Here is a 57,671-nt window from a genome sequence, read left to right as displayed (position 1 = left end):
CATGAATCTGCGGATGATAGGTGTTACACATCCGGCGTTCGTTGGTGCCGCAGCTGAACATGCTGGTCATCGGCGAGATGCCTAACTGACGAATGTCCTTGCGGGCAAAGAGATGATTCTCAATCTCCATGACCACGCGTTCTGCTTCGCAGTGAATGACAAACTTATAGGCCCCGGTGATGCTGGCACCGTCCAGTAAGGCATAGCAGGTAAAGGTGGTGTCTTCCGCTTTCGGCGTTTCAAACCAGAAGGCCGTAAAGTCTGGAAACTCTTCCTGACCGTTGCTGAAGGTGTTGATGGCCACGCCACGCGCGGACAGGCCGTACTGATAAGTGTCATCGACCGCGCGGAAATAGCTGGCACCCAGAAACGAGACAATGTCGCGGCGGGCCAGCTCAGGTTTTTTGAAGGCGCGGAAACCGGCAAAGCCAAGATCCGTTTTACCCTGCAGTTGTTTGGTATCGACTTTGGCATCGTTGTAGTTAAACAACTCAGGACGAAAATGAATTTCGCGTGCTTCACGACTGGCGCTGTCCACAGAGAACATGCGGATGCGGCGTTTAAATCCCATGCCTACGTGGAAGAACTGCACATCCAGTTCGCGATTGGGAATATTGTTCCACAGAGAGTGGTTGGCATCATACTGAATGTCGTTGTATGCCTGTGGTGTCAGGGTTGCCAACGTGGGGGGAAGGGGGCCGGGTGCGCCGCCCCAGGGTTTTTTAGCCAGCGCGGCCGCATTCTTCTTCAACTCATCGAAATCGAAGCGTAATGCGGTTCCGTCAGCAATGCCATCATCTGCCCAGGCGGATTGCGCGAACAGCGTTGATAAGCCTGTCATACCGCTTACGGCGGAAAAGGCCATTGACGCTTTCATAAACATTCTGCGATTCATGCCAGAGATCATTCCTTAGCTGTTCGAGTTTGCTGTGACTGTCGTGTCAGCGCATTGATATGCACATGGCCTGATTATTACAGGCAACAGCTGGGTACGACAGTCGGCGTAGATAAAAATTCATTTCGTTGAAAATTTATCAGATAAATCAAATAAGCGAAGCGAAATCGCTGCCAGCAGGCCATCTCTTACACTTCTTTGCGTAGCGCCCAGCGTGACACAGATTCACTGCCGTTTTGTTTACTCACGCTGATTTTCAGGCAATTCCTGGCGGAGTTCCACGCAAAGCCCTGTTTTGGGACTATAGTTAACCAGGTGCTTTGCAATTCACATGGAGGAAATGATGGTAAAACAGACTGAATCTTTTGAAACAGGCTATGACGACGATATCGCACTGCTGACCGAAACGCTGGAAGAAGTGCTGAAGTCATCAGGGGATCCGGCCGACCAGAAATACATCGAACTGAAAACCAAAGCTGAACGAGCGCTGGAAGATGTAAAGTCACGTGTTAGTCAGGCGTCCGATAGCTACTACTATCGTGCTAAACAGGTTGCTTACCGTGCCGACTATTACGTTCATGAGAAACCGTGGAAGGGCATCGGTATTGGTGCAACGGCAGGGCTGGTTTTAGGCCTGCTGCTGGCTCGCCGTTAAGCTAAACGCGTAGTGCAATACGTACAACGGGCAGGCTCACTCCTGTCCGTTTGCGCTTTCTCAACATCCCTTGCCTGCTTTTTATCTTCTTATCTCCTCCTTATCCTCTCGCCAGACGCGGCCTTATTCGACGCTAAATCTCCCTTACAGATTGTGTTTTACGCAGGGGCTTTCTAAAGTGAACCTAATGGCACAAGGAGAAAGAACGTGATTAGAGTCGAAATGCTGTCCACGGGCGATGAAGTGTTACACGGTCAAATCGTCGATACCAACGCGGCCTGGCTGGCTGATGTGTTATTTCAGCACGGAATGCCGATGACCAGCCGTACAACAGTAGGTGATTCCCTGTCGTCCCTGGTTGAGACCTTACAGGCACGTAGTCTTGAAGCGGATGTGCTCATCGTTAACGGCGGCCTGGGGCCCACATCTGATGACCTTAGCGCCCAGGCGGCTGCGATGGCGAGTGGCGTTGAACTGGTGATGCAGGAAGCCTGGCTTGAAACTATGGAAGTCTGGTTCGCCAGTCGTGGACGTGTGATGGCCGACAGCAATCGCAAACAGGCCGAAATTCCTGCCAATGCCGAAATGCTCGATAATCCGGTCGGCACCGCCTGTGGATTTGCCCTGCAGCTCAACCGTTGCTGGCTGTTTTTTACCCCCGGCGTACCCTCCGAATTTAAAGTGATGGTTGAACAACAAATCATCCCCCGCCTGAAAAATAAATTTGACCTGCCAGAGCCGCCGCTGTGCCTGCGGCTGACGACCTTTGGTCGGGGTGAAAGCGATATTGCTAATGAACTGGAGCCGCTGGCGCTGCCGGAAAACGTGTTGATGGGCTACCGTTCATCAATGCCCATTATCGAAATTAAGCTCACCGGGCCTGCCTCACAGCGCGTGGCGATGGAGCAGGTCTGGCAGCAGGTGCGTTTACTGCTGGCGGAATGCACGATTTTTGAAGGGTTGGAGGGGCTGCCTGCGCTGTTGGCGCGAGAACTGAATCAACGTAACCTGCGTCTCGCAATCAGCGAGCAGTACACGGCGGGGTTACTCAACTGGCAGTTGGCTTCGGCTGAGGTTCCCCTGAGCGCCACCGAAATTCTGCCGCAGCAGGACGAAAGCCTTGAGGTACAGGTGATGCGCACGCAGGCGCTGGCGGCGAGGCTGCAGACGCCGTTGGCCCTGTCGGTCGGCAACCTGAGCGAGGGCGAGATTTCCGTTGCGCTACACACGCCGGAGGCGACCTGGGGACAACGCGTGAAGTTTAACCACGGTCGTCATAATCTGGAAACCCGGCAAAAAGTGGTGGCGATGATGGCGATGAACATGTTGCGCCGTTGGCTACACGGTAGTGAGGTAAGCACAGGGCACGGCTGGATCGATGTGATCGAAACGGTGAAGCACTAAGCCTGAGCGTACGTAAGGGGCTGGCGTCGCCCAGCCTGTCTTATGAAAGCGTCGACAAACCGTTAAGCGGCGCGCGCTGACGGTTTTATGCTGCGGACGTGGCGTTGTTGATCTCACCTGGCTGGCAGGCTTCGATTTTGAAATCAAGGTGATTGCCCGTATTCCCTGAGCCAGCGCCAGAAAAAAACCGCCATTCGGTTGGAATGACGGTTTTTTAACTGCCTGAGATGCAAGCCTAGAGTTCAAGCTCGATCTCGCCCTTCGCCTTACAGCAGCAGGGCAGGATCTCGCCCTGCTCAATAAACGCCAGCGGCTTTTCCGCGTAGTCGACTTCGCCGCTCAGTAGCCGCATCCGGCAGGAGCCGCAATAGCCCTCACGGCACTGGAACTCAACACACAGGTTGTTGGCTTCCAGCATCGTCAGCAGGTTAGGGTGATCGTCTGCGCCCTCCAGTCGGGTACCGGAACTGCGCAGAATAACAACGGAACGGCTCATCATTACAACTGGAAATCGTCGAAGTCGTTTTCGCCCACTTCGGAGTCAATCTGACCGACCAGATAGGAGCTGACTTCCACTTCCTGCGGGGCCACCTGAACGTTGTCCGACACCAGCCATGCGTTGATCCAGGGAATCGGGTTAGAACGCGTTTCGAAAGGCAGATCGAGGCCAACCGCCTGCATACGAATATTGGTGATGTATTCAATATACTGACACAGGATATCTTTGTTCAGGCCGATCATCGAACCGCCGCTGAACAGGTATTCCGCCCACTCTTTTTCCTGCAGCGCCGCTTTTTTGAACAGCTCAAAGCACTCTTCACGGCATTCGGCGGCGATCTCTTTCATTTCAGGATCGTCTTCGCCAGTGCGCAGCAGGTTCAGCATGTGCTGAGTACCGGTCAGATGTAGGGCTTCGTCGCGGGCAATTAGCTTGATGATTTTCGCATTGCCTTCCATCAGCTCACGCTCGGCAAACGCAAATGAGCAGGCAAAGCTGACATAGAAACGGATGGCTTCCAGCGCGTTGACGCTCATCAGACAGATGTACAACTGCTTTTTCAGGGCACGCAGGCTGACGGTGACGGACTTACCGTTAACCTGATGGGTGCCTTCACCTAACAGATGCCAGTAGCTGGTCATCTCAATCAGATCATCGTAGTACTGCGAGATATCCTGAGCACGTGCCAGAATCTGCTGGTTGGTCACGATATCGTCAAACACCACCGCCGGGTCGTTTACGATGTTACGAATGATGTGGGTGTAGGAGCGTGAGTGGATCGTCTCTGAGAATGCCCAGGTTTCGATCCAGGTTTCCAGCTCAGGAATGGAGATCAGCGGCAGCAGCGCCACGTTCGGGCTGCGTCCCTGAATGGAGTCCAGCAGCGTCTGATATTTCAGGTTGCTGATAAAAATGTGTTTTTCGTGATCGGGCAGGGCCTGGTAATCGATGCGATCGCGTGAAACATCGACCTCTTCAGGACGCCAGAAGAACGAAAGCTGCTTTTCGATCAGCTTTTCAAAGATATCGTATTTCTGCTGGTCAAAACGGGCCACGTTAACGGACTGACCGAAAAACATCGGCTCTTTCAACTGGTCATTTTTATTCTGAGAAAAAGTGGAGTAAGCCATAAAAAACTGTCCAATGTAGACGAGGCTCAGCACCGGCCTCGCGGGAAAATGTGGGCGGGAATGGCTCCCGCCCGACCGTCAGATCTTACAGGCGCCGCTTTCGCAGCCATCATCCTGAATAGAAGGTGCCAGATCATCCTGCGCATCTTCCGCACCATCACGGGTGTTTTGATAATAGAGCGTCTTCACGCCGAACTTATAGGCGGTCAGCAGATCTTTCAGCAACTGCTTCATCGGCACTTTGCCATTCGGGAAGCGTGACGGATCGTAGTTGGTGTTAGACGAAATCGCCTGATCGATAAATTTCTGCATCACGCCAACCAGCTGCAGGTAACCGTCGTTGGAGGGCATATCCCACAGCAGTTCGTACTGATCTTTAAGACGCTCATACTCCGGCACCACCTGACGCAGAATACCGTCTTTGGATGCCTTGATGCTGATATGACCACGTGGCGGCTCAATACCATTGGTGGCGTTTGAAATCTGCGATGAGGTTTCAGACGGCATCAGCGCAGAAAGCGTTGAGTTACGCAGCCCGTGGGTTTTAATCTGCTCACGCAGGGTTTCCCAATCCAGGTGCAGCGGCTCATTGCAAATCGCATCCAGATCTTTCTTGTAGGTGTCGATCGGCAGTACGCCCTGCACATAGGTGGTTTCATTAAACCACGGGCAGGCGCCTTGCTCTTTCGCCAGCTCGTTTGAGGCTTTCAGCAGGTAATACTGAATGGCTTCAAAGGTTTTGTGCGTCAGGCCGTTGGCGCTGCCGTCGGAGTAACGCACGCCGTGCTTCGCCAGGTAGTAAGCAAAGTTAATCACGCCAATACCCAGCGTGCGACGGCCCATCGCACCGCGTTGTGCGGCAGGAATCGGGTAATCCTGATAATCGAGCAGGGCATCCAGCGCACGTACCGCCAGGGTCGCCAGCTCTTCCAGATCGTCCAGGCTGTCAATGGCGCCCAGGTTGAACGCTGACAGCGTACACAGCGCGATTTCACCGTTCTCGTCGTTGACGTCGCTCAGCGGCTTGGTCGGCAGCGCAATTTCCAGACACAGGTTAGACTGGCGAACCGGCGCGATGCTGGCGTCAAACGGGCTGTGTGTGTTGCAGTGATCGACGTTCTGGATGTAGATACGGCCCGTTGAGGCACGTTCCTGCATCATCAGCGAGAACAGATCCACGGCTTTCACTCGCTGCTTGCGAATGCTGCTGTCTTTTTCATATTTGGTGTAGAGGCGCTCAAACTCATCCTGATCGGCAAAGAAGGCATCGTACAGGCCAGGCACGTCTGACGGGCTGAACAGCGTGATGTCTTCGCCTTTAAGCAGACGCTGATACATCATTTTGTTGAGCTGCACGCCATAGTCCATATGACGCACGCGGTTGCCTTCAACGCCACGGTTGTTTTTCAGCACTAACAGGCTTTCGACTTCCAGGTGCCACATTGGGTAGAACAGCGTGGCTGCGCCGCCACGAACGCCGCCCTGCGAACAGGATTTCACCGCAGTCTGGAAGTGCTTATAGAACGGGATACAGCCCGTGTGGAATGCTTCGCCACCACGGATAGGGCTGCCCAGCGCGCGGATACGTCCGGCGTTGATACCAATGCCCGCGCGCTGAGAAACGTATTTCACAATGGCGCTGGAGGTGGCATTGATCGAATCCAGGCTGTCGCCGCACTCAATCAGCACGCAGGAGCTGAACTGACGCGTAGGCGTACGCACTCCCGACATGATGGGCGTTGGCAGCGAGATTTTGAAGGTCGAGATCGCATCGTAGAAACGCTTGATGTAATCCATACGCGTATCGCGCGGATAACCTGAGAACAGGCAGGCGGCGACCAGGATATACAGGAACTGGGCACTTTCGTAGATCTCACCGGAGACGCGGTTCTGAACCAGGTATTTGCCTTCTAACTGCTTCACGGCCGCGTAGGAGAAATTCATATCGCGCCAGTGGTCGAGAAAGCCATCCATCTGCTCGAACTCTTCACGGCTGTAGTCTTCCAGCAGATGGCGATCGTACTTGCCCAGATCGACCATCTTAACAACCTGATCGTACAGCGCGGGCGGTTCAAACTGACCGTAAGCTTTTTTACGCAGGTGGAAGATTGCCAGTCGGGCAGCAAGGTATTGATAGTCAGGGGCATCGCGAGAAATAAGGTCTGCAGCGGCCTTGATGATCGTTTCATGGATGTCAGACGTTTTGATGCCATCATAAAACTGAATGTGGGAACGCAGCTCTACCTGTGAAACCGACACATTGTTCAGCCCTTCGGCCGCCCAGTCGAGGACACGGTGAATTTTGTCGAGATCAATGCGCTCCTGGCGGCCATCGCGTTTAGTAACGAGCAGACTTTGGTTCATGTCGCGTTTTTACCTTTGCGTGAGTATCCAATAATTAAAAGAAATCCCGATTTATACACAGCATATTCATTGTGAATAATGTTGTGGATAAACACTACATCTTGGGGTTGTTGACGATATGCATAACAATATGGAGGCTTATTCTAGTATTTTGCTGGCGCTTAACAAGAGGAAAAAATGATGTCTGCGGGGGTTGTATTTTCTGAGGGTTTTCTTAAGCCGCGTCTCGTAAGGCCGCAGGTCGTGTCAACCATTCAGAGAAAATATTGCAATTTATGATCGACCGCTGATTTTTCAAACATTGCGCTAACTTTTCCAACACCTCAGCGCGGGAGAGCAAAACGTGCAGATACCGTCTCAGCCAATGCCCTGGATCCGCCCCACGGAAACGCTAACCTGCGCAGATGACAACAGGATGACAGCAGCGTGGGCAGGGCAGAGCCGCACGCTGCAGGATTATCAGGCGTTGCCGTGATGCGTGTGTATCATGTAGTTCACATCCACACCGTTACCCAGACGAAACTTATCGGTGATGGGGTTGTAATGCAGGCCAATCATATTGCGCTCACGTAGCGGCGTTTCATCGACCCAGCCCAGCAACTCAGAAGGGCGGATAAATTTCTTCACATCATGGGTTCCCCGCGGCACCATGCGCAGCACATATTCAGCGCCAAAAATGGCCATCAGCCAGGCTTTAGGATTGCGGTTGATAGTCGAGAAGAACACTTCACCACCCGGTTTAACTAACTGCGCGCAGGCATGCACCACCGAACGCGGATCGGGCACATGTTCCAGCATTTCCATGCAGGTCACCACATCGTATTCGCCCGCATGCGCGCTGGCGTGCTCTTCCACCGTTTGCTGGACATAGCTGAGCGTGACGCCGCTCTCCAGGGCATGCAGACGCGCCACTTCCAGCGGTTCGGCACCCATATCCAGCCCGGTGACCACCGCGCCTTCCCGCGCCATGCTTTCGGCCAGGATGCCGCCGCCACAGCCAACATCCAGGACTTTCTTGCCGAACAGCCCGTTGCTGTGTTGCGCAATATAGCCCAGCCGCAGAGGGTTAATACGGTGCAGCGGTTTAAATTCGCCCTCCAGATCCCACCAGCGCGAGGCAACGGCCTCAAACTTGGCAATTTCCTGTGCATCGACATTGTGCTGATGATTCTGTGGTTGTGCATTCATTGAATCGTGACTCCTGACAAAACGTGACATCAGTATAAACGCTTAACTGACTCTGACGCACCTTATCAACTTGAGGAAAAGCACCTTAATAAGGTGGTTAACGTTCACCAGCGAATTGCTCTGTGATATACTTTCGCACCTTTAAAATCCGGGATTAGTAGAGGGATAGCGGCTCCATGAGCGACCTTGCGAGAGAAATTACACCGGTTAATATCGAAGAAGAGTTAAAAAATTCTTACCTCGATTACGCCATGTCGGTCATCGTTGGCCGAGCTTTACCCGATGTGCGTGATGGCCTGAAGCCAGTACATCGCCGCGTACTATACGCGATGAGCGAACTGGGTAATGACTGGAACAAACCCTATAAAAAATCTGCCCGCGTCGTCGGTGACGTTATCGGTAAATATCACCCCCATGGTGATTCTGCCGTTTACGACACCATTGTACGTATGGCCCAGCCTTTCTCCCTGCGTTACATGCTGGTGGACGGTCAAGGCAACTTCGGATCCATCGACGGCGACTCCGCTGCGGCGATGCGTTATACCGAAGTGCGCATGTCCAAAATCGCCCACGACCTGTTAGCTGACCTGGAAAAAGAGACCGTTGATTTCGTTCCGAACTACGACGGCACCGAGCAGATCCCTGAAGTTCTGCCCACCAAAATTCCTAACCTGCTGGTAAACGGTTCGTCCGGTATCGCAGTCGGCATGGCAACCAACATTCCACCGCACAACCTGCGTGAAGTGATCAACGGCTGCCTCGCCTATATCGAAGATGAAAACATCAGCATCGAAGGGCTGATGGAGCATATTCCGGGGCCTGACTTCCCGACAGCGGCCATCATTAACGGTCGTCGCGGCATTGAAGAAGCCTATCGCACCGGTCGCGGTAAAGTGTATATCCGTGCCCGTGGTGAAGTGGAAGTGGACGCCAAAACCGGGCGTGAAACCATCATCATTCACGAACTGCCGTATCAGGTGAACAAAGCGCGCCTGATTGAGAAAATCGCCGAGCTGGTGAAAGAAAAACGCGTTGAAGGCATCAGTGCGCTGCGTGATGAGTCTGATAAAGACGGCATGCGTATTGTCATTGAAATCAAGCGTGATGCGGTTGGTGAAGTCGTCCTCAACAACCTCTATTCACTGACTCAGTTGCAAACCTCTTTCGGTATCAACATGGTGGCGCTGCATCAGGGCCAGCCGAAGATTATGGCACTGAAGGAGATTCTGGAAGCCTTCGTTCGCCATCGTCGTGAAGTGGTCACGCGTCGTACTATTTTTGAACTGCGCAAAGCTCGCGATCGTGCGCATATCCTTGAAGGCCTGGCGATTGCGCTGGCTAACATCGATCCGATCATTGAGCTGATCCGCCGTGCGCCCACGCCTGCCGAAGCGAAAGCGGGCCTGATCGCACAATCCTGGGATCTGGGCAACGTGTCTGCCATGCTGGAGCGTGCCGGTGATGATGCTGCCCGCCCAGAGTGGCTGGAAGCGCAGTTTGGTATTCGTGAGGGTAAATATTACCTGACTGAACAGCAGGCTCAGGCCATTCTGGACTTACGTTTACAGAAACTGACCGGGCTTGAGCATGAAAAGCTGCTGGATGAATACAAACAGCTTCTGGATCAAATTGCGGAGTTGCTCCACATCCTGGGAAGTTCTGAGCGCCTGATGGAAGTCATTCGCGAAGAGCTGGAACTGATGCGCGATCAGTTCGGCGATGAGCGCCGCACGGAAATCACTGCGAACAGCGCAGACATCAACATCGAGGACCTGATCAATCAGGAAGATGTGGTCGTCACGCTGTCGCATCAGGGCTATGTAAAATATCAGCCGCTGAGTGATTACGAAGCGCAGCGTCGCGGTGGCAAAGGCAAGTCTGCCGCCCGCATTAAAGAAGAAGATTTTATCGATCGTCTGTTGGTGGCAAACACCCACGATACGATTCTGTGCTTCTCCAGCCGTGGCCGACTCTACTGGATGAAGGTTTACCAGCTGCCGGAAGCCAGCCGTGGGGCACGTGGACGTCCAATCGTCAACCTGTTGCCGCTTGAAGCGAATGAACGTATCACGGCGATTCTGCCTGTGCGCGAATACACCGAAGGCTTCAATATCTTTATGGCAACCGCGAGCGGCACGGTGAAGAAAACCGGTCTGCAGGAGTTCAGCCGTCCACGCAGCGCCGGTATCATCGCCATTAACCTGCGCGATGATGACGAGCTGATTGGCGTAGCGCTGACCAACGGTAACGACGAGGCGATGCTGTTCTCGGCCGCCGGTAAAGTGGTTCGCTTCGCCGAATCTGCCGTGCGTGCCATGGGCCGTACGGCCTCGGGCGTACGCGGTATCAAGCTGGCGCAAAACGATCGTGTGGTTTCCCTGATTGTGCCGCGTGAAGAGGGCGCGATTCTCACCGTGACGCAGAACGGCTACGGTAAGCGTACCGCGAACAGTGAGTATCCAACCAAATCCCGTGCGACGCAGGGCGTGATCTCCATCAAAGTGACCGAGCGTAATGGCCCGGTGATTGGTGCAGTGCAGGTGGTCGATAGCGATCAGATCATGATGATCACCGATGCCGGCACCCTGGTGAGAACCCGTGTGTCTGAAGTCAGCATCGTGGGCCGTAATACCCAGGGTGTGATTCTGATTCGTACGGCAGAGGACGAGAACGTGGTCGGACTGCAACGCGTGGCTGAGCCGGTGGAAGAAGAAGAGCTGGACTCTATCGACGGCAGCGTGGCGGAAGGGGATGACGATATCGTACCTGAAGTCGACAATGACGACGATGACGTACCCGCAGCGGACGACGATGAGTAATTAGCGCGTCGTACGTTAAGAGCAACGGCAGGTCAGGGATCACCCGACCTGCCGTTTTTTTTGCGGCAGGTTTGGGAAAGGATGATTTCCTCAGGGGCAAATAGTCCCAAACTGCGCCGGGTGCCCGTCACCGACTGGCTTTTTTGCTGCGATAAAGCTAGTGTATGAGCATTAAAAATCCCACGATGCGACTAACCTTGCCACCTGCGAGTTACCTTTGAAATATCTAGTCTCTTTCCGCACGACGCTTCGCATTTCGCGCTATCTGTTTCGCGCGTTGGCGCTGCTAATCTGGCTACTGGGCGCGGTGCTGACCACCTTCTACATCATTAGCGTACTTCACGATAAAGAGAACAAGGTACGGCAGGAATTTGCTGGCAACTACGGCACAATTGACTGGTACGTTCGCCTCTCAGCGGGCAAGATGCGCGAGCTTAAGTTCATCGCTGAAAACCACCTCACCAGCGCCAGCGGCGGGGGAGAAGCCTCAGATCGGTCAACGGCAGGAAAGACGATTCAACCGCAGTTTACCCCCCTTTTTTCCAGTGATGACTGCACCGCCATGAGCGCGACCTGGCGCAACTCACTGGACTCACTCAGTAACTATATCAATTACTGGAGGAGTCATTTCGCCTCATCTTATGAGCTCAACCGGGTGTTCCTCATTGGTGGCGATAACAAGTGTCTGGCGGATTTTGCTATTGGTAACAACGTTAACCGCGATAACAGCCTCAAGCTGTTGCAGGAAAACCTTCAGCGCTACCGCAACAGTTCGGAAGAGGAGCGTCGCAACCCGGTCTACTGGGTAAACAGCAGCGCCCAGCCAGGCGTAGGAAACTTCTCTGTTATCATGCCGATCTACGTGGCGGATAAACTTCAGGCCCTGCTGGGCGTCGAGCAAAATATCCAGCTTGATGCGTTTATTCAGCCCGGTAGCCTGCCCGTCACGGCAACGATTACGGATGAAAATTACGCTCCGCTCCTGACCTCGCGCCGGGGCGGTTTGGGCTTTTCATTAAATGAATTGCCTGATGATAAAACCTGGTTTGGCTATCTTGACGGTTACCGTCAGCTGGTGCTGAAAAAACCGTTGCCACCGTCGAATCTTAACGTGGTGTGGTCGGTCTCTACCGATGTGCTGGTCGATCAGCTCAAACTGATGATGATCAATGCCCTGTTGCTGAATATCCTGAGCGCCATCCTGCTGTTTACGCTTGCCTGGCTGTTTGAGAGACGCATGTTTTTGCCGGCGGAAGAAAACGCACACCGGCTGGAAGAGCACGAGCAGTTCAACCGTAAAATTGTCGCTTCAGCGCCGGTAGGGATCTGCATTTTACGCACCAGCGATGGTACCAATATTCTCAGTAACGAGTTGGCACACAACTATCTGACGCTGCTGACGCAGGAAGACCGTAAGCGATTAAATGAGATCATCGGCGGGCAGCAGGTTAACTTTGTTGATGTCCTGACGGGCAGTAATACTAACCTGCAAATCAGCTTTGTGCATTCCCGCTACCGCAATGAAAACGTGGCGATCTGTGTGCTGGTGGATGTTTCCGCCCGCGTGCGCATGGAGCAATCCTTACAGGAAATGGCCCACGCGGCAGAGCAGGCCAGCCAGTCGAAATCGATGTTCCTGGCAACGGTCAGTCACGAACTTCGTACGCCGTTGTATGGCATCATTGGTAACCTGGATCTGCTGCAGACGCGGCAGCTGCCGAGCGGTATAGACTCGCTGGTGACCGCGATGAATAACTCTTCCAGCCTGCTGTTGAAGATCATCAGCGATATTCTCGACTTCTCCAAAATTGAATCGGAACAGTTGAAAATAGAGCCGCGACCTTTCTCGCCGCGCGAAGTAATCACCCATATTGTCGGAAACTATCTCTCCCTGGTGGTGAAGAAGCGCCTGACGCTTTACTGCTATATCGAGCACGATGTTCCGCAGGCACTTGATGGTGATCCTCTGCGACTGCAGCAGGTGATTTCTAACCTGCTGAATAACGCCATTAAATTCACCCATACGGGCTGTATTATTCTGCATGCCTATGTCACACAAGGCTATCTGGCGTTCCGCACGCGTGATACCGGTGTGGGTATTCCGGCTAAAGAGTTGACCCGACTGTTTGATCCCTTTTTCCAGGTGGGCAACGGCGTACAGCGTAATTTCCAGGGGACCGGATTGGGGCTGGCGATCTGTGAAAAACTGATCAACATGATGGACGGTGACATTGAGGTTGAGTCTGAGCCGGGAATGGGAAGCCAGTTTATTGTCCGTATTCCGATCTACAACGGTAAACAGCCTTCCATTCCGCTGCTGGACGGCTTACAGGATAAGAAAATCTGGCTGGCGATGCGCAATGAATATCTGGCGCAGTACCTTGAACGGCTGCTAAAGCAGCATGGTATCCAGGTTGCTGAATATCAGGCCCAGCCGGGCAGTGATGATGTGGTGCTGACAGATTACGTGCCCGACATCCACGCGCCAGTGCGGGCGGTTATCACTTTTGACGGTTCGCACGTGGACATGCCTCGTGAGCCTCAGACGGGACGCTGGATCCACAGCACGGCAACCCTGCATGAGTTACCCACGCTGCTGGCGCGCATTTACCGGATTACGGTTGACGCGGAGGTGAATGATGGCCTGGCGCTAGACGGTCCGGTGGAAGAGAAAATTCATAATGACGACATTATGGTACTGATCGTTGACGATCATCCTATCAACCGTATGCTGCTGTCAGAACAGCTTGGCACCCTCGGTTATCAGGTCAAGACCGCCCAGGACGGCGTCGATGCGTTAAACGTTCTCAGTCGTAATAACATCGATATCGTGCTTACCGATGTCAACATGCCGAATATGGATGGCTATCGCCTGACGCAGCGGCTGCGCCAGCTGGGGCACGTGTTCCCGGTAGTCGGCGTCACCGCCAACGCGCTGGCAGAAGAAAAACAGCGCTGCATGGATGCAGGGATGGACAACTGTTTGTCTAAGCCGGTGACCTTAGACGTGTTGAAAACAACGCTGGGCATTTATGCAGAGCGGGTAAGGAAAACGCGGGTAGGGTAGCAGGGAAAAGAGGCGGTGCGAAACGCACCGCCTGAGGACTTAATCTTTATCGATTTGTGTCGCACTGACGGACGACAGGTAGTTGAGCAGGGCGATATCATTATCCACGCCCAGCTTCATCATGGCCGATTTTTTCTGGCTACTGATGGTCTTAATACTGCGGTTCAGCTTCTTGGCAATTTCGGTCACCAGGAAACCTTCAGCAAAGAGGCGTAATACTTCGCTCTCTTTAGGTGACAGACGTTTATCGCCATAGCCGCCCGCGCTGATTTTCTCCAGCAGTTTGGCGACGCTTTCCGGCGTATATTTCTTGCCTTTCTGCAGTGCCGCCAGCGCTTTTGGCAAATCGGTTGGCGCCCCCTGTTTCAGGACAATGCCTTCAATATCCAGATCCAGCACCGAGCTCAGAATGGCTGGGTTATTGTTCATTGTCAGAACAATGATGGACAGATCGGGATAGTGACGTTTGATATATTTAATCAGCGTAATACCGTCGCCGTATTTTTCCCCTGGCATAGAGAGGTCGGTGATCAGGACGTTCGCATCAAGTTTGGACAGGTTGTTGATTAGCGCCGTTGAATCTTCAAATTCACCTACAACGTTAACCCACTCAATTTGTTCCAGAGACTTTCGGATACCGAAAAGAACAATTGGGTGATCATCGGCAATAATTACATTCAAGTTATTCATCTTATTGGTTACCTTGCTGCAGCAGTTGATTGACATAAGCGTCAATATTACTGGTGGTATTTTTAATGTTTGAATCGTCACATACTTTGATGTGGTGTTCTAACGCTTCACAAAGCTGTTTGCCCGGTGTCAAATTGAGCATAGCAAACACGCCCTTAAGGCGATGAGCTGTCTGAGCAAGCGAGGCATAATCTGATATCGCTGACTCAGTATACAATCTCTTTACATCATCCGGTACTGTCTCAGTAAACAGCTGGAAATAGCCTCCACTTAACAGTGCCGTGCCGGCGTCATCTTCAGTGTCATCCTCCATCACATCGTGGGACAATTGCTTCTCAATCAGTGCCAGCAAGGCATCAAGTAATGCATTGCTGAGATTGAAATTGACGCGATACTGTTGGTCGTTTAAAGCATGATGGCCGGGTTCATCCTCCGCCAGCAATAAAGCCCAGCCGCTGAGTTTGCTGGGATCGTCAGTAATCTGTACATCGTGATCCTGGCCTGAGATACGTTCATCCGGCGTCAGGCAGCGTGCGCCCCAGTTCTCCAGATGGCGACAGACGATCTTGTGCACGTCTTCAACGGCAATCTCAACCAGGGCGGTAATCCCTTCGAGAATCTTCTCTTGATCGTCTTCGTGCTTCTCTTCAAGCGTGAGCGGAAGCTGAATGTTATATCGGGTGCCAATGTCCGCCTTGGCAACGATTTCCAGGCTGCCGCCCATTTGCTTGCACAGCTGTTTGCACAGGAAAAAGGCCATGCCCGAAGCCTGACCATAACGATCCTGGCTGGTATCGCCCAGGAACGGAAAATCGACATTGGCCAGTTCATCGATCGTGAGCCCAGCTCCCGTATCCACCAGCTCGATATAGAGGCGGTCAGGGTGCTGTTCGGCGGTTTTTACCTCAAGGGTAATCTTGCCCCAGCGCGTGGTGATCAGGGCATAGTGCATTAGCGTCGTCAGCACTTTGCGCAGGGCACGGCGATCGCCAAAGCGTACTTCATCGTTCGGCTGATGATTATTCACCACCAGCGATAACCCTTTACGACGCAGCAGTGGCAGGCTTTCCAGCGCGATTTCGTCCAGAAGTTCCTGCAGATTAAACACACTGGCGTCAGGCGACCAGTCGTGCGCTTCAAGGCGATTCAGCAGCACAATATCGTCGACCAGACGTGCCAGTGACTGGCTCTCATCCAGAATATCCAGCACGCTTTCGTCATTCTCTCGCTGGCTCAGGTGCACCAGCTGCGAGACAATTTTTTCCAGCGGCTGATTTAACGCGTGACCAAGATGATGCAGCAGTTGCTGACGCATCTGGTGGTTGCGATCTAACACCTGTTGCGCTTTTTGCAGTTTCTTGTTCACCAGCAGCTCGCGATCCTGATCGCGCATCATGAACAGTTGGGTGTGCGGAGACAGCACGCTTCGTGCGTGACGAATCTCATACACTTCATTGTTGATGGTGGCTTGCAGTACGCCCTGATGCTGGTCGGACATATTGATGATTTTCTGCAGATTCAGGTGAGGCAAAAGATGCTCAGCGATTTTATTGCTCAACAGCGTGCGGTTACTGGCAAAATCATAGACCAGCAGGCCAACGGGCAAACTGGCCACAATCTCCTGATTGAGCACCCGGAGCGAATCCAGCTCGGCGCTTTGATTCTCACTGGGTCGCAGAGACTGCTGACGTAGCAACAACATGCCGCTAAGCGAGAGTAAAAACAGCACCAGGTTAATCAGCAGCGGCCACATCAAATTATGTGCGCTGTCGAGCAACAGGCGTAAGAGCGGCACACGGTAAACCAGCTGTAGCGATGTACTGGGTAGTGCAGCGGCGATTTCAATATCGTGATTGACCAGGGCTACCTGTGTGGTTTCAACATCGTCCTGATTGCTGCTGGCGTTGTTATTCAGCGTGGCATCCTGACGCAGCTGGAAATTCTCCACCGGCATATTCAGGGGAATTAAGTCGTTGATGGGCAGATCAAATGCCACCACGGTCGCCAGATGACCGGGCTGATTAAACGTGGTGCGCAACGTAAAATAGTGGTCGTTCTGAAAGGCAAGATGGCGAAGGGGAGAAAAGCTTTCACGCTCATCCAGCGCATTGGCCTGCTGCAGCATTTCAGCACGTCGTGCCTCAACCAGAGAACTGATGGCATTCTCTTTGTAACGCGTCGTCATGTCTTTCAGCGGCAGGGTGGAGATCATGATCAGGCTGTTGTCCTGACCATTTAAAAAGTACATGGACCAGGTCGGCGTTTCTGCACCCCATAAGGTGTCCAGATAGCTGGACATTCGCATCGACATATCCAGCGTGCTGCTGTCATGGGACCCGAAAATCAGCGCTTCGGTTTTGCGGCGCGTTTTTTCCAGATAGTAGACATCCGGACGCAGGCGCGTCTCTTGCAGATTACTGGCAGGAGGCGTACCGGCAGCACTGGTCGACAGGTTTTCATAAATCTGCCAGGTAACGAAACGGTAGGCATCAATACGTTTCTGAATATCTCGCGCCATATCCGCCATGGCGTAACGTTTGTCGGTCAACCAGGCATTGACGGAGTTTTGCACCATAAAGCCTAGCGCCAGTAACAGCACCAGATTAAATACGATAAAAAAGCGAGTGACATTGCCGGATGTCAGCGGAAACTTATACAACATAGCGTCTCAGATACCTGAATTATCGCGCAACGTTGCGCGCACTGACAGCCACAGCCAACAATAACAGTGCTATGAGTAAAAACGCACCGCTAAGGCTAATCCATTGAGAAATGAACCCGATCAACGCCGGACCAGAAAGAATACCTGCATATCCCAACGTTGTCATGGCGGAAATCGCCAGGTTAGCCGGCATATCATGCTGGTTACCTGCCGCATTGAACAACATCGGCACGGTATTCGATAAGCCAAAGCCGACCAGTAAGAACGCCAGCAATGAAGCTTCGGGCCATGGGAGGAGCACCGCTAACGCCATTCCTGATGCCGCCGCCAGCGCGCCCACCAACATGACAGGATAACGGCCGAAGCGATGAATAATTTTATCCCCGCTAAAACGCCCAACTGTCATGGCAACGGAAAACAGCGCGTAGCCGAGCCCGGCATGCGCGGTCGTCATAACAGGGTTTTGCAACAGCAGGAGTGCGCCCCAGTCGAGCACGGCGCCCTCTGCTAAAAACAGAATAAAACACAGCATGCCCAGAAAGGCGACGCGTCCACGTGGAATGACCAGCCACGGCTGATCGGGCTGGTGCAAACGCTGATTCATAAAGGTGGGCATTCGCCACAGCAACAGCACCATCATCACGGCCATCACGATCAGCACGGAAAGCAGTGGCGTCAATCCCAGGCTCAACAGCAGGCTGACCGCCCCGGCACCCAGAATACCGCCCAGGCTAAAAAAAGCATGAAAGCCTGACATCATCGGCTTGCCAGCCGCTTTTTCCACTTCAACGGCCTGATAATTCATGGCGACGTCCAGCATGCCCAGTCCGGCACCAAACAGCATCAACGCGGCGGCCATGAAAAGATGCGTTTGCACCGTGGCGAGCAGCGGCATCATACATAACACCAGTAGCGTTGAAAATATCATCACTGTACGGCAGCCAAAGCGCGCTACCAACGTGCCGGTTACCGGCATCGCGAGCAATGAACCGATACCCAGACACAGCAACAGGGCCCCCAGGGAAGCACCATCTAAATGCAAGCGATCGCGTGCATAGGGCACCAGTGGCGCCCAGGCTGACATTCCCAGGCCATTGATCAAAAAAATGATGCGTGTGCCCCCGCTCAGGCGGCGGTCAGAGGGAGTTGATTTTGCGGCATCCAATGCTGTCATGGCCCTAATTCATCAGTAGCAAAGCAGAAAAGTGTAGCATTAATTGGCTGCAAAACGCTGTGAGAACACAGGTTTAACAGGTTTTCCGGACCGCTTTTATCAGCCCTGTCAGCGGCCAGTGTACCGACTTTTACCGCGACAAATTTTTTTTCCAGAACTTTCCTGGCATAACCCGCGGGTAAACCCTGCACCGGCCCTCTTTCAGGAACGATCTGCATCACAGTTTAGTGATGTGAATTGCTTAGCTGAATTTCAGTATCGGGCAGGAACCCAGAAAACAAAAAAATAGAGACATTTCCGGCACTTTTGCAATTTACTGGAAATATTTAGCAATATTTTGACATGCAATAACATGCATTCCGCCTTTTCCCTCCCTGATAAATCACAAAAATTGCTAATGTTATTTTTATTAATTCATAAATAAAACTGCATCTTATGATTGATTTTTAAACGCAGACAGTTAACTATTGATTGCACGATGTTGCCATTTGTGAGCATCGATTAATACAAATGTTAAAAAAACAAAGTCAATACTTGCGGAGTTGCCTTTTACTTCGCCTGTTTGCTTAAACCGCCTCCGCCAGGCTGAAACGTTTTCCGATACACAGCATGAAAAAACGTCAATGAAAAATCATAACTTATTTTTATGGTTTTCATTTCAGCTAATTAGATATTCTGGTGGAGCAAGGTCAAGATGGCAGAACTCACTCAAAGTCGCGTCGATATCATTTCCCGTGCAAATGGTACGCTTACGTCTCAGGTCGACGGCGGCTTAACGCAAACGATCACTCTTAATGAACCGAGCGTAGTACGCATTAATGGTACGCGTGAGGCTGTCGTACAATACCAACGTCAGGGCGACGATCTCATCGTCCAGATGCGTGACGGAAGCTCCGTTCGCTATAAAAAATTCTTCCTCGACGATGCCGCAGGCGACCACAGTGAACTGGTCTTTGATGATGGCGTGAACCCACCAGAGCATGCACTCTTTCCCACGACGGCAGGCGCAACAGATTTAGCGACAACATCCGTGACGCCCGGATTTGAGTCACTGGATAACGTGGAGCCGCTCCTGCTGGCTGATAACAGCAATATTTCTACCGGCCTGATGACGGCGAGTGGTGTTGGCCTGTTGGGACTGGGGGGGTTAGCACTGGGCACCAGTCGCGGCGGAGGCGGAGGCGGAGGCGGTGACACACCGGCAGCACCGGGAACGCCTGGAACGCCAGCAACACCGACCCTGACCGTTAATCCCTTTGCCGGTGACAACGTTCTGGACAACAGCGAGAAGGCCAGCGATCAGCTGGTCTCCGGCACCACCAGCAACGTGGAGGCGGGCCAGACCGTCACCGTGACGCTGGGCGGCCAGACCTATACCACGACCGTCGGGGCCGACGGCAGCTGGAGCCTGAGCGTACCTTCGGCGGCGCTGACCGCGCTGGCCGCGGGCACCACCACGCTCAACGTGACCGTGAGCAACGCGGCGGGAACGGCGGCCAGTGCTGAGCAGGTGATTACGGTTGACGCGCCCGTTACCACGCCGGGCGCACCGACCCTGACCCTTGATCCCTTTGCCGGTGACAACGTCCTGGACAACAGCGAGAAGGCCAGCGATCAGCTGGTCTCCGGCACCACCAGCAACGTGGAGGCGGGCCAGACCGTTACCGTGACGCTGGGCGGCCAGACCTATACCACGACCGTCGGGGCCGACGGCAGCTGGAGCCTGAGCGTGCCTTCTGCAGCGCTGACCGCGCTGGCCGCGGGCACCACCACGCTCAACGTGACCGTGAGCAACGCGGCGGGAACGGCGGCCAGTGCTGAGCAGGTGATTACGGTTGACGCACCCGTTACCACGCCGGGCGCACCGACCCTGACCCTTGATCCCTTTGCCGGTGACAACGTCCTGGACAACAGCGAGAAGGCCAGCGATCAGCTGGTCTCCGGCACCACCAGCAACGTGGAGGCGGGCCAGACCGTTACCGTGACGCTGGGCGGCCAGACCTATACCACGACCGTCGGGGCCGACGGCAGCTGGAGCCTGAGCGTGCCTTCTGCAGCGCTGACCGCGCTGGCCGCGGGCACCACCACGCTCAACGTGACCGTGAGCAACGCGGCGGGAACGGCGGCCAGTGCTGAGCAGGTGATTACGGTTGACGCACCGGTTACCCCTCCAGGCCCACCGACGATAACGGTGAATGACTTTGCCGGTGACAACGTCCTGGACAACAGCGAGAAGGCCAGCGATCAGCTGGTGTCCGGTACCACCAGCAACGTGGAGGCGGGCCAGACCGTCACTGTGACGCTGGGCGGCCAGACCTACACCACCACAGTTGGGCCGGACGGCAGCTGGAGCCTGAGCGTGCCGTCGGTAGCGCTTGCTGGGTTAGCGGCGGGTGCGGCCACCATCGACGCAAGTGTGACGAACACCGCAGGTAATAATGCGACAGACAGTCAGCCGTTTACCGTCGAAGCGCCTGCAGGTGCAGCAGGTACACTGGTTATCACGCAGCCGCTGGGCGGCGACGGTTTTATTAACGCTCAGGAAGCAGCTCAAGGATTGACCGTAAAAGGATCGGTCGCAGGGGTGGCCCAGGGGCAGCAGGTCGTTGTGAACTTTAATGGTGTCGATTACACCGGCACCGTTGATGCCAATGGACTCTGGTCCGTCATCATTCCGTCCGGTGCCTTTAGTGGCGTCAGTGATGGGGTGAAACAAATCACCATCAGCACCGTGGATGCCAATGGTAATCTGCTGTCCAACACCGCCGATATGACCCTACAGGCCACTACGCTGCCTGCCATCTCGCTTGATAGCGGCTCGCTGAGTGACGGTATTCTCAATAATACCGAAAGCAGCAGCGATCAGGTATTAAGCGGCAATACCGGTGTCACCGGGGCTGGCCAGCAGGTACAGGTTCAGCTCGGCGGTAAAATCTATGACCTGCCAGTAAATAATGACGGAAGCTGGAGTGTGACCGTACCTGCGGCCGATCTGGCTGCACTGCCACAGGGCAATAATCCGCTTGTGGTAAGCGCGATCGATCAGGCCGGGAATGTGGTGACACAGACCAGCACGGTCAATGTCGATACGCAACCGCCTTCATTAGGTGTGGATCCCGTGGGCGGTGACAATACGCTCAGCGTAAGCGATCTGACCCAGCCGCTGATATTGAGCGGTACCGGGCAGAATGGCGATCAGGTCACGATGTCACTTAACGGCAGATTCTACCGCACGCTGGTCAGCACCAATGGACGCTGGTCATTGCGTATCGATCAGTCCGATTTGGCCGCGTTACCCTCGGGTAGAAATCCTTTTACAGTCACCATTACCAACGCCAATGGCAGTCAGACGACGTTCACCAGCGAACTGAACGTCGCAACGGCACCAGAAGTGCAGCCAACATTGAGTGTGAACAGCGGCACCTTTGCGGGTGATGGCGTGCTGGATGGTTCAGAACAAAAACTGCCACAAACGCTCACCGGTACCTCAACAAACGTAGAGGCCGGACAGCAAGTTAGCGTCACCATTAACGGTATAACCTATATCGGTACGGTAGAAGCAAGCGGTAACTGGAGCATCGTTATACCACCCGTAGCACTGGCAACGCTGGCTGAGGGCAGTCAGGCTCTGACCGTCACCGTGGTGAATGCCGCAGGTAATACCACCAGCACCGAACTGACCTTCCAGGTTGACGCAACAGGAAGCAGCGTTGCCCTGGCTCCGGCAGGAAACAACAATTATCTTAATGCCGATGACGTGGCCAGTGAGGTCGTGCTTAGCGGTAGCACCAGCAATATCCCGGCAGGCAGCATTGTTAACGTCACCGTTAACGGTAACAACTACACCGGTACGGTAGGCGCGGATGGCACCTGGACGGTGACGCTGCCGGCGGGTAGCCTCGTTGGCTTACCCAACGGCGCGCTTCCTGTTACCACCACCATTACCGATGCGGACGGCAATACGCTGGCAACCAGCACCTCGAATATCAACGTTGTGGCGACCGATGTACCGGTTGCGACACCGGGCGATGCGTTTGTCGATGGCGTACTGAACGGCAGTGAAGCGGCAGCGGGCGGTGCTATCACCGGCAACAGTGGCGTAACTGGGGAAGGCCAGCGCGTGGTGGTTACGCTCAATGGCGTCAACTACACCGGTATTGTCGATAACACCGGTAACTGGCAGGTGAACATTCCTTCAGCGGTGCTCTCAACACTGCCACAGGGATCGGTGCCTTATACGGTTACCCTTACCGACATTGCCGGCAACACCAGTAATGCCGCCGGCAGCGTGACGGTCGATACTTTACCGCCAGCCCTGACGGTAGCAACACCGTCTGGCGATGGTGTTCTTAATGCAGTTGAACTTCAGCAGCCCCTGGTCCTGAGCGGTAACAGCGAAGGTAATGCCGTTATCGTAGTCAACATTAACGGAACCACCGTCAGCACCACCGCCAATCCGGACGGGAGCTGGACACTGGAAGTACCGGCTGCGGCACTGAGCGATCTGACCAACGGCAGCTATCCCCTGACCATCACTGCTACCGACACCGCGGGCAATATCACAACGGACACCAGCAGCCTGACGGTGAAAGCCGATGCGGCTTCATTACCCACGCTGACCCTGAACCCGTTTGCCGGTGACAATCTGGTTGACGGCGCTGAACGTCAGGTCAATCAGGAACTGTCGGGCACCACCACCAACGTGGAGGCGGGGCAGGTTGTGACGCTGACCGTGGGCAGTGACGTGTTTAGCGGTACCGTTCTGGCGGACGGATCGTGGCGCCTCACTGTTCCTGCTTCCGTTCTGTCGGCGCTGGCCGATGGTAGCGCCACCTATACAGTTGCCGTCAGCGATGCCGCAGGCAATACCACCTCGACGAATCTTGCGTTGACGGTCAACAGTAATGCTTCCGGTGTGGCGCTTGATACGATAAGCGGAGATAACTTCCTGAATGCCAACGAGGCGGGGGAACCGTTGATCATTACGGGAACCACCGTCAATGTGGCACCGGACAGCACTGTCACGCTGCAGTTTAATAATGTCACTTACACCGCCGTGGTCTCTGCTGGCGGTACATGGAGCGTGATCGTCCCACCATCCGCTCTGGCAGCCCTGACGGATGGCCCTGCGGCCTTAACCGTAACGACGACGGATACAACGGGCGCGGCGCTGAGCAGTTCAGCCACGCTCAATGTCGCGATTAACAATGTTCCCAACCCTGTGGTGATCACGGCCTTCGGCGACGGGATCCTGAATGCCACGGATATTTCCAGCGTACAGCAGCTTAGCGGAACGACCGGCGTAAGCGGTGTGGGCCAGACCGTGAGCGTTTCCCTGGGCGGCAATGTTTATACCGGTACGGTAGACGGAAATGGTAACTGGCGTGTGAGTCTTCCTGCCAATGCCTTAGCCGCACTGAATGAAGGCGGCACGGACTATACCGTCACGGTCACGGACGCGGCAGGGAACAGCCGCGAGGTAAGCGGTAACGTTAATGTTGACCTCACGCCACCGACCCTGACGCTTGATCCCGTCGCCGGGGACAATATCGTAGACGCCGCAGAAAGCACGGCGCCGATCGTCCTGAGCGGCAGCAGCGATGCGGGCGAGGGGCAGGTTGTGACCATCACCCTGAATAACCAGGTATGGAACACCACGGTAGGTGCTGACGGCAACTGGAGCTTTGCGCTGCCAGCGGGCGCCCTGGCAGACGTCGCAGCGGGCAGTTATACCCTGACGGTGAGCGTCAGCGATCCGGCGGGGAACCTTTCAACTGAAACCCGTGATATTACCGTGGCGACCGGTACATTAGCGATAAGCATTGATACGCCTTTTGCCGACAGCTACCTGGGTCAGATTGAGGCAGCCAGTGAACAAACGCTGACGGGCACGACAGGGCTGTCCGGCGCAGGCCAGATTGTGACCGTCACGCTAGGCGGTAATGACTATGCAGCCACGGTGGATGCTCAGGGCAACTGGACGGTCACGCTGAGTAGTACCGTCCTGCAGGCCTTGCCCGAAGGCTCAAATACGCTTGTCGTCACCGTTAGCGATGCGATAGGCAGCAGCGGCAGCCTGAGCAGCGCAATCACCGTTGACTTTACCCCACCGGAACTCAGCCTGAATCCTGTAACCGGTGATAATCAGATTAACTCACTGGAAATTCTGCAAAATATTTCCGTTTCAGGTACAGCATCGCTGGCCGATGCAGGGCAAACGGTGACGGTGACGCTTCAGGGCGAAACCTATCAAACCCTTGTCTTGATTGACGGTACCTGGGTTCTTGAGATACCCGCCAGCGTCATGCAGGGCTTGCCGGATGGCCCTTACTCACTGGACGTCACGCTGACCGATGCCGCAGGCAACCAGACCACGCTCACCCAGACCCTGACGCGCGTCGCAGACAGCGCGTCGCTTCCGGTACTGACCCTCGATGCCATCAGCGGGGATAATTACCTTAACCAGGGCGAAGCGGCTGCGGACTTAACCATCAGCGGCGGCAGTACGAATTTGACCGCTGGTCAGGTGATCACCGTTTCGCTCAACGGGCAAAGCTACACTGGAGAAGTGCAGGCAGATGGCCGCTGGACGGTGACCATTCCACAGGCTGACGTCAGTGCCTTACCGGACGGTCCTCAGAGCGTGGTGGTGAGTGCCACCGACAGCGCAGGCAACCCGACCAGCAGCGATGCGATCCTTAATGTTATTGCCAGTGGCGCGGCGCTGCCGACCCTGAGCGTGGATGTGGTCGCCAGTGATGACATTATCAACGCCATTGAAGCCGGAGCGGATCTGGATGTCAGCGGCAGCAGTACGCAACTGGCAGAGGGAACGGTAGTGACCGTCACGCTGAACAACGTCGGCTACACCGGCACCGTTGACGCGGCGGGTAACTGGACGGTCTCAGTGCCGTCTTCGGCTCTGAGTGGTCTGCCTTCCGGCTCGCAACAGACCTTTGTCGTCACGGCAAATGACGTGGCAGGTAATACCGCCCTGACTAACCACAATGTCGCGATTGACACGACATTACCGGTATTGAGTGATATCAGCCTGAGTGCAGGCACATCGCTTAATCTGGCCGAGTCGCTGCAGGATCTGACCGTGAATGGCAACAGCGATCCGGGCGCGCAGATCACCGTCGTCCTGAACCAAATCACCTACACCACCAGTGCAGATGAGAATGGTGTCTGGTCACTGGCAATCCCCGCCGCGGATTTGCAGCAGCTCAATGACGGGCTCCAGACGCTGACGATTACCGCAACGGACGCCAGCGGCAATGTCACTACCAACACCAGCACCACGCTGGATGTGGCCTTCCGCACACTGCCGGAGCTGACGCTGGATACGCCGTTTGGTGATGGCATTGTCAGTCAGGCCGATGCTGCCGGTGAACTCACCCTGAGCGGCAGTGCGACTAATCTGCCAGAGGGCAGCCCGATCACGGTGACGATCGGCGATCAGCCGTTTAATACGACCGTTGGTGCCAACGGTGCATGGACCTTAACGCTGGCGCCGGGCGCGCTCGATGCCTTACCCGATGGCCTGACCCAGGTGGTGGTGACGGCCAACGATGCGGCAGGCAACCCGGCTGAAGTCAGCGCAGGCATTGAGATTCTGGTGACCGTACCGGCCGATCCGACCATAGCCGCCACGTTGTTTGGCGATAATGTGATTAATACCACTGAAGCCGCCTCCGTGCAGCTGATTACCGGCACCACGCCGTTTGGCGATGGACAAACCGTCAGCGTCAGCGTAGACGGCACGCCACTAACCGTCTCTGTCGATGCGAACGGTAACTGGAGCGCCAGCCTGCCGCCCGATGTGATTGCCGGTCTGGCAGACGGAACGCACACGATCAGCGTGATCACCACTGACCGGGCCGGTAATACTTCTGTTGCCGTTACGCAAGACTTTACGACGGCCACGGCACCTATCCCCGAACCGACGCTGAACACGCCATTTGGTGATGGCCGTATCAACGCGATAGAGGCGCAGGCAGATGGCACCCTGAGCGGCAATCTGAATATTGATAATGCCGCCTCCGTTACGGTAACCGTCAACGGTACGGCCTATGCCGCCACGCTCAACGGTGATGGCACCTGGTCCCTGGCTCTGCCATCGGCATTACTGCAGACGCTGCCAGACGGTAACTGGCCCGTTGCGGTAACCATGACGGACACCAACGGCAATACGGCCACGATAAACAGCAACATTGTGGTAGCAATACAAACCCTGCCGGATGTCAGCCTGACTCTGCCGTTCGGTGACGGAGCACTGAATGCGGCTGAAGCGGCACAAGACCAGACGCTGACCGGCTCGACAGGTATCAGCGGCGAGGGCCAGACAGTAACGGTGACCATCAGCGGCTTTAATAACGATTTGCCACTGAATGCAACCGTTCTGCCGGACGGAAGCTGGTCACTGGTCCTGACGCCGGCGCAGATGGCGCAGATCCCCAACGGCAGTCATGTTATTACCGTCAACGCCACGGATATTGCCGGCAACACTGACAGCACTACGCTCAATGTGGTCACCGCCGTCACCGTTCCCGTGCCCACCTTTACTGACCTGCAGTTTGGTGGCGATAACGTGCTGAACATCAGCGAGGCCGCTGCTGGCGTAACGCTGACCGGGACGACCGGTAGCCTCGGTGCAAACCAGGCGGCAAGTATCAGCGTGGATCTGGATGGAATACGCTATCCGGGTACCGTTGATGCGAATGGTAACTGGAGCGTCACGATCCCACCTAATGCGTTGAATACCATCGGAAGTGGCCCGCACAGCGTGACGGTGAATGTGGTGGATGCAACGGGTAATCCGGCTACGGCACAGTTTGACTTTACCGCCGATCTGACACCGCCAGCCCCGAGCGTGGATCCGCTGCCACGCAACGGCTATGTCAACGCCACTGACGTCGAGAACGGTATCACGCTGACGGGCAATACCGGTGAAACCGGCGCTGGGCAACAGGTTGTGGTGACTATCGGCACCACCGATTTCACTGCCCAGATAGCGGCGGATGGAAGCTGGACATTGCCGTTGAGTAACGCGCAACTGAGCGCCTTAACCGATGGCACCTATTCGTTAGCCATAACCGTCACCGATCCTGCCGGTAACAGTACGACGCTCAACGAATCCCTGGTAATCGACACAACGGCGCCAGCGATCACCGGCGTGACGTTTGCAGGTGATGATGGGCTGAATTATGCCGAGAGTATTCAGCCTCAGGTGTTAAGCGGCATCGCTAACGGTGCGGAGACCGGGTCACAGTTAACCGTCTCCTATAACGGCACGCTGTTAGGTACGGCGGTTGTCGGTGCCAACGGCGCCTGGAGTCTGACCCTGACGCCAGAACAAATGAGCACCTTCGTCGCACCGGATACCACGTTAACGCTTGCCGTCAGCGACCTGGCGGGCAATCCGGTCACGCAGGATCTGACGGTGCCGGTTGATCTTACACCCCCACCAGGACCGCTAGTCACGCTGGGCACCGTATCGGGTGATAACATCATCAGCACGGTCGATCAGCAGGCAGGTGGCGTCGTGGTGAGTGGAACGTCACAAAATCTCGGTGCCACCGGTGTCGTTACCGTCGTGATCAACGGCGTGGACTACAGCACGACGATTGATGCTAACGGCAACTGGACGACGGCAATCTTACCGGTCAGTGATTTTGGCAGCACTGATGGCCCGGTCACGATTACCGTCAATGCCACCGACGGAACGGATACCGTGACCACCAGCGGCACCGTTCAGATCGATCTGACGGCACCGGTACTGACGATTAACAGCTTCACGGGTGACGATGTGGTTAACGCCAGTGAAAGTTCAACGCGTCAGACCATTAGCGGTACGGCGGACACCAGCGAAACAGGACGTACGGTAACGGTTACCCTGAATGGCAAAACCTACACGGGGATCGTGCAGGGCGACGGCACCTGGTCTACCAGCGTGCCAGCCAGTGATATGCAGGCGTTGGCCAACGGTGAAACGACCATTAATGCGCAGTTGACCGATGCCGCCGGCAACGTGGGCAGTGCCAGCCGCACCATTAACGTCGATACCGCAGCACCACTGATTGAGATTGACGCCTTCCTCGGCGATAACCTGATTAACGCCGCCGATGTTGCTGTCGGGCAGGTATTAACGGGCCGGACAACCGGTGCGGAAGAGGGACAAACCATTTCCCTGTACGTGGGCGATGGCGCCCCTGTCGCCACCGGGATCATTGGCGCTAACGGCGTCTGGAGCATTGACCTCACGCCGCAGGTGCTGTCCAGCCTCAACGACGGTGCGCTGGTCTTTGGCGTGCGCGTCAACGATCAGGCTGGCAACCAGACGGATGCCACGATTACCGTGAACAAAGTGGTCAATGCCGCCTTGACGCTGGTAGTGGATTCTGTCTTTGGTGACGGCACGCTGAGCGCGATCGACACCACGATTGCCCAGACCATTACCGGTACGGCGACCTCTGCAGGCGTAGGCGCAACTGTCGCGGTCACGATCGGCGGCACTACCCTGACCAGCGCCGTGGGCCAGGACGGGAAGTGGGCGATTGTTGTTCCCCCCAGTGTTCTCGGCCTGCTGAGCGACGGTGAACTGGCCCTGAACGTGACGTTAACCGATGCAGCAGGCAACAGCCGCAGCGTGGGTGAAACGGTCAATGCCATCGTGAATGCCGTACCTGTCGTGGATAACCTGACCGGTCTGTTTGGCGGCGATAATCTGCTGAATATTGCCGAGGCCGCGGTTGATCAACAGATTGGCGGGATTATCGAGAACGCGGCAGTGGGCTCACGCGTGACCGTTATCCTGGGGACGAAGACGTATAACACCACGGTGCAAGCCGGGGGCAACTGGAGCGTGACGCTGCCGTCCGGCGATCTCTCTTCCTTACTTAATGGCAATCTGACGCTGGGCGTGACTGTCACCGATGCCGTCGGTAACGTAGCCAGCAATAGCGCAACCATTGGTATCTTCACACAAACGCCGACCATCAGCCTGACGTCGCTGTTTGGTGATGGCGTGCTTAACCTGGTTGATATTGCCACCAGCCAGACCATCAGCGGCGTGGTGAATAACGTTGCTGCCGGTTCGGTGGTCACGCTGAACGTGGGGAACAGCCAGGTCACGGCAACGGTCGGCAGCAACGGCACGTTCACCGCCACGGTTGCGCCGGATATTTTGAGTACTCTGACGCAGGGAAATCTCACGATTGGCGCCACGGTCACCGATCAGGCCGGTAACACCGCCTCTACCAGCGCCGGTATTCGCGTCGATACCATCGCGCCTACCCTCACGATCAGTCCGCTGTTTGGCGATGGCCTGTTAAATGCCGCGGATGCGTTACTGGGCCAGACGATTGGCGGCGTGGTGAACGGTGCAGAGGCCGGTTCCCGTGTCGTAGTGACGATTGGCGGCCAGCAAATCGTGACGGCAACGGACGCCAGCGGGAACTTTGCTGTGTCACTGACGCCAAGGCTGCTCCAGGGCCTGACGGACGGTACGCTGACGGTCGGCGTCAGCGTCACGGATGCGGCAGGGAATACGACCAGTAGCACGGCGTCGGCCACGGTAGGGATTAACACCTTACCTAAAGTCACGCTCAACCCACTGTTTGGTGACGGCATTTTGAATATTGCCGAGTCGCTGGTCACCCAGACCATCAGCGGTACCGCCACCGGCGTAGCCGCAGGCAGTACCGTCAGGCTGGCGATTGGTAATACCACGGCAACGGCGATCGTTAACAACGACGGCACCTTCTCGGCCACGGTTTCCCCCGCCATTCTGGCTACGCTGCTCGGCGGTAACTTTACCGTGAGTGCCTCGGTTACCGACGCCGTAGGTAACACCACCTCCACCAGCGGCGGTGTGCAGCTGGGGCTGACTCAACCCACCCTGACGGTCAATACCGTGTTTGGTGACGGCATCCTCAGCGCTGCGGACCTGGCCTCTAACCAGACCATCAGCGGGACATCGAATCTGGCTGCCGGGGCGACGGTCAGTGCTACGCTCAACGGCATTACCTATTCAACGAAAGTGATCAGCGGTGGCAACTGGACAATCAGCGTGCCAAAAGGTGATTTAACCGGTATCAGCGATGGCCTTAAAGCGGTTGCGGTGACCGCCACAGATGTGAATGGCAACACCGTGACAGGCAGCGGCAGCCTGACCGTCATCAGTAATACCCCACCCGCCGTAACCATTACTTCGCTGTTTGGTGATAACGCATTAAGCGTTGCCGATGTGAAAACCACCCAGACGATTAGCGGTACGGCGACCAATGCGGAAGGGTCGCTGGTGCAGGTGACGATTGGCGGCCAGACCTTTACTACCACAGTCAGCAGCAACGGCAACTGGAGCCTTCCGGTTTCGGCCTCTAATCTCGCGGCGATCGCGGATGGACTCTATACCGTCACGGCAAGCGTGACGAATGGCGTGGGCAACAGCGGTAATGCCTCGGCTTCGCTGGGCGTTGCCAGCCGGACCACGCCAACGGCGGGCATCAACAGCTACTTTGGTGGGGATGGTTATCTGAATATTGCCGAGGCGAATGTTGCAGAAACCATTAGCGGTACGAGCAGTAACGCGATTGGGGGACGGGTTTCCGTCAACGTGGCGGGCAACATTTTCACCACGACGATTGGCAGTAACGGTGCCTGGAGTATCAGTGTGCCGTCAGCCACCCTGAAAGGCATTGCGGATGGCAGCCATTCTGTAGCCGTTACCATCACCGACGTGGGCGGTAACAGCACCACAGCCACCAGCAGCTTCACGGCGCTGTCGCACAATCAGCCGCTTCTGGGCGTCGATCCTGTGCTGAGTGTGGTGTCATCGCTGATCAACGGGCTGACGGTGCAGGGGGGCTCTCTGAATGCGGCTCAGGGGTCAAAAGTCAGCGTTACGCTGCTGCTGGCTAACGGCAGCAATGGGCCGACGATTAACACCACCACGGATGCGCTCGGACGCTACGCGGCTAACTTCAGCCCCGCGCTGTTATCGGTTGGGGGACTGCTGCTGTCGCTCAATACGCTGGCGAAGGTCACGATTACGGATGTGGCGGGCAACAGCTACACCACGACCAATACGCTATTGTTAGGCGCTGTGTTGCCGGTTACCACGGCGTCAACGACCGAGTCCGTTGCGCTGTTCTCACTGGTGGACGACAGTGCAACCGCGGCGGGCCATGATACGCAGCACAACACGCAGTCCACCGAAGAGGCAACGCCGACGGTGCACGTGGCTTCAACGCTGACCACCGAAGCCGATGTGGCCGCGCCGGTCAATGCGTCGGAGGACAATACCGGCGTCGCGGCGGCGGCAGTCGCTGAAACGGCAGCCGTAACAGACACGCCTGTTGACGAAAGTTACAGCATTGGCGGGGTGGTCATTACGCTGGCAGATGGCAGCATCGTGGAAGGCGCATCGGTAAATGGGAGTAGTGGTGCCGATACGGTTGTGGTCAGCGATCTGAACTTCAGCCATATCGATGGCGGTGCAGGAACCGATACGCTGGTGCTGAACGGCGATCATCTGACGTTGGATCTGACCGATCTTGGTCTGAAAGTGGAAAACATTGAAGTGCTCGATCTCGGTCAGAGCGGCACGAACGCTGTGAAGCTGGATCTCAACGAGGCGCTGAATATCACTGACCAACAAAGCGATGACCTGGTGATTAAAGGGGCTGACGGTAGCCTTGTCACGCTGGTCAATGGCCAGGGGGGCACGTGGGAAATCAGTGGCGAACGCATGGTGAATGGTCAGTCCTACGAGGTCTACCATAACTCGGCGCTCACCAATGACAACACGTTGGGCGATGTTCTGATTCAACACAATCTGCAGGTACACATCGTTTAACATACGATATTCACGTTAAGCACTTACCCACAGCAGCGGTTGCGCAAGCTTCCGCTGCTTTTTTTCTGCAACGTGGCTTTCAACATTCCGCCACTCTTCCTGGCAACATGTCAGCATGGGGTAAGCACGCCGTGAGGGCATCCGGCCACTAACGGATAGATGAAACAGGCCGTTTTATCTTGACTTCGGGTAACGCTGTACCGACCCAGAGTAACGGGCAGATTAACGCCGGTTCGACAGGAAGCGTAATCGTCGCCTTTTGATGCCGCCTTGCCTGACAACCGCTTCATTAATAACAATCACGAGACCTTCCAGGACCTGAGAGTGCAGCGTTCCGACTGACGGCCGCTCGTGACTCAATGGTAAGAAATATGACTTTTTTAAAATCGATATCGTTAATTTTATCTTAAGTAGTGGCAGGGAATGGTGTCTGTTTAAAAAATCGCCTTTCAGTAAATATATTTGATAATTGGTGATTTTTAACATGACCACTTTCTCTGTATGTACTATTAATAGTAACTCGTGCTTAGCGGTCTTTACTGAACGCATTAAATAAATTAACAATAAAATGCGTGATGCTTATCGTGCCCTTGCTTTTTTTACATACTGAAATCACCAGGACGTCATCGAATGATCATAAGAAAACCTGTTGGTATGAATAATGAACAAAGCGCGTTTAGCCCTGTTTTTTTACGCCCTGAATGGCCTGGTCCTGCCCGCGGCATTTGCCGCCCCCTTACCGAAAGCGGAGTTCAACTGGCGCGCAGCACCCAGCGAAGAGCAGGTCGCCATTTTGACCCTGCGGGAAGCCATCCTTCGAGCCTTCGCACGCAACCCAAAAATTTCCGAGGCGGCGGCGCAGATTCATATTGGTGAAGGCGATCTGAGTGCCGCGCAAAGCGCCTGGTATCCCCAGATATCGCTTCAGGGGGCCGCGGGGCGCTCACATCAAACCGACTCATCTGGCAGTCTGAATAACAATGGGTCCGGCGGAATCACCCTCAGCCAGCTGTTATATGACTTTGGCCGCACTAACGGTGCCATTGACGAGCAGCATGCCCTGTCAGATGCCTACCGCTTCGGGTTATTTGACGCCATGACGCAGGTGGCTAAAGAGGCCTTACAGTCTTATCTGGAAGTCAAACGTTATCAGGCACTCGCCGCCACGGCACAGACGAATATCGCCTCGCTGGAGCACGTACGTGACATTGCCAAAATGCGTGCAGATGCCGGGCTCAACTCTCAGTCAGATGTGCTGCAGGCCGAAACCCGTATCGCCGCCATGCATGCCACGCGTGAACAGTATCTGGCCCAACTGCGTTCTGCCAACGCGCAGCTTACCGTCCTGACTGGCGTGGTGCCTGCCACACTGCCTGAGCTGCCCCAGGCGCTGTTACAACAGCAAATTACCCTGGACAAAATCGCCTATGAAAACAGCGCATCGGTGCGCAGTGCGCAATACAAACAGGAAGCCGCCCGCGAACGGGTCCGTCAGGCGCAATCGGGTCACTGGCCCAGCATCAAGGTTCAGGCTGGCCGGACGCGTTACGAAAACGATACCCGCTCATACTGGGACGATGAAGTCCAGCTTCAGGTAGAAGCGCCGCTCTATCAGGGCGGTCTCGTCAATGCCAAAACCCAGTCAGCGGAGGGCGATCGGCTGGCCGCCCAGGCTGCGGTACAGCAAGCCAAACTCACGATTAATCAAAACGCCTCCACATCTTACGCCGATATGATCGGTGCTCAGCAGCGTCAGCTGGCGGGAGAGGCGCAGTTAGCCAGCGCTGAACATACGCGCAACGTGTATGCCGATGAGTACCGGCTCAGTAAACGCAGCCTGAACGATCTGCTTAGCGTTGAGCAGGACGTGTTTCAGGCCGACAGCGCGCGAATCACTGCGCTTTATGACGGGTGGGATGCCACTGTCCGTTACGCCGCTGCCGTCGATAACCTGCTCGACATCATGGGTATCGATCGTCAAAAAAACAGTGGTGATCTTCTTCCTTCTTTGCAATAGCCAACCCGTTTTAAAAGGCGCGAACAATGAGTGCACAAAACCCGACGACCGATAACTGGATTGCTGCGATGTTGCGCGTGGCGGCACGCTTCGGTAAGCCTGCAGAGGGCAAAACGCTTCGCCAGCAAATGCGCTGGTTTGAACACCTGCCGGTGGCGCAGCAGCGGGATCGCCTGTGCGGGCTGCTGGGTCTCCATTTAACCATGGTGCCGCAGAACCAATTGCGCTGGCGGCAGGACATCACGCCCGTGGTGCTGGTGATGGAAAATAACAGCATCGCCGTGCTGGAAGAAATCGATGGCGAGGGCGGGGCGCGCTACTGGCTTAGTGAAGGCGGCGATGTCATTCGGGAAGGCGAGCTGGCAAGCCTGCTCTCCAGAGCGCAGGGGGACATTGGCGTGATTGGCGTGGCCGCGCGCGGAAGAGATGCCCGCATTGATGAATTCGTGCAGCCCTATGAACCACACTGGTTCTGGAAAAACTTTCGCGGCATGGGCCGGCGAATCGGCGAAATATCTCTGGCATCGGTAATCAGTAACGTCCTGGCTCTCGCCGGTATTCTTTTCTCAATGCAGGTGTACGACAGGGTTATCCCGGCGCAGTCCGAGGCGACGTTGTGGGTGCTGTTTGTCGGCGTGCTCATTGCCGCCGCCATTGAATATCTGATTCGCCTGATGCGAACGCAGGTTTCTGACCTGATGGGGAAACGCATCGATCTGAAAGTGTCCGCCATGCTGTTTGCCCGGGCGATGAATATTCGCAATGAGTCACGGCCTAAATCCACGGGCTCTTTCATCTCCCAGCTGCGTGAAATCGATCAGGTTCGTGAGTTACTGACCTCAACCACCGTCGGCGCTGCCGCAGACTTACCCTTTGTCATTCTGTTCCTGTTTATCATGTCGTTTATCGGCGGCTGGCTGGTGCTGATTCCGCTGGCTGCTATTCCGCTCATTATTATTCCGGGGATGTTAGTGCAGTTCCCTATGGCGCGTCTGGCAAAAGCCGGGCTGCGCGAAGGCGCGCTGCGGAATGCCGTGCTGGTCGAGACGATAGAAGGCATTGAGGATATCAAAGCGCTGCAGGCCGAGCCTTACTTTCAACGCCAGTGGGAGCAAACCCACGAGGTCAGCGCCTCGATTGGCAATCAGCAACGTCTGTGGGGCGCCAGGCTGACCGGCTGGGCCTCCACCGTGCAGCAACTGACCTACGCGGGCATGCTGGTGTTCGGAGTTTATCTGGTACTGGATTCACAAATCACCACCGGTACGCTGGTGGCCTGCAGCCTGCTCTCTTCGCGCACCATCGCGCCACTCATGCAGCTGACCATGGTGTTTTCTCGTTGGCAGCACGCCAAAACCGCGATGAAAGGGCTGGATGAGCTGCTAAAAAAACCGCTCGATAAACCCGAGTCGGCCACCATGGCGCACTGTCCGACCCTGACCGGCCACTTTGAACTGCGCAACGTGCACTATACCTACGACGAAGAGAACGAAAAAAACGTGCTCAACGTGCAGCAGTTGAACATTAAGCCTGGAGAGAAAATAGCCATTCTGGGGAAGGTGGGCGCGGGCAAATCGACCCTGTTAAAAATACTGGCGGGCCAGGCGCAGGCCAGCCAGGGAAAAGTGCTGGTGGACGGCGTGGATATGGCACATATCGATCCGACCGATTTGCGCCGCCAGCTTGGCTGGCTGTCCCATGATTCGCGGCTGTTTTTTGGCACGCTCAGGCAGAATCTGCTGCTCGGCAATCCCCACGCCAGCGAACAGGAAATGCTGCAGGCGTTACGGATTAGTGGCGCGCTGTCGCTGGTCCAGCAGGATGCGGCCAGTCTGGATCGCGTGATCAATGAAGGGGGGCGAGGGCTGTCAGGTGGACAGCGGCAGATGATCATGCTCAGTCGAATGATCCTGCGCCAGCCGCAGGTGGTGCTGCTGGATGAGCCAACGGCCGCCATGGATGAGCAGCTTGAAGAGCATGTCATCCGTCAAATGCAGGGCTGGATCAGTGGGCGCACGTTGATTCTGGTGACGCATCGCCCCGCGCTGCTGAAGATGGTCGATCGCATTGTCGTGATGGATAACGGGCGCATTATTGCCGACGGTGCGAAAGAGCAGATATTGCGGCGCGCCACTCAGAACGTCCCGGAAGCGACACAGGGAGGTGCGGTATGAGTGTGATCATCGATAAAGACCTTGCCAGACACGAGCGGCGCACCTCCGCGATCATCTGGTTGTGTACGGCGGCGCTGGCCTTTTTCCTGATCTGGGCGCACTTTGCCATTCTTGATGAGGTAACCGTCGGGACCGGTAAGGTTACGCCATCTACGCGCGCCCAGGTCATTGACAGCCTGGACGGTGGCATCGTTAAGCAGCTCAACGTGCACGAGGGCGATATTGTAGAAAAGGGCCAGATACTGGCCACGCTGGATCCAACCCGGTTTCAGTCCAACTTTGGTGAAGTACAGGCCAGAGTTCGTACGCTGCGTGCTTCATCGGAACGGCTCAATGCTGAACTGTCGGGGATTCCACTTAAATTCAGTGCTGAGACGCAAAAAGAGCCGCAGCTGGTGGCGCGTGAGAGACAGCTGTATGAATCGCGTCGGCGTAACCTCACCGAGACCATCAACAACCTGCAACAGTCTTTGCGGCTGGTACAGGATGAGCTGCGGTTAACTGAACCGCTGGTGGCAAAAGGCGCGGCGGGGCAGGTTGAAGTGATTCGCCTGCGCCGGCAGGTCAGCGATCTGCGTGGAAAAATCGACGAGGCGCGTAACGACTATCTGGTCCGCGCTCATGAGGAGCAGGTGAAAAACAATGCTGAACTCGATGCCCAGCTACAGGTAGCCGCAGGCAAAGAGGATCAGCTGACGCGCGCCACGCTCTATTCACCCGTGCGCGGCATTGTTAAAGATATTCAGGTCACCACGGTAGGTGGTGTGCTCGAACCCGGCGGAAAAATGATGGAAATCGTCCCCCTGGAAGATCAGTTACTGATTGAAACCCGTATCAATCCCCGTGATATCGCCTATATCCGGCCCGGACTGGCAGCCGTGGTGAAAGTCACAGCCTATGACTCATCCATTTACGGGGATTTAACCGGCGTGGTGGAAACCGTTTCGCCTGATACCTTGCAGGATGAAGTTAAGCGCGACCAGTATTACTACCGGGTTTATGTGCGTACGCAAAAAGCAGAACTCACCAACAGGGCTGGACGACGCTTTCCTATCGTACCGGGCATGGTGGCGAATGTGGAGATCAAAACGGGGCAGAAATCTGTCATGGACTATTTGCTTAAGCCGTTGAATAAAGTCAAAGAATCGATGCGTGAACGCTAATATAGCCCACGTTTTCTGACGTCACGTATTTTAGTTACGCTGCGTGATAAATTAGCCGCTGAAGTTTACCTGCTGAGGCGGTATATTTCGCGAAATAAACCCATAAATACGGTGAAGAATCCCGCAGCTATCCCGGCTATTCAACTCTCTAAGACAATACAGACAACGTTCAGGCAAAAAAAAGCCGGGCAATAAGCCCGGCGATATATAAGGGTAAAAAAAAATCATTCGGGGTGAATGAAGATAAGAAATAAATGATGATAGCGGGAGTAAGTATATTGGCTGGCGAATAATAATTTTTACCATTGAGTGCTTAGGATTATTCCCACTAAAATCATTCGGATAGCTATTATTTTCAACGCGGTTGTCATTTTGTGCTTTATTTTTTATCACTCCGTGCGGCTAATAAGTTCCCCTTTTTTTACATATAGCAATAAATTTTACAGATCATGAAACACTTTTGGAAATTTAGTAGCATTTTTACGATGGATTATTACCCATTATGAAACAACAATGGTTTGCCGACCGATATTACCATCGGTTTGCAGTGGCAAATATAAAAGGCACATAACAGAGGGTAATAAAAATGAAGCGTCACATTCTCTCCCTGGCGATCCCGGCATTACTGGCAGCAGCGGGCTCGGCAAATGCGGCTGAAATCTACAATAAAGACGGCAATAAATTAGACCTGTTCGGCAAGGTTGACGGATTGCACTATTTCTCGGACAACGACGGTGCCAACGGCGACCAGTCTTATGTTCGTTTTGGCTTTAAGGGTGAAACCCAGGTAACAGATCAACTGAGCGGCTACGGCCAGTGGGAATACCAGGCGGCGCTCAACAATTCAGAAGCACAGGGTACGGCAAACAGCTACACCCGTGTTGGTTTTGCAGGGCTGAAATTCGGCAATGCGGGTTCATTCGACTACGGTCGTAACTACGGTGTGGCTTACGACATTGGCGCATGGACTGACGTTCTTCCTGAGTTTGGTGGCGATACCTATGGCGCAGACAACTTTATGTTCCAGCGTGGCAACGGTATGGCGACCTACCGCAACAACGGCTTCTTCGGTCTGGTAGACGGCTGGAACTTTGCAGTTCAGTATCAGGGCAAAAACGATAACCCAACGGAAGCAAGCGGCGGGCGTGATGTGCTGGGTGAAAACGGCGACGGCTGGGGTCTGAGCACGACCTACGATCTGGGCTCCGGTTTCGGTATCGGTGCGGCAACCTTCCAGTCGGATCGTACCAACAACCAAAATGGCAATGCGCCGGGCATTCTGGGTCGCGGAGATAAAGCGGAAGCTTATACCGGTGGTCTGAAATACGATGCTAACAACATTTATCTGGCTGCGATGTACACGCGCGCCTATAACGCGATCAGCTTTGGCGACAGCACAAGCGCTAATCAGCCAAACACGGCCTACGGCTATGCTGACAAGGCTGATAACTGGGAATTAGTGGCACAGTATCAGTTTGACTTTGGTCTGCGTCCTTCTCTGGCGTACGTTAACTCGCGCGGCACCGATGTGCAGAACTGGGGCAAACAGAATCTGAAGAAATATGTCGACGTGGGTGCGACTTACTACTTCAACAAAAACATGTCGACCTATGTTGATTATAAAATCAACTTACTCGATGACAACGACTTTACCAAGGCCGCCGGCATTAATACCGATGACGTGGTGGGCGTAGGACTGGTGTACCAGTTCTAAATGTCACAGGGAGCGCCCGTGCGCTCCCTGATTTATTAATCTGCCGGGTGTTCCGGCTCGTTATCATCCTGTGGCACGATCACGTTGCCATATCTGGCCCCCTCGAATGCCACACCTGAAAGTGTAAACGCAGCAAAACTCAGCCAGTTTTGCATCGCAGTCATCACGGTTTCCGACTTATCCATCCCACACCTCTCAGCAACACAGTTAAGGTTTCTGGTGCAGGAATCGTGCCAGCCCAACCGCTCTCATAGCCACGGAAAAACAGGTGATTTTGCTACAATGGCGCGCGAATTAGGGGGCTGATGACCTTAAATGGTGCAGGGGCGATCAACGACGGCGCAGGTAAGTGGTTGGCATGTTGCGATTACGGCGTTGCTGCCATGTTTTATAGCTTCCTAATACGAACAGGCCCAGCACAGCGGCAAGGATTACATAAATCATCTGTGACTCCTTATTCTGACGCTCTCAGGAGCGAGCGGAACGTAGCAGTGTGATCGACCTAATAAGTTTTATCAACCATGTTTAAGTTACTTTACTTAGTGTTTGTGCTTTGAAATATGCACAGATGACCTGTTACGGATAAATAATGATGCGTTTTAAGATAAATCTCCTGTTTGTAGCTTTGATGTCATTGTTAATGGGATGTGACGACACGTCATCCAAAGCCCATGACGCCATGGTGCTGGAAGGCAAAACGATGGGAACGGTGTGGCGAGTCAGCCTGGCAGGCGTGGAGGCTGGACGCAAAGCGGCACTACAACAGCGCATCCAGCAACAACTGGATGCCGATGATGCGGAACTCTCGACGTGGAAACCGACGTCAGTGCTGTCACGTTTTAATCAGAGCCGTGCAACAACGCCTCAGCCGGTGAGTGAAAACATGGCTGATATCGTGACGATTGCGCTGCGTATCGGCAAAAAAACCTCGGGCGCCATGGATATCACGGTCGGGCCGCTGGTGAATTTATGGGGATTTGGCCCCGATAAGCAGCCCAACCATATTCCGGATGACAGCCAGATCGCCGCGGCCAAAGCCCTGACCGGCTTACAACATTTACGTGTCATACAGGGAGGCGAAGGCCAGTGGTTACAGAAGGATCTGCCAGGCTTGTATGTTGATCTCTCCACGGTGGGAGAAGGTTTTGCGACCGATCACCTTGCGCGACTGATGGAACAGGAGGGGATTAACAATTATCTGGTCTCGGTGGGGGGGGCTGTGTTATCCCGCGGGATGAATGCGCAGAACCAGCCATGGCGGGTGGCGATTCAGAAACCGACCGATCGTGAAAATGCCGTGCAGGCGCGGGTAGACCTGCAGGGACACGGCATCAGCACATCTGGCAGCTATCGAAACTATTATGAGCTAGACGGCAAACGTCTTTCACACATTATCGATCCCGCGACTGGCCGCCCGATTGACCATAAGCTGGTGTCAGCGACCGTGATTGCCACTACGGCGCTGGAAGCGGATGGCTGGGACACCGGCCTCATGGTGTTAGGTACTGAAAAAGCCAAAGCGCTGGCGATTAAAGAGAAACTGGCGGTGTATTTAATCACCCGGGAAGGCGATCGCTTCGTCAGCTGGATGTCGCCCCAGTTCTCTGCTTTTATTATTCCATCTGACTGACTGAGAGAACCGCTATGCTGGATCTGTTTAGTGATGCCTCACCCTGGCAAGAACCCCTGGCTGATGGCGCGGTGATTTTACGCCGTCGCGCACGCGATGAAGCGGAAGAACTGTATCAGGCCATGATGGCAATAGCAGAATGCAATCCGTTTGAGCACCGCATCACGCCGGGCGGACATCGCATGTCCGTTGCGATGACCAACTGTGGGGACTTCGGCTGGTCGACAGATGCGCGCGGCTACCGATACAGTGAACAGGACAGCAGCAGTCAACGTCCGTGGCCGGCAATGCCGGATGCGTTTCGCCGGCTAGCGCAGCAGTCGGCTGAAGAGGCCGGCTTCCCGGGCTTCAATCCGGATGCCTGCCTGGTTAACCGCTACGAACCCGGCGCTAAGCTGACGCTGCATCAGGACAAGGATGAAAAAGACTTACGCCAGCCCATCGTTTCAGTGTCCCTGGGCCTGGCGGCGGTTTTTCAGTTTGGTGGCTTTGAGCGGGGCGACCATGCACAGCGGGTTTTGCTGGAACATGGCGATGTGGTGGTGTGGGGCGGGCCTTCGCGACTGCGCTATCACGGCATCCTGCCGCTCAAGGCGGGCATCCATCCGCTCACCGGCGCCTTTCGCTATAATCTGACATTCAGGCGGGCTTTTTAACCCCCGCGCAAAGTGCGAATAACTATTGCTATCATTTGCCATCACATTAAACTGCAGGCTGATTTTCATGTCTGGTAAGGTTTTATGGCGTTGTTGAATGTGGTTTTCTGCCAGTATCGCTGGCCGTTTATTGGTGTAATTTTGCTCACCCTGCTGAGTGCCGCATTGGGTATTGGCATGATTGCTTTTATCAATAGCGAAATGATCGTCGCCGTGAATACTTCCCTGACTGTTCTGCCCGCGTTTCTGTTCCAGGTCGTGATGCTGATGGGCGTAACGCTGGCCTCACAGCTGGCGCTGACCTGGCTGGGCCATCAGTTTGTCTGGCGCATGCGTGGCGAATTTATCAAGCGTATCCTGGACACGCGCGTGGAGCGCATCGAACAGATTGGTAGCGCACAACTGCTGGCGGGATTAACCAGCGATGTCCGGGCAATCACCCTCGCTTTTGTCCGATTGCCTGAGTTAATTCAGGGCATCATTATCACGCTCGGTTCAGCGCTGTATCTTGCCTGGCTGTCACCCAGAATGCTGCTGGTCACCAGCGGCTGGCTGGTGGTGACCATCGTCGGCGGCTGGATGCTGGTATCGCGGGTTTATCAGCATATGGCGAAGCTACGCGATGTCGAAGACAATCTCTACCGCGATTACCAGACGGTGATCGAGGGGCGTAAAGAGCTACAGCTTAACCGTGAGCGTGCCAGACTCATCTATGAAACGGTTTATCAGCAGGACGCCAACACCTACCGGCACCATATTGTGCGTGCCGATACCTTTCATCTCAGTGCCGTTAACTGGTCAAACATCATGATGCTGGGCGCTATCGGGATGGTGTTTTACATGGCTAACAGTCTGGGATGGGCCAATACGGCCGTCGCGGCCACCTTTTCCCTGACGTTGCTTTTTTTGCGCACGCCGCTGCTGTCCGCGGTCGGCGCTCTGCCTACGCTACTGAGCGCTCAGGTCGCCTTTCGCAAGCTCAATACCTTTGATCTCGCGCCCTATGAACCTGACTTTCCCGCCTTTAACGGCGAAACCGACTGGCAGACGCTTGAATTGCGAGATGTGACCTTTCACTACGGCGATAACGGTTTCCAGGTCGGACCGGTTAACTTGCGGCTCCAGCGCGGCGAGCTGGTGTTTTTAATCGGCGGTAACGGGAGCGGCAAATCGACGCTGGCCATGCTGCTCACCGGACTGTATCGCCCTCAGTCCGGCAGCCTGTTAATCGATGGCAAACCGGTTGATATGGGCGACCTCGATCGCTGGCGCAAACACTTTTCCGCCGTCTTTACCGATGTCCATCTGTTTGATCGCCTGATTGACAGCAAAGGCGATCCGGCGTCACCCGCCCGGATTCAGCAGTGGCTGGAAAAGCTTAAAATGCAGGACAAGCTAAAGATTGAAGGGAATAAGATCCTGAATCTGCAGTTGTCAAAAGGGCAAAGTAAAAGGCTGGCGTTGCTGCTGGCCGTGGCTGAACAGCGCGATGTCCTGCTGCTGGATGAGTGGGCAGCCGATCAGGATCCCCATTTCCGCCGGGTTTTCTATCGTGAACTACTGCCGGCGTTACAGGCCGCCGGTAAAACGGTATTCGCCATCAGCCACGACGACCACTACTTTATTCATGCCGATCGTCTGCTGGAAATGCGTGAGGGTAATCTGTACGAATTAACCGGCCATGCTCGCGACCACGCCAGCCTGGATGCCGTCAGGCTGACTGATACCGGATTATGATGTCTGATGAACGCGATTGACGAGGCTGCCCGATGCCTGACTACCACACTCAGAGGAGGGGCAGAGGGTTGATGCATAAAGGATAAAGCCGCTCAGGGTGAGCGGCTTAGAAAAGGTCTGGTTGGCGCTTGAAATCACACGTTGCTTTGCTGTAACGCGGTGTGAGGTTGGTAGCTTGTTATAATCAATCGTTTGGCGGGATGGAGAAGTTTTTCAGTGAAACGACAAAATGTTGTTGGCCTTTGCTGATGCGCGCACCGCGATCGCACCACTGACTTGCCAGACGAAAGAAATCGTCACAACCGATGTCGTATGCCAGCTCCACCTTATTGATACCTGAGTGCAGTAAATTTTCTGCATCCTTCAGGTTTTTAGCTTGGATGATCATATCTGTACCCTCGATTTCAGGAGGAAACAGAATAAGCTTTTTTTATGACAAAAATGTTTCAGTTTGATGAACCGCTGTCTTATTTGTTATTTTTGTGAAGCATTAGACATTAAGGGTTTATCACTAACTCATTAATTAATATCAATAATGGTGATTTTTTAGCAGTTTATCGGGAAAGTCTGATATTGCAACCATCAGCAGCGGGCTGTTCAGCACAGCCCGGCAAACAGAAATCGTTTAGTCCTGTTGATGTCTGTCAGGCAGCAGGCCAATCAGAGGTTTTCAGGTCTGGGCTTCATGCTCACTCTCAGGGCGAAGACGTTCCTGAGCCAGAAAACTCAGGTCGCTGCCTGCAGGACGCTGGTAAATGCGCAGCGAAAAGACGTTAGCGATGGCATATACGTATTCGAAGATGGCCGATTGGGTATGTTCATAATCAACCCAAAGCACAGACGACGTAAAGCAGTAGATCTCAATGGGCAGCCCCTCAGAAGACGGCTTCATTGACCTCACCACGATATACATCTCTTTATGGATATCGTCTCGCTGAGCCAGCCAGGCGGTGAGATAGTGACGAAAGATCATCAAATTCGTCATGCCATTTTCAACGAACCAGCGATCGCCGACGGCACTCAGTTCGCGACCATCCATAAGTTTGGACAGTTGTTCATTAATGCCGCGAATCTGCGTCATGGGCTCCAGCATGGCGTGATTTACAAAGCTTATGGACGTTTGATCAATGTAGAAACTGCGCATGATCCGGCGTGCACCGGATGAGAACATGGCCTGCCAGTTGGTATAGGTTTCGGTCAGAAAGGTTTTGGTGGGAACGCGGGACAGAGTATTGTCCCAGTTGCGAATAGTAATGGTGTGAAGGGCGATATCCACTACTTCTCCACTAATATTATTGACCGGAAGCTCTATCCAGTCGCCTAGCTGCAACACATCATTCGAAGAGAGCTGTATATTCGCCACCAGCGACAGTAAAGTGTGCTGAAATATCAACATCAGTACCGCTGCCACCGCACCCAGACTGGAGATAATAATGACTGGCGACTTATTCGACATGATAGCCAGGATCATAATCGCCGAAATGATATGCACCAGAATTTTGCCGACCTGGATATAGCCTTTAATGGAATGGTTTTTACGTTTCGACTTTTTTACGTAGGAGATATTAATAATCTCCAGTACTTCATTAAAGAACAGCGACAGGTAGACCATAAACAAAATGCCGCAGATGGTCTTAATGGCAATCAGCAGATGCTCGGGTAAGTCCGGCATAAACTGCAGCAGGAAGTAGACGGTGATCACCGGAATAAAATTAGACAGCTTTTCAGACAGCCTGACGTCTTTGTCCAGCGGCACCTGATTTTTATGGCTGCTGAAGAACACCTTACGTACGACTTTGACAACCAAAAACTTACAAATCAGATGCGCAACCAGGCCCGCGACAATCAACACAACGATGTTAATAGCAATGGAAAGAGCAGGTTTGTTCTCGATAAAGTGTTGTATGTCGTTCAAATAATTCATGTTAATCGTATGCCTGGAAATTTGTCTGTATTCAATCACAAACCTGATAATGGCGATAAGCGTAGCGTGCGTTTGAACGTCGTGCGAGGGGTAAGTTAATTGAGTTGATTTATAATGCCATAGTGCCACTTTACGCCTGTGGCATCGCCAGCCTGTCTGACGCGTGAACAGGGGCGGCAGAGCGGGGCAGTCAACGAAAGTCTGGCTCGTTCAGGCCATGACTGTACTGCCTGTGCTGAGGTTCACGTACGCGTCCTGCGAGCGCTGGCGCGTTCACCAGGGCAGTGCATGGGTAACCGGCTTTGTACTGTGCCACAGAGGTATTTTTCGCCGCCTCATAACGGTCAGTTTCGGCAACAGGTCTTTAGCCTTTGGGTTATTCAGGACAGGCAGATATCAGTATCGTCATATTGAACCGGGGATGCTATGCGCGCGTTAACTCCCTGCATATAAATGAGCATCATTGAATTAAGGTTATATTTTCCCGATGCTCATCATTTTATTGAACCTGTTCCTGCTGTCGCTCAGGCGTGTGTTTTTTCTCTTAGTGACATGTTGTTGGCCTGATAAAAAGGCGCTGCAAAATGCGGGTTTTACACTCTGTATTTATAGCTATTTACGCTAAATATATGGAGGATATCGCCGTAATTTGACTTATGAGAGGCATACTGTAGGTTAAAAATACCTCAAAAACATATGCTTATCTCCACCTCTTTTCAGGAAGGTGGAAAATGAAAACTCACACTATCTCTAACAGTCACCCCGGTGGTCGTGTTCAGTCGGCGCGCTCGGGCAGAGTGGGCTTTATTGAAAAAGCCGGTTTTGGCGCCGGCGATGCGGCCTGCAATATGTTGTTTAATCCGATAACCATGTTCTTGTCGTTTTTCTATACGGATATATTTGGCCTTGCGCCGGGCGTGGTGGCGACCATCTTTCTTGTTGTACGATTTGCCGATGCGGTTTTCGACCCCTTTTACGGCGCTTATATTGATAAAACCGCGACGCGATGGGGCCGTTTTCGTCCCTGGATTATAGGCTTTGCCGTACCCTTTGCCATTAGCTGTATGGTGATGTTTTACACACCGGATTTACAGGGCCATGCAAAGGTCATGTATGCCTTTATTACCTATCTGATTTTGTCGCTGCTTTATTCCGGGGTTAACATTCCTTATTGCTCGCTGGGCGGCGTAATCACTACCAACGCGCAAGAACGGGTGTCCTGTCAGCAATTCCGTTTTATGGGCGCCGGGCTCGCCAGCCTGTTCTGCACGCTGACATTACTGCCAATGGTGGCCTTTTTCGGTAACGGAAACCGGCAAATCGGTTTCTTCTGGGTCATCACCATTTTTGCCATCATTTCCCTGTTTTTGTTTGTTTTTTGTGTGGCAACCACCCGGGAGCGCATTACACCCAAGAGCAATGCCGGAGAATCCATTTTCACTATTATCCGGCAAATCACAAAAAACGATCAGTGGGTCGTCTGTGTCTTTGCCATGTTTCTGGACTGTATCCCTTCTTTTGTGCGCGGCGCCGCCTGTATCTACTTTGCGAAGTACGTGATGGGATTAAACGATTACTACGCCACGCTGTTCCTGAGCACCGGCATTGTTGCCGGTATTCTTGGCTCTTACATTACCCCGTTTTTCACGAACCGGTGGTGTAAGGTTCAGGTTTATCAGGCATGCAAAGCGGTCGCGCTGGCGATGTCAGTGGTGTTCTTCTTTTTGCCCGCCCAGAACGTGGTACTGGTGTTTGGCTGGTTTTTTATCCTGTCAGTCATTCATCAGATTGGTGCGCCTATCCTGTGGTCGTTTATCGGTGACGTTGATGACTATGGCGAATGGAAAACAGGCAAGCGCCTGTCTGGGATCTGTGCCTCTGGCAACCTGTTTTCACTCAAAATTGCGCTGGCCGTCAGCGGCGCGATTGTGGGGGCTGTCCTGTCGGTCACCGGTTATCAGGCCAACATTGCTGTGCAAAGCAGCCGCGCCATCGCCGGGATTTATGCGCTGATGGTCTGGATTCCCGTCGTGGGTTATCTGCTGTCTGTGTGGCTGGTCCGTTCGCGCTACATATTGACCACAGCCAAAATGAAAACCATTGAAGACGATCTGTTCTCAACGCATCCCGAGTAAGCCTTTATCCGTAATTCGTTATGAAGACAGAAGGGAAGAAAATGATTACGTACTTTTTCCAAAAACAAAACTACATCGACCGGGTGGACGACGCCCTTTACGGCTCCTTTGTTGAGCATCTTGGGCGCGCTGTCTATAGCGGCATCTATGAACCTGGGCATGCCACGGCGGATCAACACGGCTTTAGGCAGGACGTGGGGGAACTGGTGCAGGATCTGGGGATCAGCACCGTACGTTATCCCGGTGGTAACTTTGTCTCAGGCTATAACTGGCGTGACGGCATTGGCCCGCAAGCCGAGCGCCCGGTCAGGCTGGATTACGCGTGGCTGACGAAAGAAAGCAACCAGTTTGGCATCGATGAGTTCGCCACCTGGTGTGAGAAATATGCGGTGACGCCAATGATCGCCGTCAACCTTGGCACAGGTACGCCGCAGGAGGCCGGTTACTTTATTGAATACTGTAATCTGGCGTCAGGCACTGCGCTCAGCGATCTGCGTATCCAGCATGGTCGGGAAACGCCGTATAATTTTAAACTCTGGTGCCTGGGTAATGAGATGGACGGCGAGTGGCAAACCGGGCAGCTGAGCGCGGAGGATTACGTTAAAAAAGCGCGGGAAACGGCAAAAATCATGCGCTGGGTCGACCGGGATATCAGGCTGGTCGCCTGTGGCAGCTCTAACTCGTTACAGGCCAGCTACCCGGAATGGGATCGTATCGTTCTGGAAGGGCTCTATCATCAGATCGATTACCTCTCATGCCACCATTATTTTGAAAACAGCACCGGTAACCCGCAGGATTTCTTAGCGTCGTTCCAGAGAATGGATGATTTTATTCATACCATCACGGCCACGGCGGACTATGTAAAAGCCAAACTGCGCAGCGATAAAAAGATGATGCTGTCGTTTGATGAATGGAACATCTGGTCAATCGAAGGCGAACCCTGGCAGGATCACTTTATCGATCCCAACAACCTTTATCAGGAAGCGCCGCCCCTGCTGGAGCAGTCTTATACCTTCCTGGACGCGCTGACGTTTGGCGGGCTGATGTGTTCATTACTCAATCATTGTGACCGGGTGAAAATGGCGTCGCTGGCCCAGTTGGTCAATGTGATTGCTCCCATCTTTACCCGCCCCGGCGGCGAGGTGATTCGCCAGACCATCTTCTGGCCTTTCCAGATGGTGAGCCAGTATGGACGCGGGCACGCGCTGCGCTATTTTGCCAACGTTCCCACCGTTAACACGGTGCATGGCGAAACCCGGCAGGTACAAAGCGCGGCGGTGTACAATGAAGAGAGGCAGCAAATTGCCTTCTTTGCGCTCAATACACACGACCATGACGCAACAGACATCAGGTTTATGCTGGATGCGTTTGGTGAGGGAGTACTCTCACAACATATCGTGTTAGCCGGCCATGCGCTGGATGCCAGAAATACCTTCTCTCAGCCGGATAATGTGGTGCCGCAACCCCGCACGCTGACAAATGAGCAGCGTCGCCAGAAACAGGTGTCGCTCCCGCCTCTCAGCTGGAACATGGTGCTGATCGATCTGCAATGCTGAACAGGGATAAACCCGCCAGTGTCGGATGTTTCTGGCGAAGGTGATGAAGCGGCGGAGCCACTCAAAACCCACTATCGCGTGGGTTTTGACCGAACTGGGCCGGGTTTATCAATCGCCTTACTCCAGGATTTCGGCCAGATTTACGATATAACGTGAGGAGATAAAGGCAATTGACCTTTTATCAAATTCCCGTTCATGACGGATATTTGCTAATAGGTTCCAGTAAAAAACCTTCGCCCCATACGGCCGCAGCGACAATCGACAATCTGACAGCGCGTGGGTTTTTTATCATTGTTTATCGCGCCTTTCCGGAATCATGAACCCTGTTTATCGGGGCGACGTTCTACGCATCAGAATAAATGTTTCCCTTAAACGAAATCCTGGCATGATGCTTTTTTAACAGCGCATATTGGCCTTTATTCGCTGTTGATCATTGATTAACCCGCTCGGCACAGTCATTCCTGACTATCGAACAGCCTGTGTTTTTTATCTGTTATTGACAAATGCAGTTAAATGACGCTCAGGCAGCCGGCACTTTTTTATCCACCACAAAATCAAACTTTGTTAAACCAACACTCTGGGCACTTGTCATCACGAAGGCCACTCGCCCATACGGGGTTCCCTGATCCGCATAGATACGGATATGCGGCGGTTCAGGCAGTTTTGCCGCATCCTGCAGCCGGGCTACAAAGGCGGCGTCATCGAGTGTTTCTTTATCCCAGGCAATATTCCCGTTGGCCGTCAGCGAGATATTCACTGATTTAATGTTCTTATCGACCATGCTGGCGTTAGCTTTGGGCAAATTGACTTTTACCGCCGGATTGATCACCGGCAAGGTAATCATAAAGACAATCAGTAATACCAGCATGACATCAATAAAAGGGGTCATATTAATATCATTGACCAGCGGATCGTCATCTGACTCAAACTGTGATTTACCTGACATACTCATTTTTCACGTCTCCTGAGAAGGCCGCGCTAAACTGGCTGACTGGCGCGAAATGGCTGAACAGGGCTCGACTGAGCTTTATCGCCAGCGTGCAGTTCCTCTACGTTAGACGTAATACGTGAGCCGGTAAGATAATAAGCGTGCAGGTCGTTGGCAAAACGCGCGATGGCGTGCTGAAGGGCGCGGTTGCGACGACTTATGGTGTTAAACCCCAGAACTGCCGGGATAGCCACGAAAAGGCCAAATGCCGTCATGATAAGCGCTTCGCCCACCGGCCCGGCAACGTGAGCCAGATCGGGCTGGTCGGCCATGCTGATGGACTGCAGCGCATGATAGATCCCCCAAACGGTGCCAAGCAAACCTACAAATGGCGCCGTACTGCCAATGGAGGCAAGGATCCCCAGGCTTGATTGCAGATTGGCAGCGCTGTCGTCGATACTGTTTTTCAGGGCGCGGGCCAGCCAGTCGCTAATATCCAGATTGTTGCTGATGCCTGCTTCAATCGTATATTGGTGGGACATGGCCGCGTGTCCGGCGATGGCAAGGTCGCGAAACGGGTTGTTACCGTTGGCACCCAAGGTATCAATGGCTGCCGGTAGCGTCTTTTGACTCCAGAATAAATGCTTGGTGCGGTGGGCTATCTTTTTCATGCCCGCGCCTTGTATGCATTTTATAACAATGACCGACCAGGACATGACCGACATAATTAGCAGGATAATGGCCACTGACCGGGTAATGATGTCACCCTGTTCCCATACATGTTCAATGCCAAACTCATTCATAATGCATCCTCAATTAGTAAGAAAAGCGCCCGCTCATCATCATCCTGCCCTAGCTGGATAATTTGAACGTGATGGGTTGAATCGTCATAACGGAAATCGCCTGGCCGTTTTCCATGTAAGGATTGCAGCGTATTCGGGAAACGGCTTCCATTGCCGCCTGATCCAGATCGTCAAAGCCGCTGCTCCGTGCAATTTCGCGGTGTTTCACCGTGCCATCGGAGTTAATGATCAGGCGGATTAGCACCTCGCCCTGTTCCTGAAGCCGTTTCGCCCTACGTGGATAGTCCGGAGCCGGTACCTGGCAACCCACTGTGGCGACATTCCTGGGGGCAGCATTCGGTACGCTTTTCAGCATTTGCCCTTGAGACGTGGCGGGAATCGCCGTTCGTTCCGCCACTTTTGCATTTTGCACGGGTGAAGGTTTAACCGGTTCGACCGGGTGCGTTTTTTCCGTTAACGTTTTGTGTCGAACAACTGGCTTTGGTTTGGGCTTAGGCGGCACGACTTTTGGCTCAGGTGGCGGTACAACCGGCTTGACGTCATCCTGATCGATTTCGCGCGTGCTGTTATCGGCGGTCAGGACAGGTGGCGCTTTGACGACCTCCGGAACCGGTACGGGTTCAGCGGGCGCCTCGACCATGGTTGCTTCAATACTGGTTTGGGTCGCGGGATTAATAATATTCAGCGGATGGTATTGAGTGGTGTGGGTAATAGCCATGGCAATCAGTGCCAGGTGCAAGATAACCACCGCGCTCACCGCCAGCTTTGGCAGATTTTTTTTACAGGAACTCTGCGCGCCTTGCGGAGCAATCAGGGGAGCCGTTGGTATTCCAGGCACTGAAAGATGATCTTTGAAAATAAGGCGCTCTGCTTTCACTACTACCTCACGATAAATCGCTACTGCTCAATGATTCTCAGCAGCAGTTTCTGGAAGACTTATCCTGTATGTGCAACGAGAATGAAAAAATGACACCGGCCGGGGAAGAAAAAACGCAAATTTTTATGACGCAGCCGGCTCGATCCTGATCCAGTAATTCGTAGTACGAGTGATCGCAATCGGCATTGTTTGGGCAAGCGCGTCGAGCGTGTAGGGAATATTATCAAGCGGGAAGTTGCCGCTGACTCGCAGGTCAGCGACGGCCGGGGCGACGCGAATGACGGCAGGACTGTAATTTTTCAGTGAGTTAATCACGGAACCCAGCGTAGCATCTTTCACTTCCAGGCGACCCTGCGTCCATGCGGTTTCCTCATAGGGCGAGACGCCCAGCGGAATAAACGACTGATGATCGAACCACAGGCCGTGGCCTGCCTGAACCTGCCGACTGTCACCGTTTCGATTGGTCACTTTTACCACCGCGTTCAGGACGGCCAAATGAATACCGCTCGATTCCTGCCGAACATGGAAACGGGCTTCCTGCGCAAGAATTCGCCCTGCGTGGGTGGCAATGGTGAACGGGCGTTGATCGTCGACCACTTCGGCAATGATGCCACCGGTGCGCAGTTCCACTTTGCGCAAGGTTTCATCCAGCGAAATATTCAACGCCGTGCGGGCATTCATATCCAGCGTGCTGCCGTCGTTAAGTTGGATCCTGCGCCGCTGTCCGGTATCGGTATAAGCATCGGATAACAGGTAGGGCAAAGGATATCGCTGGTTTAATATCAACCCACTGAACACACCTAACGCGGCAACGCCACAGGCTTTTTGCAGGAACTGACGGCGGCTTGACGGCGCAAGCAACGTCTGGCGCAGATTTTCTGTGGGTATACTGTGGTTTAGCGTCTGAATCTTACCCAACGTTGCTTCAATTTTTGCACAGGCGGCGTCGTGACGATCGTCGGAATAACGCCAGCGCTCATACTGCCGGAAGTCATCTTCTGTGGCATCGCCCGAGCGTAACAGTACCATCCACTCAATTGCTTCCTGCGCGACGTCGTCGGGACGCTGGGTAAGTTTCATTTGTGATGTCCCGCCATCGGGTCAGATTGACCCTGAGCCACCAGATAACAATTCGTCAGTGCTTTAGCCACATATTTACGCACCATACTGGCTGATACGCCAAGCTCTTTAGCGATTTCAGCATAGGTCATGCCATCCAGTTGGTTGAGCAAAAAGGCCTTTCTCGCATTTACGGACAAGCCATCCAGAGCGCGATCGATAGCCAGTAAAGACTCCATCACCATCTCCAGTTCTTCGGGCGAGGGGTGACAATGCTGCGGGCTATCTGCCAGAGCTTTGAGATAAGCCTGTTCAAGGTCGCGGCGTCGCCAGTTTTCATATAACACGCGCTGGGCCAGTGTCGTCAGCATGGCCCTCGGCTCGCGAATGTGGGGCAGTTCCGGAATTGCCGCCAGACGTAAAAACGCTTCAGAAGCGATATCTTCTGCCATGGTGCCGTAGCTAATTCGACGCCGTAATTTATCCGTCAGCCAGCGATAATCGCTGCGAAAAATAAGCGTTAATATATCTGAACGATCGGTCATGTCGGCAGGCATAATGTCCCCCATCTGAAAACTTAACACCTTTCTCAGCGCCTCAATAAAGACCGAGAAATGGAACCCACTTTCTACCTTGCGCTAAGGTGCAGCTTATTGTGGGAAAAACCTTTGCCTACCAAGCAAAAGAAAGGCCAATGTGTTTCCGGACTTTTCTTTTTTAAGTTTATTTTTTTTATTTATTACTATTCAGCTTGTTATAAATGCATCGTTACGCTCTGCCACTCACTTCTCTTGTGCCATCTTTTTGACGCTGGAAGGCCAGCCTCAGTAGGCTGCACCGCAAAGGTGCTGCGTTCATCTGTCGCTGACGGCGGAGACAAGACAGAACGAAAGACAAGAGTATGATTTTTTTATTAACGCGTTTCATCTTCCTGACGCGAAGCGTCATTGATGCGAGTGTTGATTCACCAGAGAGCGCCCAGTAAAAGCTCACATCCAATTAAGCACCAGAATGGTGCGCTAATGCGTCGCCGTTCACTCGGCGTTGGGTTACACAGTGATGAATAACTTATAAATTAATTTTGAATTTAAATAGTTAATATTATTAATGTTTTAAAATTAAGTGATTTTTTTCACACAAACACCCTAATGAGGTGTCACTTTTTAAATCTCATTGCACATACCTACTGAGAAGAATAATCGACTCATAACAATATGACGTAGTCCCTTTACCTTTTCTGCTGGAGCTGTAGCAATGAACGAAGCACCGCATCATGCAAAGAAAACGTATTTTACCCAAGGCCGTCTGGCGTTGGCGGTAAATATTGCCCTGGCCATTACTGCCTTTCCGCTACTTGCGTTGCAGGATGGTTATGCTGCAGCGCCTGCGGCAATCAATTATTCCGTGCCTTCCGGTTCTCTGGAGCAAGGTTTATTAGCGATAGCCCGTCAAAGTCATCAAACCATCTCGTTCGATCCTAAACTGGTGGCGCCTTACCAGGCTAAAGAGATTAAAGGTCACTTCACGCTGAAGCAGGCTATTTTGCAACAGTTGCAGGGAACGCCACTTTCCGTCACTACCACACCTAATGGTACGCTGACTATCTATGCGATGAATCCCACCTCGCCGGTTAAACCCGCCTCAGATCTGCAAGCTGCGCAGGACAGCGGTCAGACTCTGCCAACGATTACCGTTAACGGTGAGGCAGAACGCAGCGAAGATGAAACGGTATATAATCCATCAATGTCGAGTTCTGCGACGCGCACCAATTTATCCCTGCAGGATACGGCACAGTCCGTTCAGGTCATCAGCCGCAAAGTGCTGGACGATCAGCAGGCCACCTCTGTGGAAGATGCGCTGCGTAACGTAGGAGGGGTCAATCTTAGTACCGGTAATCGCGGACAAAATGGCGTTAGCATCCGAGGTTTTGCCATCACCTCAGGTTCCACAGACGGCGTATCCAATCCCAGCAACGCGGTAAACGGCAGCCCTTTAGGTTACTCCAGTATTGATGGTGTTGAGCGTATTGAGGTATTAAAAGGACCACAGGCGGTATTAGCAGGAAACAGCTCACCTGCGGGTTCGGTTAACGTTGTCCGTAAAGCGCCGACGGCTTACCCACTGCATACAATAAAAGTCGAGGTGGCCAAATATGGTGAAGTCAAAACCGCAATCGATCTCGGCGGACCATTAAACGACGATAAAACGTTCCGCTACCGCCTTAATGCATCCACCATGCACTCCGATAACAGCTTCCCGGATTTTAATGGTAATCGTGCCGACTACCTTGCACCGGTTCTCGCATGGGAAGGGGAAAAAACACATATAAAAGTGGGCGCCGAATTTACCAATACCCGAAAATCAGGCCCTGCAGCAACTCTTTATAGTAACGGCCATATTTTAAAACTGCCTGAATACCGACTGGGTGATAAAGATGACCACTTCGCTCTTGATTCTAAAACTACCTATTATGAACTGAAGCAGGATCTGTCAGATAACTGGTCGTTTAACAGTAAAGCCGCTTATGTGGACAGCGTGAATAATTTCCGCGTTCATGAAGTTTACAATGCTGCGCGCAATGGCAATTTACTGAGCCACGAGCTGGGTATCAGACAGGACACCACGTCCTTAAGCCTGCAGAACGATATCCGGGGCAAATTCGATACCGGGCCGTTAACCCATAATGTTCTGGTGGGTTATGATTACCAACATACAGAGACCACCGACTGGGAACTGGCTCAAGGGCGAATCTTCACGACGGGAAATTATAACAATCCTGACAGCCTTTCTTTTCCGCCAATACCCGATCCAACCGCTAAAAACTATAATACGCTCGAACAACAAAAGGGAATTATTCTTCAGGACCAGATTGATTTCTGGAAAAAGCTGCATCTGCAATTGTCCGCCAAGCGAGCGCAATGGACGTCAAAATCGACAGCCTATGTTTCACCGACGCGCACTTTAATTACCTTTTCAGATGAAACGAAATGGGTGCCCAGCTACGGTGTGAGTTATGACATTACGCCTGAGGTCACCGTCTATGCTAATTTACTCAACAGTTTTCAGACAAGTGGATTGCTGGACCCCCGGACCGGAAGTGCATTTGCACCTTCCACAGGAAAATCGAAGGAGGCCGGCTTTAAATTCAGTCTGCTCGACGATAACCTGACGATTACGACGTCAGCCTTTGACATTATTCAAAAAAATCTCATCATTACGAATTTTGCCGGTCAACCAGTCGGGACACAAGGAAGGGAAACCAAAGGTTTCGATTTCGATTTGAATGGTCAGATATTGCCGGGGTGGAATATCACCACCAGTTATACTTTCTCTCAGTCAAAAGATCCCGACAACGCGGCACTTATCGGTTACCAAAGCAAAGTTGTGGGTCAGCCAAAACATACCGCGAGCCTCTGGACCACCTATGAAATACAGCAAGGGAAATTACAGGGACTGGGTGCGGGTGTCGGGGTACAGGCAGCAAGCAGTACCTGGAACGGTTACAGAAACAACTATTTTAAAGAGGGCGGTTGGGCCCAAACGGATGCCTCCGTTTTCTATCATCAGCCTAAATATACGGTGACGCTGGGCGTGAATAATATATTTAATCGCACGCTCTATTATTACACCTCAACCCCTCAGTTTATCAGTGTGAAACCTGACAGGACAGCACGTCTGACGCTGACTTATTCGTTCTGATACATGTAAATCACCAGAGTATACTAACGTGGTAAATAAAATCCCATCGGATGATAACCGTCCGGGTACGTGGCAATTAATCTATCCTTTCTGGATATCATCAGAGAAATGGCTCGCTATATTATTACTGGCTGTCATCCTGACAATTAATTTTACCACGACCTATGCCTTTGTCGCATTGAACAGGCTACACGGAAAATTAACCGATGCACTGGTCGCACTAAACTGGCCGGTAATCAGCAATGTCATGATTGAAAGCCTGATTATCGGCGCGTTAACCACGGTATTGCCTTTGATAAGTGTACTGGCGATAAACTATCTCACGTTGCGATGGCGGACATGGATGACCGCTCGCTTTGTGGAACGCTGGACAGAACATCCTGCTTATTATCAGTTAGAACGGGACAACGTTATCAGCAACAGCGATCAACGCGTTGCGGAAGATATCAATCTTTTTACCGACGTCACAATCAATTTATCGACCAACATTATTAATGTGCTGGTCAACATGGTCACTTTCACCATTGTGCTGTGGGGATTATCAGGCGCGTTATCCATTAGCCTGGGCAGCACGACATTATCTATTCCCGGTTACATGGTGATTGTCGTCTATTTGTATTCTGTTGCCCATCTCGCGCTGGCGCACTGGCTGGGTAAAGTCCTGATCGGCGTGAATATGAATAAACAAACGGTGGAAGCTGACTTTCGTTTCCTTGGCATGCAGGTTCGGGAAAACGCCGAGCAAATTGCTTTTTTTGAAGGTGGAGAGCGTGAACGGCGGCGGCTATTTTCGCGCTTTGAACGGGTGCGCGCAAATACCCTGCTGATGATGCGTAAGACGTTCAGACTCAACTTTTTCCAGAGCTTTTTTTCGCAGGTATTTTCGCCCTTACCCACGCTGCTGGCACTCCCGTTGCTACTGTCGGGAAAAATAACGATGGGCGGCCTGACGCAGATCACGATGGCCTACGGAACCTTGCTTAGCACGCTTTCTTTTTTCCCACAGGCTTATCAGTCATTTACCAACTGGATGGCGCTGTCCAACCGACTTCGTGATCTGCTCTGGGCGTTAAATAAAGCGCGCGATAAGCCCTCAGGAATTTTACTGAAGCACCAGGGGACGCGCCTGCAGTGCGAGAACCTGACGCTTCGGCAGCCAGATGGTTCCTTACTGTCCCATCTGCCGCACTGGCA

At 53.6% G+C, this 57,671-nt stretch carries 33 protein-coding genes (2 of these 33 running past the window's edge); 16 read left to right on the top strand and 17 right to left on the bottom strand.

Annotated elements, in window-relative coordinates:
* Positions 1 to 895 carry the 5' portion of a glucan biosynthesis protein D gene (locus ACPXSQ_RS09865; protein ID WP_064352318.1) on the bottom strand. It extends 764 nt beyond the left edge of the window, so the window shows 895 of its 1,659 coding nt (coding positions 1-895); the start codon lies at positions 893 to 895; the stop codon falls past the left edge of the window.
* Between the two features lie 343 nt (positions 896 to 1,238).
* Here ACPXSQ_RS09865 and elaB point away from each other — a divergent pair, with 343 nt between their 5' ends.
* Entirely contained in the window at positions 1,239 to 1,550 is a 312-nt protein-coding gene (gene elaB / locus ACPXSQ_RS09860) for a stress response protein ElaB (protein ID WP_426143796.1), read from the top strand.
* Positions 1,551 to 1,757: 207 nt separating this feature from the next.
* Positions 1,758 to 2,954: a nicotinamide mononucleotide deamidase-related protein YfaY gene (locus ACPXSQ_RS09855; RefSeq protein WP_013026498.1), complete on the top strand. Its 1,197-nt coding sequence runs from the start codon at positions 1,758 to 1,760 to the stop codon at positions 2,952 to 2,954.
* Between the two features lie 235 nt (positions 2,955 to 3,189).
* On the opposite strand, the gene yfaE is transcribed toward ACPXSQ_RS09855, so the two are convergent.
* The 4 genes from yfaE to ubiG all read right to left on the bottom strand — a co-directional run bounded on the left by yfaE (position 3,190) and on the right by ubiG (position 8,135).
* Positions 3,190 to 3,450 carry a class I ribonucleotide reductase maintenance protein YfaE gene (yfaE, locus tag ACPXSQ_RS09850; RefSeq protein WP_014605383.1) on the bottom strand — a complete coding sequence of 87 codons (261 nt, stop codon included), beginning with the start codon at positions 3,448 to 3,450 and terminating at the stop codon, positions 3,190 to 3,192.
* A gap of 2 nt (positions 3,451 to 3,452) precedes the next feature.
* Complete coding sequence (gene nrdB / locus ACPXSQ_RS09845) at positions 3,453 to 4,583, bottom strand: class Ia ribonucleoside-diphosphate reductase subunit beta (protein WP_014594159.1); 1,131 nt, start codon at positions 4,581 to 4,583, stop codon at positions 3,453 to 3,455.
* A gap of 78 nt (positions 4,584 to 4,661) precedes the next feature.
* Entirely contained in the window at positions 4,662 to 6,947 is a 2,286-nt protein-coding gene (gene nrdA, locus ACPXSQ_RS09840; RefSeq protein WP_426143538.1) for a class 1a ribonucleoside-diphosphate reductase subunit alpha, read from the bottom strand.
* Positions 6,948 to 7,406: 459 nt separating this feature from the next.
* On the bottom strand, positions 7,407 to 8,135 hold the full coding sequence (gene ubiG / locus ACPXSQ_RS09835) for a bifunctional 2-polyprenyl-6-hydroxyphenol methylase/3-demethylubiquinol 3-O-methyltransferase UbiG (RefSeq protein ID WP_210509689.1): 729 nt from the start codon (positions 8,133 to 8,135) through the stop codon (positions 7,407 to 7,409).
* 176 nt (positions 8,136 to 8,311) lie between these two features.
* On the opposite strand from ubiG, the gene gyrA reads away from it, so the two are divergent.
* Positions 8,312 to 10,954: a DNA topoisomerase (ATP-hydrolyzing) subunit A gene (gyrA, locus tag ACPXSQ_RS09830; RefSeq protein WP_019105996.1), complete on the top strand. Its 2,643-nt coding sequence runs from the start codon at positions 8,312 to 8,314 to the stop codon at positions 10,952 to 10,954.
* A 217-nt stretch (positions 10,955 to 11,171) separates the two neighbouring features.
* The gene (rcsC, locus tag ACPXSQ_RS09825) at positions 11,172 to 14,021 is read left to right on the top strand and encodes a two-component system sensor histidine kinase RcsC (protein ID WP_013026490.1); all 2,850 of its coding nucleotides are present in this window, start codon (positions 11,172 to 11,174) and stop codon (positions 14,019 to 14,021) included.
* 39 nt (positions 14,022 to 14,060) lie between these two features.
* Here rcsC and rcsB read toward each other — a convergent pair whose 3' ends face one another.
* Genes rcsB through ACPXSQ_RS09810 form a run of 3 tightly spaced genes read right to left on the bottom strand, consistent with a single transcriptional unit; the run spans position 14,061 to position 18,547 of the window.
* Positions 14,061 to 14,711: a response regulator transcription factor RcsB gene (rcsB, locus tag ACPXSQ_RS09820; protein ID WP_014605387.1), complete on the bottom strand. Its 651-nt coding sequence runs from the start codon at positions 14,709 to 14,711 to the stop codon at positions 14,061 to 14,063.
* Position 14,712: 1 nt separating this feature from the next.
* A complete protein-coding gene (rcsD, locus tag ACPXSQ_RS09815) occupies positions 14,713 to 17,373 on the bottom strand; it encodes a phosphotransferase RcsD (RefSeq protein ID WP_014605388.1) in 2,661 nt (886 codons plus the stop codon).
* Positions 17,374 to 17,392: 19 nt separating this feature from the next.
* Positions 17,393 to 18,547, bottom strand: a complete 1,155-nt coding sequence (locus tag ACPXSQ_RS09810) for an MFS transporter (protein ID WP_112900136.1) — start codon at positions 18,545 to 18,547, stop codon at positions 17,393 to 17,395.
* Positions 18,548 to 19,241: 694 nt separating this feature from the next.
* Between ACPXSQ_RS09810 and ACPXSQ_RS09805 the strand changes: the two genes are divergently transcribed.
* The 5 genes from ACPXSQ_RS09805 to ompC all read left to right on the top strand — a co-directional run bounded on the left by ACPXSQ_RS09805 (position 19,242) and on the right by ompC (position 39,473).
* Positions 19,242 to 32,405 carry an Ig-like domain-containing protein gene (locus ACPXSQ_RS09805; protein ID WP_426143532.1) on the top strand — a complete coding sequence of 4,388 codons (13,164 nt, stop codon included), beginning with the start codon at positions 19,242 to 19,244 and terminating at the stop codon, positions 32,403 to 32,405.
* A 661-nt stretch (positions 32,406 to 33,066) separates the two neighbouring features.
* Complete coding sequence (locus ACPXSQ_RS09800) at positions 33,067 to 34,422, top strand: TolC family outer membrane protein (protein WP_013026484.1); 1,356 nt, start codon at positions 33,067 to 33,069, stop codon at positions 34,420 to 34,422.
* A 26-nt stretch (positions 34,423 to 34,448) separates the two neighbouring features.
* Positions 34,449 to 36,596 carry a type I secretion system permease/ATPase gene (locus ACPXSQ_RS09795; RefSeq protein ID WP_014594152.1) on the top strand — a complete coding sequence of 716 codons (2,148 nt, stop codon included), beginning with the start codon at positions 34,449 to 34,451 and terminating at the stop codon, positions 36,594 to 36,596.
* Positions 36,593 to 37,759 (top strand): HlyD family efflux transporter periplasmic adaptor subunit, encoded by a 1,167-nt coding sequence (locus ACPXSQ_RS09790; RefSeq protein ID WP_014594151.1) that lies wholly within the window; start codon positions 36,593 to 36,595, stop codon positions 37,757 to 37,759. The genes ACPXSQ_RS09795 and ACPXSQ_RS09790 overlap by 4 nt, the downstream gene beginning before the upstream one ends.
* Before the next feature lie 586 nt (positions 37,760 to 38,345).
* Positions 38,346 to 39,473, top strand: coding sequence for a porin OmpC (gene ompC / locus ACPXSQ_RS09785; protein ID WP_014594150.1), 1,128 nt, complete (start codon positions 38,346 to 38,348; stop codon positions 39,471 to 39,473).
* A 35-nt stretch (positions 39,474 to 39,508) separates the two neighbouring features.
* Here ompC and ACPXSQ_RS09780 read toward each other — a convergent pair whose 3' ends face one another.
* Both ACPXSQ_RS09780 and ACPXSQ_RS09775 read right to left on the bottom strand, forming a co-directional pair.
* Positions 39,509 to 39,658: a hypothetical protein gene (locus ACPXSQ_RS09780; RefSeq protein ID WP_014605391.1), complete on the bottom strand. Its 150-nt coding sequence runs from the start codon at positions 39,656 to 39,658 to the stop codon at positions 39,509 to 39,511.
* Between the two features lie 145 nt (positions 39,659 to 39,803).
* On the bottom strand, positions 39,804 to 39,917 hold the full coding sequence (locus ACPXSQ_RS09775; protein ID WP_013026480.1) for a hypothetical protein: 114 nt from the start codon (positions 39,915 to 39,917) through the stop codon (positions 39,804 to 39,806).
* A 145-nt stretch (positions 39,918 to 40,062) separates the two neighbouring features.
* On the opposite strand from ACPXSQ_RS09775, the gene apbE reads away from it, so the two are divergent.
* From apbE to ACPXSQ_RS09760, 3 genes are all read left to right on the top strand, one after another.
* Complete coding sequence (apbE, locus tag ACPXSQ_RS09770; protein ID WP_014605392.1) at positions 40,063 to 41,103, top strand: FAD:protein FMN transferase ApbE; 1,041 nt, start codon at positions 40,063 to 40,065, stop codon at positions 41,101 to 41,103.
* A gap of 14 nt (positions 41,104 to 41,117) precedes the next feature.
* A complete protein-coding gene (gene alkB / locus ACPXSQ_RS09765) occupies positions 41,118 to 41,759 on the top strand; it encodes a DNA oxidative demethylase AlkB (protein WP_104933523.1) in 642 nt (213 codons plus the stop codon).
* Between the two features lie 84 nt (positions 41,760 to 41,843).
* Complete coding sequence (locus ACPXSQ_RS09760) at positions 41,844 to 43,496, top strand: multidrug ABC transporter permease/ATP-binding protein (RefSeq protein ID WP_019106568.1); 1,653 nt, start codon at positions 41,844 to 41,846, stop codon at positions 43,494 to 43,496.
* 184 nt (positions 43,497 to 43,680) lie between these two features.
* Here ACPXSQ_RS09760 and ACPXSQ_RS09755 read toward each other — a convergent pair whose 3' ends face one another.
* Both ACPXSQ_RS09755 and ACPXSQ_RS09750 read right to left on the bottom strand, forming a co-directional pair.
* Positions 43,681 to 43,884, bottom strand: a complete 204-nt coding sequence (locus ACPXSQ_RS09755) for a hypothetical protein (protein ID WP_013026476.1) — start codon at positions 43,882 to 43,884, stop codon at positions 43,681 to 43,683.
* A gap of 282 nt (positions 43,885 to 44,166) precedes the next feature.
* Positions 44,167 to 45,420 (bottom strand): mechanosensitive ion channel family protein, encoded by a 1,254-nt coding sequence (locus ACPXSQ_RS09750; protein ID WP_014594147.1) that lies wholly within the window; start codon positions 45,418 to 45,420, stop codon positions 44,167 to 44,169.
* Positions 45,421 to 46,151: 731 nt separating this feature from the next.
* Here ACPXSQ_RS09750 and ACPXSQ_RS09745 point away from each other — a divergent pair.
* A complete protein-coding gene (locus ACPXSQ_RS09745; RefSeq protein ID WP_426143529.1) occupies positions 46,152 to 47,555 on the top strand; it encodes a glycoside-pentoside-hexuronide (GPH):cation symporter in 1,404 nt (467 codons plus the stop codon).
* Positions 47,556 to 47,596: 41 nt separating this feature from the next.
* Positions 47,597 to 49,111, top strand: a complete 1,515-nt coding sequence (locus tag ACPXSQ_RS09740) for an alpha-N-arabinofuranosidase (protein WP_104933522.1) — start codon at positions 47,597 to 47,599, stop codon at positions 49,109 to 49,111.
* 520 nt (positions 49,112 to 49,631) lie between these two features.
* Here the strand turns inward: ACPXSQ_RS09740 and ACPXSQ_RS09735 are convergent.
* The 5 genes from ACPXSQ_RS09735 to ACPXSQ_RS09715 all read right to left on the bottom strand — a co-directional run bounded on the left by ACPXSQ_RS09735 (position 49,632) and on the right by ACPXSQ_RS09715 (position 53,347).
* Positions 49,632 to 50,063 (bottom strand): ExbD/TolR family protein, encoded by a 432-nt coding sequence (locus tag ACPXSQ_RS09735; RefSeq protein WP_013026472.1) that lies wholly within the window; start codon positions 50,061 to 50,063, stop codon positions 49,632 to 49,634.
* A 26-nt stretch (positions 50,064 to 50,089) separates the two neighbouring features.
* Positions 50,090 to 50,842, bottom strand: a complete 753-nt coding sequence (locus ACPXSQ_RS09730) for a MotA/TolQ/ExbB proton channel family protein (RefSeq protein ID WP_104933521.1) — start codon at positions 50,840 to 50,842, stop codon at positions 50,090 to 50,092.
* A 49-nt stretch (positions 50,843 to 50,891) separates the two neighbouring features.
* Positions 50,892 to 51,590 (bottom strand): energy transducer TonB, encoded by a 699-nt coding sequence (locus ACPXSQ_RS09725; protein WP_227008702.1) that lies wholly within the window; start codon positions 51,588 to 51,590, stop codon positions 50,892 to 50,894.
* A 252-nt stretch (positions 51,591 to 51,842) separates the two neighbouring features.
* On the bottom strand, positions 51,843 to 52,799 hold the full coding sequence (locus ACPXSQ_RS09720; RefSeq protein ID WP_013026469.1) for a FecR family protein: 957 nt from the start codon (positions 52,797 to 52,799) through the stop codon (positions 51,843 to 51,845).
* Complete coding sequence (locus ACPXSQ_RS09715; RefSeq protein ID WP_014594144.1) at positions 52,796 to 53,347, bottom strand: sigma-70 family RNA polymerase sigma factor; 552 nt, start codon at positions 53,345 to 53,347, stop codon at positions 52,796 to 52,798. Before ACPXSQ_RS09715 ends, ACPXSQ_RS09720 begins: the two co-directional genes overlap by 4 nt.
* 973 nt (positions 53,348 to 54,320) lie before the next feature.
* Between ACPXSQ_RS09715 and ACPXSQ_RS09710 the strand changes: the two genes are divergently transcribed.
* Together ACPXSQ_RS09710 and ACPXSQ_RS09705 are read left to right on the top strand one after the other, a co-directional pair.
* Positions 54,321 to 56,477 carry a TonB-dependent siderophore receptor gene (locus tag ACPXSQ_RS09710; protein ID WP_231963287.1) on the top strand — a complete coding sequence of 719 codons (2,157 nt, stop codon included), beginning with the start codon at positions 54,321 to 54,323 and terminating at the stop codon, positions 56,475 to 56,477.
* A gap of 28 nt (positions 56,478 to 56,505) precedes the next feature.
* Positions 56,506 to 57,671, top strand: partial view of an ABC transporter ATP-binding protein/permease gene (locus tag ACPXSQ_RS09705; RefSeq protein WP_019106562.1) — the 5' portion only. The gene runs 526 nt beyond the window's last position; only the first 1,166 of its 1,692 coding nucleotides appear in the window; its start codon is at positions 56,506 to 56,508; its stop codon lies off the right edge, out of view.

It is taken from the genome of Pantoea sp. EEL5 (assembly GCF_049892805.1).
In the GTDB taxonomy this organism is placed as follows: Bacteria; Pseudomonadota; Gammaproteobacteria; order Enterobacterales; family Enterobacteriaceae; genus Pantoea; species Pantoea ananatis.
The sequence above is the reverse complement of the archived record's forward strand: the minus strand, read 5'-3'. Positions and strand labels throughout refer to the sequence as shown.

Bases quoted from the DNA above. Each gene is read 5' to 3' on its own strand.
- elaB (WP_426143796.1), top strand. From the start codon at position 1,239: ATGGTAAAACAGACTGAATCTTTTGAAACAGGCTATGACGACGATATC.
- yfaE (WP_014605383.1), bottom strand. From the start codon at position 3,450: ATGAGCCGTTCCGTTGTTATTCTGCGCAGTTCCGGTACCCGACTGGAG.
- nrdB (WP_014594159.1), bottom strand. From the start codon at position 4,583: ATGGCTTACTCCACTTTTTCTCAGAATAAAAATGACCAGTTGAAAGAG.
- nrdA (WP_426143538.1), bottom strand. From the start codon at position 6,947: ATGAACCAAAGTCTGCTCGTTACTAAACGCGATGGCCGCCAGGAGCGC.
- ubiG (WP_210509689.1), bottom strand. From the start codon at position 8,135: ATGAATGCACAACCACAGAATCATCAGCACAATGTCGATGCACAGGAA.
- gyrA (WP_019105996.1), top strand. From the start codon at position 8,312: ATGAGCGACCTTGCGAGAGAAATTACACCGGTTAATATCGAAGAAGAG.
- rcsB (WP_014605387.1), bottom strand. From the start codon at position 14,711: ATGAATAACTTGAATGTAATTATTGCCGATGATCACCCAATTGTTCTT.
- rcsD (WP_014605388.1), bottom strand. From the start codon at position 17,373: ATGTTGTATAAGTTTCCGCTGACATCCGGCAATGTCACTCGCTTTTTT.
- ACPXSQ_RS09810 (WP_112900136.1), bottom strand. From the start codon at position 18,547: ATGACAGCATTGGATGCCGCAAAATCAACTCCCTCTGACCGCCGCCTG.
- ACPXSQ_RS09805 (WP_426143532.1), top strand. From the start codon at position 19,242: ATGGCAGAACTCACTCAAAGTCGCGTCGATATCATTTCCCGTGCAAAT.
- ACPXSQ_RS09800 (WP_013026484.1), top strand. From the start codon at position 33,067: ATGAACAAAGCGCGTTTAGCCCTGTTTTTTTACGCCCTGAATGGCCTG.
- ACPXSQ_RS09795 (WP_014594152.1), top strand. From the start codon at position 34,449: ATGAGTGCACAAAACCCGACGACCGATAACTGGATTGCTGCGATGTTG.
- ACPXSQ_RS09790 (WP_014594151.1), top strand. From the start codon at position 36,593: ATGAGTGTGATCATCGATAAAGACCTTGCCAGACACGAGCGGCGCACC.
- ompC (WP_014594150.1), top strand. From the start codon at position 38,346: ATGAAGCGTCACATTCTCTCCCTGGCGATCCCGGCATTACTGGCAGCA.
- ACPXSQ_RS09780 (WP_014605391.1), bottom strand. From the start codon at position 39,658: ATGGATAAGTCGGAAACCGTGATGACTGCGATGCAAAACTGGCTGAGT.
- ACPXSQ_RS09775 (WP_013026480.1), bottom strand. From the start codon at position 39,917: ATGATTTATGTAATCCTTGCCGCTGTGCTGGGCCTGTTCGTATTAGGA.
- apbE (WP_014605392.1), top strand. From the start codon at position 40,063: ATGATGCGTTTTAAGATAAATCTCCTGTTTGTAGCTTTGATGTCATTG.
- alkB (WP_104933523.1), top strand. From the start codon at position 41,118: ATGCTGGATCTGTTTAGTGATGCCTCACCCTGGCAAGAACCCCTGGCT.
- ACPXSQ_RS09760 (WP_019106568.1), top strand. From the start codon at position 41,844: ATGGCGTTGTTGAATGTGGTTTTCTGCCAGTATCGCTGGCCGTTTATT.
- ACPXSQ_RS09755 (WP_013026476.1), bottom strand. From the start codon at position 43,884: ATGATCATCCAAGCTAAAAACCTGAAGGATGCAGAAAATTTACTGCAC.
- ACPXSQ_RS09750 (WP_014594147.1), bottom strand. From the start codon at position 45,420: ATGAATTATTTGAACGACATACAACACTTTATCGAGAACAAACCTGCT.
- ACPXSQ_RS09745 (WP_426143529.1), top strand. From the start codon at position 46,152: ATGAAAACTCACACTATCTCTAACAGTCACCCCGGTGGTCGTGTTCAG.
- ACPXSQ_RS09740 (WP_104933522.1), top strand. From the start codon at position 47,597: ATGATTACGTACTTTTTCCAAAAACAAAACTACATCGACCGGGTGGAC.
- ACPXSQ_RS09735 (WP_013026472.1), bottom strand. From the start codon at position 50,063: ATGAGTATGTCAGGTAAATCACAGTTTGAGTCAGATGACGATCCGCTG.
- ACPXSQ_RS09730 (WP_104933521.1), bottom strand. From the start codon at position 50,842: ATGAATGAGTTTGGCATTGAACATGTATGGGAACAGGGTGACATCATT.
- ACPXSQ_RS09720 (WP_013026469.1), bottom strand. From the start codon at position 52,799: ATGAAACTTACCCAGCGTCCCGACGACGTCGCGCAGGAAGCAATTGAG.
- ACPXSQ_RS09715 (WP_014594144.1), bottom strand. From the start codon at position 53,347: ATGGGGGACATTATGCCTGCCGACATGACCGATCGTTCAGATATATTA.